Raw genomic sequence first — 57,671 nt, 5'->3', positions numbered from 1 at the left:
ACCGACTACTACTCCGCCTAATTGTTCGACAAGCTTAATCGTCGCTTCGATCGTTCCGCCAGTCGCAAGCAAATCATCAGTAATCAATACTTTTTGTCCTGGTTTAATAGCGTCTTTATGCATCGTCAGAACATCTTTACCATACTCAAGACCGTAATCTACTTTAATCACTTCACGCGGAAGCTTGCCTTCTTTTCTGACAGGAACAAACCCTAGTCCGAGTGTATAAGCGACTGGGCAACCAACAATAAAGCCTCGCGCCTCAGGTCCTACAATTACATCCACATTCTTATCCTTTGCATACTCTGCAATATCATCCATGGCTTTTTTGTAGACAGCCCCATCTGACATGAGAGATGTAATATCCTTAAAACGAATACCTTCAATCGGAAAATCATTAACTACTGAAATATACGGCTTATAATCCATGAATCTTTGCCTCCTGAAAATTACAAACTAGCTTTTGGCCGTGTTTGCTCTGTAAACCAACTTTTTAAAGCATGATAAGAAGAATATACAAGCTGATTTTCGATATCAGCCTGCTCAAACTTTCGTTTGTACGTTTGTGAGCTGTCTAATTCTTTTTTGCCTGGCTCATTATTCACTGTAATCACACCATCGTTTATTGTAACAAAATCCAGCTCAAAAAACACCTGTGACATGAAATCTATTGTTTCTTTAGACCAGCCCTTCCATTTTGCCAGTTCTGTACCATCTTTCTGAACATCAAATGTTTTTCGCTTTGCTAAGAATCCGTAATACCATTTAAAATGATTCCTTGTGGGCAAAGTAGTGAAAAAATGATCAGTATTCTGATGGAAAACGGCATAAATTCTAGCAGGTTCACCTTTTGTCTCCAGCCACTCAGTGAACGTTGTGAGAGAAGGAGGAACATCTAAAAAGACGATATATTTATTGTGGAACATCTGATCAGGAAGGTTATAAAGACCATCTCCCTTTAATGTTTGCTCCGACAATGACTCTAATCCTAATTCTGATAGTGTGTGTTCATTAAATGTTACATAAAACGTTTTTATTTTCGGAAGGTCTGAAAGTCTCCTCCCTGCATCTTTAAGACCACGAAAATCAAATAGCTGGAAATGTGAAACAGCAAGATCCTCGAGCAGAAGCTGGGGCTTTCTATAGCCGTTCCACTCATTTAACTGTAATTGTCCAACTACCGATAACAGGGAATAAGGTGTCATCTCATCAAGTAAGCTGCCTTTTTGAAATCCGATACAATCCAGAACTGAAAGCTCACCATTCCCTACTTGCAGCTTCAGGTGGTTGGATTGACTGCCTATCTTTTTCATCTCTCGAATCGGTACTTGTTCAATGAGTACTCGAGGCGATGGATTGCCAATGCCAAAAGGCGCCAACGTACTGAGTACTTCCACAGTGTCTAACGAGATGTCCTCTAAAGAAGCGGTAAGATCTACCATTGTAACAGGAAGAAAATCTTCTGGTTTTAGTATGTTTTTTGCTTGCTTAATCAACCGATTGCGTAATTCATCCACATTATGAAGAGATAAAGTCATTCCCGCTGCCATTGGATGACCGCCGAAGTGAGGAAGAATGTCACGTGACTCTGAAAGGTTTTCAAACATATCAAATCCTTGTATACTTCGTGCTGATCCTTTTGCTGTTTCCTGTTCAGGATCTAAGCACAATACAATAGTCGGTCGATAAAACTTTTCCACGATCCGTGAGGCAACAATTCCAATAACTCCAGGATTCCAACCTTCTTTAGCAAGAACGAGTACTTCATTCTCTTCGGGTGGAAACGATTCTTCAACCATAGCGATTGCTTCTTTTGTTATTTCATTTACAACTGCCTGACGTTCTTTGTTCACAGAATCAATTTCTTCTGCTAACATCTCGGATTGTTCTCGATCTGTAGAGGTGAATAGTTTAACAACTGGCATTGCCGAACCTAATCTTCCAGCTGCATTTACACGAGGTCCGATAGCAAATCCAACATCTTCTGAAGAAAGTTCTTTTTCGTAAAGTCCCGCTACTTTTAGTAGTTCCTGCAATCCGATTTTATCTGTTTTTGATAAAGATTCAATCCCCATCTTAGCTATGATTCTATTTTCATCCACTAATGGGACAAGATCTGCAATCGTCCCGATACAAGCAAAATCGAGGAGATGTAATGGCGGCTCTCCAAGAATTGCATGAGCGACTTTAAATGCTACACCAACACCAGCAAGACCTTTAAATGGGTATGGACAATGAGGTTTTTTGGGATTAATAATGCTAAATGCGTCCGGTAATACTGGAGGTGCCTCATGGTGATCAGTAATGATAAAGTCTAGTCCGACTTCTTTTGCAACTTCTGCCTCATGAACTGCAGATATTCCTGTATCTACTGTTACAACAAGTGTATATCCATCTTCTTTCGCTTTTCTTAAAACAGGTTCATTTGGTCCGTAACCTTCCGTAAAGCGATTCGGTATATAATAATCAAATTGAGCTCCTAATTCTTTTAAAGCAAAATACATAACTGTCGTACTGCTCACACCGTCAGCATCATAATCTCCGAAAATAAGAATCTTTTCGTTCGATTCTACCGCTTTATGTATCCGATCCACAGTCTCTTTCATGCCATCCAATAAAAAAGGATCATGAAATTCATTCGTGTCTATCTTTAGAAATTTCTTAGCTTTTTCTATTGAATCTATCCCTCTTTGAAGGAGAAGATTGGCAATTAAAAGAGGAAGATCAAGCTCTTCTGCTAACCATTTTGCCTTTTCCTCAGAAGATTCTTGAACCTTCCATCTTGTTCTAGGCTCCAACATAAAAATCACCTCTTAACCTATTCATTATACAAAACAGGATAAGAGGTGACAATTTAAGAATGGATATTTACTTTAAATTTCTGGTTCAGCTTCGACTGGACGTGCTTTTTTGTTTTTTAATTGACGTGCTTTAAACACATACCAAGCTTGTGCTGCGATAAAAATAGATGAGTATGCGCCAAATGCAAGACCTATTAAAAGAGCGATAGAGAAGTTTCGTATTGAATCTGCTCCAAAGATTAATAACGCTAAAGCAGCAAAGACAACGGTAAGTACCGTATTGATGGATCGGCCTAATGTTTCACGAATACTTCTATTCACAATTTCCGCAAGCTTATCTTTATTGTTAACCTTTTCGAGTTTCATGTTCTCTCGGATTCGGTCAAACGTAACGATCGTGTCGTTGATCGAATAACCGACAATAGTTAATACCGCAGCGATAAACGGCAAGTCAACCTCAATACGAAGAATGCTGAAAATGGCGATGATCATAAAAGCGTCATGGAACAACGCGATGATTGCTGCAACAGCCATGGACCATTCGAATCGAAACGCTACATAGATGATGATTCCGATGGAAGCGATCAAAACAGCTAAAAGTGCATTTTGTGCCAATTCGATCCCAACTGTTGGCGTAACAGTACTCACACTAGGCGTTTCCCCATATTTATCTTGGAAATGAGTGTTCAGTTTTGCAATTTCTTCTTTTGACAAAACACCTTTAAACGATACATTTGCTTGGTCGTTATTCCCTGCCAACACAACTGTCGCATCTTCAAATCCTAAAGACTCAAATTCAGCCTGAACTTTTTCGTTCGTCAATGTTTCATTGGCTTGGATGTTTACACGTGATCCAGCTTCAAAATCGATACCTAATTTCAATCCGATCGTTAATAAAAAGACAAGACCAACGACCGTTAGGAGAGCTGAAATGATAAAGTAAAGGTTTCTGTTTTTTACAAAGTTGTAATTAAAGCTCACGAATGTCACTCTCCTTTACACCAAACAATCCTGGTTTCTTATCCATTAAACGGGACTGCACCCATAAACCAAGGAATAGCCTAGTACCAAAAACTGCAGTGATAAAACTCGCGAGCACTGAAATGATCAGTACTAACGCAAATCCTTTAACCGAACTTGTCCCATATGCAAACAGAACTGCGGCTGCAAGGATCGTTGTAATATTCGCATCAAAAATGGTTGTAAATGATCGGCGATTTCCGGCTTTAAAGGCACTTAAAACAGATTTACCGCTTCTTAATTCTTCTTTAATCCGTTCGTACGTGATGATGTTAGCATCAACTGCCATACCTACACCAAGTATGAGTGCAGCGATCCCTGGCAGAGTTAATACACCATTCATCAGATAGAAAATAGCGATGATCAAATATATGTAGATCGATAACGTTATCACCGCAATGATCCCAGGTACGCGGTAGAAAAACAGCATAAATAAGAAGATAGCAGCGATCCCGATAAAGCCTGCGAAAATTGTCTCATCAAGCGCTCTTTCCCCAAATTTCGCCCCAACCGATGTAGAATATATCTCATTGAGCTTAACAGGAAGTGCACCGGCATTTAGGATTTTCGCAAGACTTTGTGCCTCTTCAACAGTAAAGTTTCCAGATATCATAACGTCTTTTTGAGTAAGAACCTCATTGACAGAAGGAGCAGATATATATTTAGGTTCTTTTCCTGTTAATTCCTTTTTTTGTTCTTCTTTAAATGAATCGCCTTTTTCATAATCAAGCCAGATGACTAAAAGGTTTTCTCCTTGTGGAGCACGGTCTAGAACTTCTTTTGTAACTTTTGCAAACTTATCCGCATCTTTTAATGTCAAAGAAACGATCGGTTTATTTGATTGAGACTCAAAGCTTTGTTTTGCTCCATTACCTTTTAAATCAGAGCCATCAAGCAACACTTTGTCATCTACATCACGAAACGTTAATTCCGCTTGAGTAGACAATAGTTCCCTTGCTTTGTTTTGATCAGAAACACCAGCTAGTTGAACACGGATACGGTCATTGCCTTCAATCTGAATATCGGGTTCAGAAACACCGAGCACATTAATACGGCTGTTTAACGCTTCAACCGTACTCTTGAGTGTATCTTCTGTAACTTTTTGACCTTTTTGCACAGGTTCTACTTCATATAGCACTTCAAATCCGCCTTGGAGGTCAAGTCCAAGCTTTGTTTCTTTTACAATCTTTTCTGTTGTAAGCCCGATTAACGCGGCAAACATAAGAAGCACCACAAAAAAGATAACGATCTTACTTCTTTTTACCACTTTTTAGAAACCTCCTTCATGCTGCATCCAAAAAAACAACATAACTTATGTATAGCTATTAACACTAATCCTTCCCATTATAGCGACTGTTGTTTTTTTCTGTCAATTTGTCCTGAAAATATTCATAAATAAAATAAATAAAATCAAAGTCAAACGTTTTTTTGTCGACTTTAAAGAATGATCCTGTCTACTAGCTTATTTTGTCGCAAAATAGAAAAGAGACATCAAAAAGTATAACACTTTTTGATGTCTCCCCTTATTTTATTTCACATCTTCTTTATAAGCATTAATGGTCAGCCACGTCATAAAGTCGTTCAATGATAAGGATAAAATATAATCCACTAAAGTATGTAAACGCGGGTCCTCTTTCTTTTTCTTTAGTTTCGTCATTACGCATTTCCATATTTCCTCATCTGTTACACTCTCATACCCCATGTAATGAAACTCTTCTTTCTTACTCTTTATGGCTGGGTGGACTTTGTCTTTCCATTCGGTGAAATGTATGTTCTCCATAGTAACCTTCCTTTCAATTATGAAACAAGCTGTCATGACTGTTCACTTATCGTGCATATAGTATTTATAAGATTGTCCCAGAAAGGACAGGTAAAAACATGACAAAACAAACACTTGTACAAGGTACTTTACTGCTTATACTAGCAGGACTTATAACCCGTATTCTCGGTTTCGTAAATCGGATTGTAATGGCAAGGGTAATGGGACATGAAGGTGTAGGACTATACATGATGGCTGTACCAACATTCTTACTTGCTGTTACTTTAACACGGCTTGGTCTTCCCATTGCGATATCTAAGCTTGTAGCCGAAGCTGATGCTTCTGGAGATCGTTCCAAAGTAAGGAAGATCTTAATCGTTTCATTAGCAATTACAGGCCTCTTAAGCTTAATCATAACCATTGCCCTATTCATAGCAGCTCCGTTGTTAGCCAATCATTTTTTTACGGATAAAAGAACTTTTTGGCCACTAATTGCTATCGCTCCTGTCGTACCGGTTGTGGCCGTTTCTTCCGTTCTACGCGGATATTTTCAAGGTCTTCAAAATATGAGACCTTCTGCTTACTCCCAAGTAATCGAGCAAGTAGTTAGAATAGCACTTGTCGCCTTATTAACGGGATTATTCTTGCCATATGGCGTGGAATATGCCGCTGCTGGCGCTATGATCTCCGTTATTATTGGTGAACTGGCTTCTCTTCTATATATGTTTTCGATGTTTAAAGTTAAGAAACAAATTCGAATTAGAAAAGGGTTCTTCAAACAATTAAAACAAGGTCATGAGACACTTAAGGGTTTAATGAATATCGCACTTCCAACAACAGGAAGTCAACTTATCGGCTCTGTTTCTTACTTCTTTGAACCAATTGTAGTTGCTAATAGCCTGGCAATTGCAGGAGTAACTACAGCATTAGCTACTTCTCAATATGGAGAGCTTGCGGGATATGTCATCCCATTGCTGTTTTTACCCACATTTATTACGTATTCGCTTTCTGTTTCTTTAGTCCCTGCAATCAGTGAAGCAAATGCCCAAAAAAAATACCATCTCATTGAACATCGCTTGAATCAGGCACTGAAGCTATCCATGTTATCTGGAGGAATTGCTGCTGTCATCACGTATGTATATGCCGTTCCAATTATGGATCTCATGTACAATTCTCCTGCAAGTGCATCATACGTAAAAATTATGACACCTTTTTTCTTTTTCCTTTATTTCCAAGGACCCCTGCAAGCCGTTCTTCAGGCTCTCAACTTGGCTCGTTCAGCCATGATCAACAGCTTGATCGGAGCAATCGTAAAACTCGCTGCCATATTTGCTCTAGCTACAAGGCCAGAATTCGGGATAATGGGTGCAGCCCTCGCCATTGTTATTGGTATCGTCGTCGTAACACTGCTTCATTTTGCTACAGTAATTAAAGCAATAAGCTACACGATTGTAGTAAAAGATTTTGTTCGTTGTTTGCTGTCCATTTTGTTTACGGGAGCGGGCGCAATGTATCTGTTTAAGTACATGATGCCCCAATTCCCTCCCATACAGGGACTCTTGATCTGTGTGACAGCCACTTGTGCTTTGTATTTGTTTACGCTGATCTTCTTTAAGTTATTAGGAAAAGAAGATCTCAAGCATATTCCGCTAATTAAGCGATGGGCATAAGAAAACAGCCCTATTATTGGCTGTTTTTTTATTTTTTATTTTTTTCATCGACATACAAGGAACCGTCTTCATTTAAAGAGCAGAACGATATGGATTTTATATCTTTAAACCCTGCTCTCTTTAGTTCTTGCCTTAACCAAAATGGTGTTTTATTTACTTTTTCTACATTGTCTTCTAAAACTTTTCCGTCCAAAATGAGCGGAAGAATCATCTGCAGAGGGCTTCTTTCTGTATGTTCATTTTTTTTGATTACTGATAATTTCCCTGTCGTTTCCAATATTCCGAACTCTACTTCATTTAAGCTTCTTATATTATTTTCACGTAATTGAGTCAGCAAATCATCAAAGTTATATCTTTGTTTTTTCATCTCTTCTTCATCGACTTTTCCTTCATTAATAATCACAGAAGGTTTTCCATCTACCAGCTCTCTCATCTTTCTGCTTTTTAGGGAGACAATCGCCAAAAGAAGTTGAATTCCGAGCAACACGATAATAGAAATGATGGAATTTAACATCGGAATTTTTGGATCCTCGATTGAGATTACAGCGAGTTCTGCAATCATTATGGAGACTACAAAATCAATTACTGATAATTTACCGATTTCACGTTTACCCATCATGCGAAATACGATAACAATCAAAAAATAAATAAATAACGTTCTAAATATAATTGTATATATCTCCATAATGTCCTCCTTCCATATCTTTTCATTGTTAGTGTGGCACAGATATGAAAAAACATGATACGAAGGTTTTGCCAGTAAGGATTTGTATGGAAACTATAGGGAAAATCCATTGCTTGTACTTCTAATTTTATATAGGCATGAATACAGTATATAGAAAGCTTGTAGGGATAAGGAGGATCAAGATGGGGATAAAACATATGGCTCATTCGATGGGACGGGGTTTGATAGCAATTCTTCTTATGATTATGGTATGTAGTCTAGTGTTATCACTCTTATTGCGTTTTACTGGTTTAACGGAGGCTTCTCTAAAATGGGTTACGGTCGGCTTATCGTTTTTATCATTATTCATCGGAGGATTTATTTCTGGTAAAAAAGGACAAAGTAAAGGTTGGATGCTTGGAGGAGGAACAAGTCTTTTGTTTTCATTTCTTGTGTTTCTTATCCAGTACTTAGGGTATCAGAGTACATTCAATTCATCACAATATCTTTATCATGCTTTGTTCCTTGTCTTATCCATGATTGGCGGAATAATGGGAGTAAACTTAAGCAGTCATAAACAGACCTATAAATAAGACCCGTCACATTGACGGGTCTTTACTTTCTTATAGAGCTGCTTCATCTCTTACTTCACGAATTGCGTTGCGGTCAAATGTCAGTTTTGCACCGTCATTTGATCGAATAACAGCGATTGTGTCATCGATGCTGTCCAACGTTCCGTGTAAACCGCCAATTGTGACTACTCTATCGCCTTTTTTCAAATTTGACTGCATATCACGGACAGCTTTTTGTCTTTTTTGCTGTGGACGGATTAGCACAAAATAAAAAATTGCAAACATGAGGATAATTGGTAATAAACTTTTAATGGCATCCATTTTTCTTCACCCCTTTCAAAAAAGTTAGAAATTTCGAGCGTTTGGTTTATTGAATCCATACATCTCAAAAAATTCGTTTCTAAAGTCAAGAAGCCTGTCATCCATAATAGCTTGTCTAACTTGCTTCATTAAGTTTACCAAAAAATAAAGATTATGGTAACTTGTTAATCTAAAACCAAACGTTTCATTCGCTTTAACAAGATGACGAATGTATGCTCTTGAATAGGTACGGCAGACGTGACAATCACACTTCTCGTCAATTGGGCGGAAATCACGCGCGTATTTAGCATTACGGACAACGAGTCTTCCTTCGCTTGTCATACATGTTCCATTTCTGGCAATACGAGTAGGCAGCACACAATCAAACATATCAATTCCTCGGATAGCACCGTCGATTAGTGAATCGGGGGAACCAACACCCATTAAGTAACGGGGCTTGTTTTCAGGGAGATGTGGCGTTGTGAAATCTAACACACGATTCATCACATCTTTCGGCTCACCGACTGACAATCCTCCAACTGCATAACCAGGAAAATCGAGTGAAACAAGGTCACGTGCACTTTGTTTTCTCAGCTCCTCATATTCTCCGCCTTGAACAATTCCAAACAAAGCTTGATCTTGAGGACGAGCATGTCCTTTCAAACAGCGTTCTGCCCATCGGCTTGTACGTTCCACGGATGCTTTCATATACTCATATTCTGCAGGATATGGTGGGCACTCGTCAAAAGCCATCATAATATCAGACCCTAGTGCATTTTGTATGTCCATTGCTCCTTCAGGACTTAAGAAAAGCTTTTCACCACTTAAATGATTTCTAAAATGAACGCCTTCTTCTTTTATTTCTCTTAAATCACTTAAAGAAAAGACTTGGAAGCCGCCAGAATCAGTGAGGATTGGACGATCCCAATTCATAAATTTATGGAGCCCGCCTGCTTCCTTTACGATATCATGACCCGGTCTTAACCATAGGTGATAAGTATTACTTAAAATAATTTGCGCTCCAAGTTCTTTTAACTCTTCAGGGCTCATTGTTTTAACCGTTGCTAATGTACCGACTGGCATAAAGATTGGTGTTTCAAAAGAACCGTGCGGTGTATGAACTTTTCCAAGCCTAGCACCTGACTGTTTACATGTTTTTATTAATTCATAGGTTACTGCTGGCTTCATCTTTTAAAAATCCCCCTTAAAGTATAAGCATCGCATCACCGAAACTGAAAAAACGATACTTTTCTTCAACGGCTTCATTGTATGCTTCCAACACAAATTCTCTGCTTGCCAAAGCACTGACGAGCATAATCAATGTAGATTTTGGCAAATGGAAATTTGTAATTAATCCATCTATTGCTTGAAATTCATAACCCGGATAGATAAAGATACTGGTCCATCCTGAATCTTCCTGAAACTTTCCTTCGAACTTATTGGCTACCGTTTCAAGAGTTCGCGTACTCGTCGTACCGACCGTAATAATTCTTCCGCCTGATTCCTTTACTTTATTTAAAAGTTCTGACGTTCCTTTGGTGATCTGATAGAACTCAGCATGCATGTCGTGCTCAAGAACATTTTCAACACTTACAGGACGAAAGGTACCGAGACCAACATGCAATGTGATAAAAGTAACATGAACTCCTATTGCTTTGATCTCTTCAATCATGTCTGTCGTAAAATGCAGTCCTGCAGTAGGTGCAGCAGCCGAGCCTTGATGTACCGCATAAACCGTCTGATAACGGTCTTTTTCCTCTAATTGCTCTTTAATATAGGGAGGCAAAGGCATTTGTCCAAGTTCATCTAACAATTCATAAAAAATACCGGAATATAAAAATTTTAATGACCTTCCACCATGATCACTCTCACCCGTACATACAGCCTTTAGCCTGCCATCTCCAAAAGTGATTTCTGTCCCTAGCTTTATTCGTTTAGCGGGTTTTACTAGGGTTTCCCATGTATCTTGTCCTTCTTCCTTCAAAAGTAAGATTTCTACTTTTCCTCCAGTATCGCTTTTTTGTCCAAAAAGTCTGGCAGGAAGAACACGCGTGTCATTTAAAACAAGGCAATCGCCCTTTTTTAAGTAGCTTTTCAAATCATAAAAATGCTTATGAGATATTTTTTTATTTGTTTTATCCAATACCATAAGCCTAGATGATGCTCTGTTCTCAAGAGGGGTCTGAGCTATTAATTCTTCAGGTAAATGGAAGTCAAAATCATTTACGTTCATTCAATCAATTCCTGCTTTCTATTTAAATCGTCCGATAATCATAAAAATTAGGGATAACACAACACTTACAATAATCGAGGTCATTATGGGAAAGTAGATGGTTGTATTCCCTTTCTTCCATACCATATCACCGGGGAGCTTCCCGATGAACGTACCTACTAATCCTATAATAATTAGTACGATTCCTGCAATAATAAAAAGCCGATACATTATGGAGATGCCTCCAGTCCAAAATAATGATAGGCCTGATCAGTAACCATCCGTCCTCTAGGGGTACGCTGCAAAAAACCAATCTGCAAAAGATAGGGTTCATACACATCCTCAATTGTCATGGATTCCTCACCGATCGTAGCCGAAATGGTCTCAAGACCAACAGGACCACCTTTATAGGTATGAATGATCCCTAATAATAATTTATGGTCAATATGATCCAAACCTAAACGGTCTACTTGAAGAAGCTCTAATGCTTTTTGGCAACTCGGCAAGGAGATTCCATCTTTTCCTTCCACTTGAACAAAATCACGCACTCTTCTTAATAACCGGTTTGCAATTCTTGGCGTTCCTCTGGATCTTCTTGCTATCTCTTCAGCTGAGAGATCATCAACCTTGACACCAAACACGTCACCAGTTCTTCTTACGATTTCTGAGAGCTCGTCTGGCTTATAATATTCCAGCCTTGCCAATACGCCAAAGCGGTCTCTTAAAGGCGCTGATAATGAACCTGCCCTCGTTGTTGCGCCGATCAAGGTAAATGGTGGCAAATCCAGACGAACAGATCTTGCTACTTCTCCTTTACCAATTACAATGTCTAAACAGAAGTCTTCCATCGCAGAATACAAGATTTCTTCAATCGCACGTGAGAGTCTGTGCACTTCATCGATAAAAAGTACATCTCCTGGTTCTAACGAGGTAAGGATGGCAGCAAGATCTCCTGGACGTTCAATAGCTGGTCCGCTTGTTGTTCGCAAGTTTACTTCCATCTCGTTTGCAATGATAGAAGCCAAGGTTGTTTTCCCAAGACCTGGGGGACCGTAAAGCAACACATGATCTAATGGTTCGCTGCGCATTCTAGCAGCTTTTATAAACACGCGCAAATTCTCTTTAACTGAGGATTGGCCAATATACTCATCCAATGCTTCTGGCCTCAGACTTAACTCCATGTTTGCTTCATCTTGACGTTCTTCTGAAGAAACAATTCTTTCTTCCATGTATCCTCACGTCCTTACGAATTCATTAACTTTTTTAATGCCGTTTTTACATAGTCATTTGCGGTCATCTTTTCTTTCTTTAGCTCTGGTAAAACTTTTTGGATTTCTTTTCGGCCATATCCTAAAACAGCAAGTGCTTCGAGTGCCTCATCAAGCTCATCCCCAATTGCTTCAGTTTCAGCGAATAGTCCTTCAGTTATCTCCACGTCAGCAAAAATGGACAGCTTTCCTTTTAAGTCCAGAATCATTTGACGTGCTGTTTTCTTTCCTACACCTGGAAACTTTGTTAAAAACTTTTCATCTTCTTGCTCTATGGCATTAACGACCTGCTCTGGCTGACCAAAAGCAACAATTGCGAGAGCACCTTTAGGACCAATTCCCGAAACGTTCAATAATTTTAAGAATAAATCGCGTTCTTTTCGATTTCCAAAACCGTACAGGGCAAGAATGTCTTCACGGACATATTGATACGTATAAACTATTTTTTGTTCATTGACCTTATAAATAAAAGGATTTGGACATATCACTTTATAACCAATTCCATTATTGTTGATGACAACATATTCCGCTGTTATGTAATCCACATTTCCTAAAATATTTTCTATCAACGAGTTCTCTCCTTAACGCTTAAACCGAGCGTATGTTTCTATTAGTTATTGTACCATAGGCATTCGGTTAAATCCTTATAAAAAAGAGAATTTCAAGACTCAGTGTATGACAGAATTACACTTCTTCTTCTTAAACTAAAAAACAAAAAGAAACATATTCGGCAAATAAAAAAAGAGAACAGCGAACTGTTCTCTAGCGGTTATTTTCGAAAGGACGTTTTATCGCATTTCCAAGATCGCTGCCGGCATCAACTATGTCATTCATGATTCCACGCACATCAGTCTCTACTTCCGTGTAAGCACGGCCGTCACGCAAATCATTATCAACATTTTGAATTCGGTCAACCATTCTTTGATCTGAAACAACTTTTACTTCACGATCTGGTACCATCTTTGCTGTCGTTTCCCTGATTTTGTCCGTCAGTTCTTCTTTTTTCTTACCATCCGTATCGATTCCTACAATGACGTTGTTATCCTCAAGAATAACGTGAGCATCGTCTACTCCACGGATGTTGTTCACTTTTTCAGCTATTCGTTCAGCAAGTGCACCATCATAATCTTCGTGATAAGTGGAAGTGTGATCCTTTGTATCTCGATCAGCCATATCCGAAATAAAACCGATTCCCCTGTCAAGATCACCACGATTATCTTCCTCATTTGAATAATATCCAATCGGGCGAGTGTCGTTGTCATACTTGTCTTGAGATTCGTTTACTCCATTACAGCCAGCAAGACCTCCAGCGAGGATTACAAAGGAAAGGGACTTAACAATTGTTTTCAACGGAAAAACCTCCTTTCACCTATAGGTTGGCAAGAGGAGGCTTGAAATAATCTGTTAAATGTAGGATAAGCTTATTCGATATTTTTAATAATCCGATCTATAAATTTTTTCCGGTGTGAAAAATCACGCAGCGTGAATTTTGTAACTTCATCGATCATTTCCTGATCTCCAAGTTTTAAGGCACGATTCCACTCTCGATATAAATCTGTTGGAAACACTAAACAAATGACAAACCACTTTTTACTGAACCATTTAATAAAATCTTTATTACCCATTTCTTCCATTTTGGTATATGACCAAAACCAAAACGGTAAAATACGGTTAGCGTATTGAAGCCAATCATAAGCTTGAGGAACGGCGGCAAATAAATCAAAATCAATCAGATAAGCTTCCTTTGATTTGTCTTTATTTATTACAAAATTATGAGGAGCAACATCACCATGAGTGATTTCTCTCCTTTTATAAGCTTTCCGTTCTAAGGATTCAATTGCTTTATGATCAAAATGCGTAAGCGTCCACTTTCCCCACATGAGTATATCGGAGACTAATGGCTTCATCTGAGCACTCCATTTAGCCGATTTTGCATGATGTTTAAATGTTTCGTAACGGTCGCTCCATTTTTTATACAGGGAATAGGATGAAAGATCATGATAAATATCTGTTGGAATGTTTTTGGAAAATGAATGAAACCGGCTAATCGCATCCATTCCCGCAGATACATCCCTAGGATTACCAAAATGCAAGCCATCTCCTTTATAAAATGGCATGATTGCCCAATGAAATTTTCCAAACTGGACGAGACGTTTATTATTTGGAAATGCAGTATACGTTCCCATAATTCTAGGCTTTTGACTCTTATATAGTTTGGAGAGATTTAATTGTTTATGGCATGTTTCTTGCCGTCGAAACCCTTTTAACACGTACTTTCCCTGATGGGTTTTAATCCAAATAACATTTTCCCGAAAGAATCCAAAATCCACTACATTCAGGCCAACATCTTCCATCTTTTTTAAAAAAAGACGATCTCCTTGGAAACCGTCTCTATTATTCTTATTCATTTTCTTCCGTTTCCTCCGCACTTTCTTGCTCGCTTTCACGGGCCTGCGCTTGAGAATATGGATTCGGCATTCCTTGACCTTGTGGCATCATCCCCATCTGCTGAGGCATCCCTCCGCTTTGTGGCATACCCATCTGGCCCATCTGTGGCATCCCTCCACCTTGTGGCATCATACCCATCTGACCCATCTGTGGCATTCCTCCGCCTTGTGGCATCATACCCATCTGACCCATCTGTGGCATTCCTCCGCCTTGTGGCATCATACCCATCTGACCCATCTGGGGCATTCCTCCGCCTTGTGGCATCATACCCATTTGACCCATCTGTGGCATTCCACCTTGTGGCATCATACCCATCTGACCCATCTGTGGCATTCCACCTTGTGGCATCATACCCATCTGACCCATCTGGGGCATTCCTCCACCTTGTGGCATCATACCCATCTGACCCATCTGTGGCATTCCACCTTGTGGCATCATACCCATCTGACCCATCTGTGGCATTCCACCTTGTGGCATCATACCCATCTGACCCATCTGTGGCATTCCACCTGTTTGTGGCATACCCATCTGACCCATCTGTTGCATTCCACCAGTTTGAGGCATGCCCATCTGAGACATACTTTGATCATACTGTTGTCCTCCAGGAGTATATTCTCCTGCAGGCATCAAATCCATTGCAGAGTCAGGATATTCACCAAAAGGCATTCCACCTTGCTGTGCTCCTGCAACACCTTGTTGCACAGCTTGCGGGTATCCTCCACCATATAATTGTGGCATTCCACTAAAGCCTTGCGGCGGCATCATACCGTATCCTTGAGGCATTTGTGAGTATGTCTGCGGCTTTGGAAACATAGGTGGCATAGAACCGTACATATTTTGCATCATTCCTGATGACTCTTCTTGCAAAAATGGATGTTTGTTTGCCGGATACCCATCTTTACCCATCGGATATAGACCATGCTTTCCTGCCGCGTTCGGCTCATTTGCCATATTTGGCTGGTTGGCCATATTTGGCTGGTTGGCCATATTTGGCTGGTTGGCTATATTCGGCATGTTTGCCATATTTGGCATGTTGGGCTGATGAGTTTGGTTCGGATACCCCATTGGAATGTGTCCAAGATTTGAGGATTCCATCATTCCAGCAAAATCTTTATCATGAATAGGTGCCATAGGCTCTTTCATTGGGGCTTTCATTGGAGCCTGATACGTATCTTTCTTCATTGGAACATCTTTCTTATCCATTTTTGGTGGTGATGGTTTCATCGGTGCTGGTTTCATTGGTGCTGGTTTCATCGGCGCGGGCTTCATCGGTGCCTGCTTTTTTGGAGCAGGTTTCATCGGTGCAGGCTTCATTGGTGCCGGCTTTACTGGCGCTGGTTTTGGCGCAGGTTTGGGTGCTGGTTTTGGTATTTCCTGCACAGGCGCAACCGGCTTCGGCTGCTCCTTCTTAATAGGTGCTTCTTTTTTTATACCAGGCATCTTAATCGGAATTTTTATTTTTTCCCCCCGCTCAATTACATCGGTTCTTGAAAAATCAGGATTTGCTTTTCTCAACTCGGATACAGGCACGTCATATTTTTCAGCTATTTTGTCAAGTGTGTCCCCTTTTTGCACAATGTGAATTCTCACGCTGCAAAACTCCCTCCTGCCAAATTTCCTTACAGTATATGAACATTTGGGCATATTGCTACATCTTATCGAAGTGTCATTATTCCTTTATCAATTTATGCCTTCATAAAGAGGGATATGACAGGGGGCAAGAATATCCTACATCATGCGATTTAAAGCTAGGATCGCGTAATTTTTCGTTTCTTCATCAACTTTTATGATGTTTTGAGGCTTATTTTCGACGATTTTCTCAAGTGACCACAACAAATGTGGAAGGTCAATACGATTCATCGTTAAACATGGGCAAAGATTTGGATTAAGTGAGACAATCTCCTTATCAGGAAACATGTTCGATAATCGATTTACAAGGTTCATTTCTGTACCTACCGCCCACTTTGATCCAGATTTAGCTTTTTTTATCGTTTCAATAATAAAATGAGTTGATCCATTTACATCACTTGCTTGCACCACCTCGAGCGTACATTCTGGATGAACGATGATATTATACTCCGGTTGATTTTTTCTGAAGTCGTTTATTTGTTCTACCGTAAATTTTTCGTGAACAGAACAATGCCCTTTCCACAAAATCACTTTTAGTTGTTCCATATCTGAGCTGTCATACATTAATTTATTTTGAATCGGATCCCATACTGCCATTTTATCGAGTTGGATTCCTAAGTCATAGGCTGTGTTTCTTCCTAGATGCTGGTCTGGCAAGAATAGCAGTCTCTTCTTTTGTTGAAGAGCCCACTTTACCATATCCTTTGCGTTTGAAGATGTTACCGTTGCACCACCATGTTTTCCGCAAAAAGCTTTTATTCCAGCCGTAGAATTTACATATGTTATAGGAATTATCGTATCTCCGAAAACTTGTGTTAGTTCGTTCCACGCTCTTTCAGTTTGATGGATATCCGCCATATCCGCCATTGAGCACCCTGCTCTTAAGTCAGGAAGAATAACCTTTTGATGAGCTTTGCTCAACATATCAGCAGTTTCTGCCATAAAGTGAACGCCACAAAATACAATATAATCTGCTTGTTTATTTTCTGCAGAGATTTTGGCTAACTGAAGAGAATCGCCAGTTACATCAGCAAATTGCACCACTTCATCTTTTTGATAATGATGGGCAGGTAAAAATAGTTTGTCTTTTAATTGATGTTTAATCTCCCAAATTCTCTCTTCCATTTCTTTGGCAGTCATAAAAGAATAGTTATCAGGAACGGATGTATTTTTAATAAAGGTTTCTAGAATGGTCATGCTTTATCGCTCCTTCCATATTAAGACTAATATCAACCGCATTATAGGAGTGTGTTAAAAATCCTAATGATAAGTATTGAACTCCTGTTCGGCTGTACTCATCAATCGATTCCAAAGTGATTCCACCGGACGCTTCAGTTATGATTGCTGGAGGTACGTGTTTCAAACGCTGCTGAATTTCAAATGGTGTGCAATTATCAAACATGATAATGTCTGCTCCTGCATCAACAGCTTGAAGCACTTGTTTTTCTGTTTCAGTTTCTACTTCTACTTTTACGGTATGACCAAATTTTTCTCTGACTGTTTGAACGGCTTCTATTATCGAAGGAAACCCTGCAAGGTGATTTTCTTTTAACATTACGGTGTCATATAGGCCGAATCGGTGGTTAAACCCGCCGCCGCACCGTACCGCATATTTTTCTAACATTCTTAGCCCCGGAGTCGTTTTTCTTGTATCACAGATCCGTGCCCGGTTAGAAGCCAGTGAAACTGCGTGTGCCGTAATGGTAGCTATTCCAGACAGTCGCTGTATCATATTTAACAACACTCGTTCTCCAGAGAGAATTCCTGAGGGCTTTCCTTTAATTTCAGCCAAAATCGTCCCTTGTTCGATATGACTCCCATCTTTAACAAGTACTTTTGTTTCAATCGTTGGATCAATCAGCTCGTAAATCATCGGAAGTACTTGTTGGCCTGCAAAAACACCTTTTTCTTTTGCAGAAATAATGGCAGAAGTTATAGCATCATCGTCAAAAAGAGACGCAGATAAGTCACCTGTACCGATATCTTCAATTAAAAATTCCTGCAGCTGCTTTTTTAGCAATAATGGATTTATCATTTCGTATGCTCCTTACTATCTTTTTTTGTTGCCAGCTTGGATGTGACGATGGAAAATCTGTCCGATAGTGACTTCCCCTGCTCTCTTCACGCTTTAGACAACTCGTAACAGTTAACCATCCCATCGTCTGCATATTTAAGCGTTTAATAAGATCCAACGGCCATGTCAACAAGTACGGCCTAAAGTCATCCATTTGCAGAAGATTTTTTGCTTTGATTAAAGGTTCTCGATGCCTGCAAATTCCTGCACATTCATCCATAAGAGATTGAATGACTTTCTCGGCGAGTACTTCTTGTTCTGCCTTATTTGAACTTAAGAAGCTATCCATTTTAAACGTTGGTGAGGTTTGAAGGTGATTCCGCTCACTTTGAATGATATGAGATGCAGCTTGCTTTGCAAACACAACCCCTTCAAGCAATGAATTGCTCGCGAGCCTATTAGCACCGTGTACTCCTGTATTCGCACATTCACCAATCGCGTACAAACCTTTCATCGATGTTCTTCCATCAAGATCAGTCTTTATACCTCCCATCGTAAAATGTGCGCCAGGTGCAACAGGAATTAACCCATTCTCTAAAGACACTCCTGCACTTTCACATAGTAAAGTTACACCTGGAAATTTTCTTGAAAATTGTAGAATCGTCCGAATATCTAAATAAACGTTTTCTCTGTGGCTATGTATCTCTTCAAATAAACGTCTAGAAACAATATCTCTCGGTGCCAAATCTTTTTGCGGATGAACGCCATCCATGATTGGAATTCCTTTTGAATTTACAAGGATTCCTCCTTGTCCTCTTATTGCTTCTGTAATTAATCCGTTTCCATAATCATTTTTAAGCAAGGTCGGATGAAACTGCACGAACTCCAGATCAGCAAGCTCTACCCCTGCTCTATAGGCCATACTTATTGAACTTCCGTCAGAACCATAACAGTTTGATGATACCGAGTAGATCCCCGCATATCCTCCCCCAGCTAATATTGTATGAAAGGCTTTATACATAGTAAGGTTTCCGTTGTTATCTTTACAAAAAGCACCAAAACACGTGTTTTGATCAACTATTAAGTCTATGGCATATTCGCCCGAAACGATATTTGCTTTATCTTTAATGCGATTGGATAAGACTTTCATGATCGTTTTTCCAGTCTGATCTCCGCCAGCATGAACGATTCTATTCTTGTTGTGGCCGCCCTCTTTCCCAAGCTGGAAAGTGTTTCTTTCATTCTTATCTAATGGAACTCCCCATGCAGAAAGGATATTAATAACGTTTTGTCCCTCTTTTACAAGAAGTTCGGTCATTTGATAATCGTTATGAAAGTGCCCAGCATTCAGAGTATCGAAAAAGTGGTCTTGCCAAGAATCCTCTTTATCAATGGCAGCGGAGACTCCACCTTGAGCCAAATAAGAGTTCGAATGCTCTAAATCCGACTTTGTGATAACAATCACATTCTTATCCAAACTTAAGTAATCCGCAGCTGTTAGACCTGCTATGCCTCCGCCAATGATTAAAACATCTGTTTCAACAATTTCCATAAAATAAAACACCTCTATTTTACATGTGTCTTGACACCTATATTTACATAGATTTAAACTGGTTACAAGAATTTTATTAAAAAAGAGGCGGATACCTTGATATATCTGGATTATGCAGCAACAACACCTATGTCCGAAAAAGCTGCGGAAGCTTTTTTACATACTTCCAAGGTTTATTTTCATAATACGGAGAGTTTGCATGATGACGGACAACGTGCAAAAGAACTACTAGAACATGCTAGAACATCATTTGCAAATAGATTAAAAAAGGATGCAGGCGGGATTTATTTTACTGGAGGAGGGTCTGATGGGAATTTTTTAGCTATTACTTCCCTCGCTTTTGGTTCGATGCATAAAGGAAAACATATCATTACTTCCAATGTTGAGCATCCATCCGTTGATCAAACATTACATTTTCTAGAAAAAAATGGATACACAGTCACGAGGATTCCAATAGATCAAGACTCGGGTAAAATCACGTTAGAAGAAGTTAAAAAGCATATTCAAAGCGACACGATTCTTGCTACGATTCAGCATATAAACAGTGAGACGGGTATTGTGCAGGATATTGGTAAACTCGGCAGCTTCTTTTCTGAAAAACAAATATTATTTCATAGCGATTGTGTTCAGTCATTTACAAAATTCGATTTAAACATATTTAATTCGTTCCCATTGGATGCTTTCACAGTCTCAGCTCACAAGATTTATGGACCAAAGGGAACAGGTGCCGTATACATATCGCCTAAGGTCCCCATTTCGCCATTACTCTCTCATGTCACTCATGAACGTGGGTTTAAGCCTGGAACCATCGATCTGCCTTCCATCATTGCGTTTGTAACCGCATGTGATGAAGCTTTGAATGATCAGTCATCACATTACAATCACGTGGTTGAAATGCGAAAACTATTCATTTCGCTTATACTAAACAAGAAAGACATTATTTTTGAAAACATCCCTAATGGATCACCTTATATCCTTCCGATTAGATTGAAGGGATTAGAAGGCCAGTTTGTTATGCAGGAGCTAAACCGCAGACAACTAGCTGTTTCCACTGGATCGGCTTGTAAGATCGGTCAGCAATCTCCTTCAAAAACCTTGCTAGCTTTAGGAAAAACAGAAAGTGAGGCATATGGCTTAGTTCGTATCTCACTGAGCCATCTAACAAAATTAGAAGAAATACACATGTTAGGTGAGGCATTAGAAAGCATTTCGAACAAATTTTTATCAGTCAGAGAGGAATCATTAAAATGAGCAATGGAGATAAATTAAAAGGTGATGATAGAAGATCACAGCTGATACACTGGTTAAAAGAGGCCTCAGAGCCGCTTAGCGGTTCATTGCTTGCTATGAAAACGAATGTCAGCAGACAGGTTATCGTACAAGATATGTCACTCTTAAAAGCAAGCGGAGAGCCGATTATGGCAACCGCTCAAGGATATATATATATGAAACCGGAAAAAAGCCACTCTTTTTCTTGTGTAATAGCATCTAATCATTCACCTGAAGCGACCATCGAAGAATTAAACACGATCGTAGATCATGGGGTAACCGTAGAAGATGTAACTGTTGAACATCCGGTTTATGGAGACATAACCGCATCCCTTAAGCTATCTAACCGTAAAGATGTAGAAGAGTTTATGAATCGATTAAGAGATACAAACGCCAGTCTGTTAAGCGAGCTTACAGAGGGTGTCCACATGCATACTTTATCTGCAGATTCAAAAGAAAAAATGGATAATGCTTGTCTTGCATTGAGAGAAAAAGGGTTATTATTATAACTAAAAACCAGCAAAATTTCGTTGCTGGTTTTTCCTTTTTATGCGCCTGTTCCTACTACTTCAACTCTTTCAACGGTTTCCATTCTATTCAGAGTGGCTAACAGCTCTTTTACATCTCCCTGAAGCATGTTGGTTTCAATCGTAAGCGTAATATGTGCACGTCCTTGAAGAGGAATCGTTTGATTAATGGTCAGAACATTACATCCTTGAGAAGCGACAACGGTTAAAAGACTTGAAAGAGCACCAGATCTGTCTTCAAGATGAATGGACAACGTGATAATTTTTTCTTTAACCATTGTATGAAAAGGAAAGATGCCGTCACGGTATTTATAAAAAGCACTTCGACTTAACCCTACTTTTTCAGCTGCCTCTGCTACTGTTTTTACTTTTCCGCGATCTAATAATGATTTTGCTTCCAAAGCTTTTTGCATAGACTCAGATAAAACATCTTCTCTTACCATGTAATATTGTTTATCATTTTTCATTTCCATTTCCTCCGAGTAAATTCTACACTCATTATAATAAAGGCTGATGAAAATGTCTATTCCACATGGACATCTGCATAAAAAAGACAGCCTTTAACAGGCTGTCCATTTAATCAATAAATTCAAATTCATATTTTAATATCCTTACAATGTCTCCGTGCTCTGCACCGCGTTCTCGTAACGCTTCATCCACACCGAGTGAACGCATTTGTCTTGCAAAGCGTTTAATGGCTTCGTCTCTTGAGAAATCTGTCATTTTAAACATCTTCTCAATTTTCGGACCGTTAATAACAAATGTTCCAGAAGAGTCACGAGTAATATAAAAGCCAGCTTCTTCTTTTTCATGTTTGTAAAGAACTCTCTGCTGCTCTACTCCATCGTCATGAATAAGCGGGAATTCTGGAGTAACTTCAAGGATATCAGCTGTAGTAAACAATACTTCACGAATCCCTTGACGCGTTATAGCAGAGACCGGATATACTTGAACTTCTTCTCCGACCTTCTCCTTAAACATTTCAAGATTTTCTTGTGCACCTGGAATGTCCATCTTATTTGCGATGACAATTTGAGGACGTTCCATTAATCGCATATTGTATTGATTCAGCTCATCGTTGATTTTAACAAAATCATCATACGGGTCACGGCCTTCCATACCGGACATATCGATAACATGGAGAATAACTCGTGTTCTTTCAATATGTCTTAAGAATTGATGACCGAGTCCGACGCCTTCATGCGCACCCTCAATTAATCCTGGTAAGTCAGCCATTACAAAACTTCTGCCATCTTCTACAGCTACAACCCCTAAGTTAGGTGTGATCGTTGTAAAATGATATGCGGCAATTTTAGGCTTAGCTGCCGATACGATCGATAAGAAAGTGGATTTTCCAACGCTCGGAAATCCGACTAACCCCACGTCGGCTAAAACTTTTAATTCCAATGTTACTTCTCGTTCTTCACCAGGTTCCCCGTTTTCTGCAATTTCAGGAGCAGGATTTGATGGCGTCGCAAAACGAGTGTTACCACGTCCGCCACGGCCTCCCTTTGCAATAACCGCTTGCTGTTCGTGATGAACAAGATCAGCAATGGTTTCTCCTGTATTAGCATCTGTAATCACGGTACCTGGAGGAACTTTTACAATCATGTCATTGGCTTTTTTTCCATGCATGCCTTTTGACATACCATGTTCGCCTCTTTGTGCTTTAAAGTGACGATTGAAACGAAAATCCATAAGCGTACGAAGCCCTTCTTCTACTTCAAAGATAATATTCGCACCTTTTCCTCCATCACCGCCAGCAGGTCCACCATCTGGGACATATTTCTCTCGGCGAAAGGCTACCATTCCATTTCCGCCGTCCCCAGCTTTTACATAAATTTTGACTTGATCGACAAACATTTATTCTCCTCCTTTCCTTAGGAAGTTAACTGAATTTCAAAATAACACTTATTGTCCTGAATATAGCTTTCGATGAGTATCATGCTTTTATGTGTTGAAATCATTTTCTTTACATTTTCTAGTGTCTGCTCTTGATTCGAAAGAACTCCTACAAATGTAAAGCTAACATGAAGGTCTTCAGGTTTAAAAGTAACAGTAAGTGAGCTTTCTTCATATCCGGAAATCGAATTGTTGAACACATCGCATAACTCATCAATTGTATGTAACAATTCTTCTTCATATAAACTAAAATCTCCACTCTCGCCCTTTACTTTCGCAAACAATTTGACCGGGTGCTTCAACCAATTATAAGTTAGTAAGTACTCTGATAAATTCGGGGTTTTTAGGTTAGAGATCCTCGATTCTTCCCGGGATAATTCAATTACTTCGTTCATTATCTCTTTTGCCCGCTCCGTGCGGTCAAGTGAGAGGTTTGCTTTAATAAGCTGAAGCTGGTTTAGCCAGTCATGCCTGGCATGGCGTAAAAGATCGACAGTTGTCCATTTTTTTGACATCATCGCACTCCCAGCCTTTCCTTTTAATATGGCTACACCTTACACCAACAAATTTAGCGCAGTACTCAAACTCATTAACTGCAGTACAAAGAAAAAACCCTAACCAATCTGGTTAGAGTTTTTATCTCCCTCTTACGCTTCTTGCGCGATTGGGTAAACACTTACCTTTTTGCGGTCACGGCCATAACGCTCGAAACGAACGATTCCGTCTACCTTAGCAAATAGTGTGTCATCTCCGCCTTTACCAACGTTCGTACCAGGGTAAATCTTAGTACCACGCTGACGGTAAAGAATTGAACCACCAGAAACAAATTGTCCGTCTGCACGCTTTGCGCCAAGACGCTTAGACTGTGAGTCACGACCATTCTTTGTGCTACCTACACCTTTTTTAGAGGCAAAGTATTGAAGGTTTAATTTAAGCATTCGTTGCACCTCCTTCATGTTCAGTCAATTTTATATACTCGCTGTATCCTTCTTCAATCGAAGCAAGGGATACAATCATGCCTTCCAAAAGCCATTGCGTTTTTTGATAGGTAGAATCATCAAGATTATTCGGTACTTTGCACACTAGAAAACCGCCATCTTCATGAGTGGTCACTTCCGGCTCATAGCCGCAAAGCTTTTCAATAGCATTGATCGTACCGAACGACACAGCTGTTGCTGCTGCACAAACCAAATCTTGGCCATGTGGAGCAAAATCAGCATGTCCTTCCATCGTAAACGAAAGTATGTTTTGATCACTGTTTCTGAAAATAGAAACTGAAATCATGAGAATTACCCGTTAATCTTGTCAATCACAACTTTTGTGTATGGTTGACGGTGTCCTTGCTTACGACGATAGTTCTTCTTCGCCTTAAACTTATAAACAACCACTTTTTCGCCACGGCCGTGTTTTTCAACTTTTGCCGTAACTGTAGCGCCTTCAACTAAAGGAGCTCCTACTTTCAAGCTGTCTCCACCGACCATCAAAACATCTTCAAATGTTACTGTTTCACCAGCTTCGATATCTAGTTTCTCAACATAGATTACTTGTCCTTCTTCAACTCGAACTTGTTTACCACCAGTTTGAATAATTGCGTACATCAACGTGCACCTCCTCTTATACTCAGACTCGCCATCCTAGGTGTATTGTAAAATACTTAAAAACCTAGTCTGTGCGGTTGGAGCGGGTGCTCCAAACACTAACGAAAAAAGGATACCATGTTTTGGACCCCTGTGTCAATCTGATTCTTTTAACATTCGCTCTGTTATTTTTGTTTTTGTACCTGTCTGACGTACGATGATATTGCGATTTATCGAACCAGCAGTGACAAATAAGGTGATACCATATTGATTTTCAATAGAAGAATGCTGTTGTGGATTTTTTTGAAGCCAGTCCACAAAATAATCAGGTCCTTCTATCCATAGCGCCTCATCATCATGAAATGAATATTCATGGGCGATCCGTTCAAGCTCATAAAAATAAGATTCTGAGCGTAATATATGCCCATCCATTATCTCTGCTCTAGGTTTAACGGCAAGAGTCTCTAAAAGGGAAGGTCGGTCTTTTTTTCGTGTCATCTCGAATAATCCCATTTTTGTAAATCCATGCAATATCATTGTGGAGGAGTCTTTTTTGATTTCCTCCTGCATGGCTAACGTTATTTTTTGTTTGTCTTCTTTCGATTCCATAGTAATAAAGTCAATGACAATCATACCTGCCAAATTGCGCAGCCTGAGCTGTCTCATGATCTCTTTAGCGGCGAGCAAATTCGTCTCAACAACAGTTTTTGCACGATCTTTTTTTCCTGTGAACTTACCTGTGTTCACATCAACAACCGTTAACGCTTCTGTTGCATTCCAATATAGAGAAGAACCATTTTTCAACCAGACATGCGGGGATAATGATTTTTGAATTTCTACATCTATTCCATACTTTTTGAAAATAGGTTCTTTCTCATGATATAGCTTTACTTTGTATGCTTTGCGATAAGTAGAGATATAATCTTTAATTTGAAGATACGTTTCGTGATCGTCCACTATGACGTCTTCCACGTTTTGATTTAGCCATCTTTCTAAGTAAGTTTGGTAAAAAGGAGGCCTTATGATTAAAGCAGGAGCTTTTTTAGCCACATCATGTCTCTTCACTTCTGAGTACTGCTGTTTTAAACGCATTAATTCATGATTCATTTCTTTTTCAGGAAACTCTTCACAGCCTGTTCGAATAATCAACCCTTCTTGAGGCTCCAGTCGTTCAGAACCCCATCGTAATAAAGTCTCTCGATTCGATTCTTGAATTTTTTTTGATACCCCAATATGAGAGGTGAACGGAAAGTATACAAGAAGGTGGCCCGTAAATGACAAGAGCGCTGTTAATTTAGCCCCCTTATCACCACTTTCTTCTTTAGCGATCTGCACAAGAACAGATTCACCTTCCTTAATAAGGCTTGAAATCGTGGTCTTTTTCTTCTCTTCATCTGTCAGCACTTGAAAAGCAGGAAGATCATCTTTGTGCAAAAAACCGTTCTTATCTGTTCCAATATCTACGAATACTGCCTGCATACCTGGAAGGACCTTTTGCACTCTTCCTTTATATATACTGCCTGTTGAAGGCTTTTCGGTTGGTCGTTGGTAAGCACATTCCACTAGCTTACCATTATGAAGGAGCGCTGTCCGTTTTTCCATTCCTGCTGCATTAATAACCACTTGTTGCATTTTTGTCTTCACATCTCCCTGTTCATACATTGTTTCTTTATTTTACCGAAAAACCTTTCCAATTGCACATTCAGGGGAATGAAGATGAAAGTAGGCTTCTAAAAACTGTTTTTCTTGAATGGTGACAGGTACCTTGTCTTTTACTATGATGACGTGTGAAAGGTCTTTGATAAAACGGTGAGTAACCTTTGATAATGGCATGGATGGAGAAACGACTATCGTGCGAGTACGAGGTAAGACTGTAACCTGTTTTCTGCTTAATAAGAAGCGCATAAATACATAATGCCTTCTTTTCCACTCTAAAAAATGGGATACGAATAAAAAGATGACAATAACCCAAAGGTTCAGGTGGTTTGGCTGTAGATAGAGCTGCCAGCTTGCAAGTGAAAATAAAAAGGCGGCGGACCATAATAAAAATTGCTGCTGAGCCATTTTAAAAGGCATCCATCTTGTGAATAATGCGAAAACTAATTTACCCCCATCCAACGGCCATATTGGTAATAAGTTAAATAAAAATAATGTAAGGTTTAAAATGAAAAACCAATAAAAATCCTGTTGGGATACGACATTCACTTCTCTTAAAAAAAAGGCAGCTCCAGTCAGCCACACATGTTGAAGCGGTCCAAGAACAGCCACCCACACTTCCTCATGAAAAGGTCTTGTTCCATGTTCATCAACTACTGCTGCCCCACCAAAAGGAAGCAGGTCGATTCGAGAAATTCTCCATTTAAAAAGATGGGCCCCGGCAAAATGACCCATCTCATGTATAAGAACGACGAAAAACCAAATGATAATCTCCCTAAAATGTCCAGTGAAAACAGCTCCAAAGATAACGACCCAGAAGGCAGGATTAATTTTCATTTTTCGGATAAATTGAAGGACAAGATTAATCAATATCAATCACCTTACTCGGATCTATAAAGCTTTTGTCTTTTTTGATAGCAAAATAAAATTTTCCGGTTTTTCCGCCGTCATTTTCTGATACCTTTCCAAGACGTGTGCCACTGTCTACATAATTATAAAGTTTAATGGATTTATCGATTTCCTTCAGGTCACCATACCAGGATTCTTGTTCATCGGAATGCTGAATGATTACGGTAAATCCTAAATCCTCTTTTTTTCCGGCAAAAACAATATACCCTTCTTTTGCCGTCTCAACCGATTCATTCTTGCCTGTTTCGATGATGATTCCTTTTCCGTTCGTAGTGAACGTCTCGTAAACTTTGCCATCCGCTGGAACTGCATACACCTCACTTACTTTCTCTGAATTTGGAGAGTTTTGTAATTTATCTTTAGGCAATAGAGCCAGTGGCTTTCCAAATTGATTCTCGTACCAATCCTTCGCAGCTGCAAAATGAAACTCTTCTTCATAGATGTGTTTTATGAAATTTTGTGCTTTAGCTGTTTGTTCACCATGATTCTTAAAGATAATTCCAACGATTAAAAATAAAATGATTGAAAACATGATCTGCATTAAAAGCGCATGGCGGTTAAATAGAGGATGATTTTTTTCATTTTCATCTCGAACTATTAGCGGACCTTTTTCATTTACGCTTCCTTTTTTAGATAAATCTCCGTATTTCTTTCGGATTTCATCAGCTCTATTTTTCATAACCGTTCCTCCATTTTTTTCATATATGTACATCGTATGACTTGTCCGCTGCAGATATGTGTAAAATGAAGAGCTAGTAGGAAGGTGGTTAACAAAAAAAACATCGGCCTAGGGCCAATGCTTTTATTTCATACCTAAAAGTGTTTTTATTTTGCCGAAGAATCCTTTTTCTTCTTCTAAAGAAAGAAGAGGAACTGATTCTCCCAATATTCTTCTTGCAATATTCCGATACGCGATGGATGCTTTAGAGTCAGGCTGCATCACTACGGGTTCTCCTTTATTCGCTGCTTTAATCACGTTTTCGTCATCAATGACTACTCCCAGCAGCTCGATAGAGAGTACAGACACGATTTCGTCAACATCGAGCATATCACCACTTTTTGCTAAGTGATTTCGAAGTCTGTTAACGATTAATTTTGGTGCTTCAACTTCTTCTTGTTCAAGCAATCCGATTATACGGTCAGCGTCACGAACAGAAGAAATTTCAGGGTTCGTTACAACGATTGACTTATCTGCCCCAGCTACAGCGTTTTTAAAGCCTTGTTCAATTCCAGCAGGACAATCAATAATGACATAATCATAATCTTGCTTTAATTCTTGAACAATTTTCTTCACTTGCTCAGGCTGAATAGATGATTTATCTTTTGTTTGTGCTGCAGGAAGAAGGTACAAACATTCAAAGCGCTTGTCTTTGATTAAAGCTTGATTCAGTTTACAGCGTTCTTCAGCGACATCTACCAGGTCATAGATGATCCTGTTTTCAAGCCCCATTAATACGTCCAAGTTACGCAACCCGATATCTGTATCAACGAGGACTACTTTTTTACCAGAAAGAGCTAGAGCAGTCCCTAAATTGGCAGAAGTAGTCGTTTTACCGACTCCACCTTTCCCAGACGTTATGACAATCGCTTCCCCCATGCTTCATTCCCCTTTCTATACCAAACTGTTCAACATCGGTCTAAGTCGGTGAACAGCACTGATCCGATCTATACGAATCTGTTGTTCTTCTTTGGATATGTAAGCAAACTCCATCTCATTTCCCAAATCCGGATAAGTGTCAGGTGACCTATTAATATGGTGTGCAATTCTTAGCTGAGAAGGTTTCATCACTGATGCAGCAATTATCGCCTCTTCGTTGCCCTTGCTCCCACAGTGGGCGATCCCTTTTAAGGCACCTAAAATGTAAATGTTTCCGGTAGCCATAACAGTTCCTCCAGGATTCACATCTCCAATCAAGAGAAGATCGCCTTGTATCTCAAGAACTTGACCAGACCTTACGATTTTTGAGACGGTTATCACCTGTGCATCTTTTCTTAATTCTTCAGCTTCTGTCTTGGTAATCACATCTGATTCTATTTTTTCCAAGATCAGATTCTCTTTTTCTTTTAGAACTTCCCGTAATTTTTCTTCTTGTTCAGCAGTTACATATCGATTTCCTGCTTTCACTTTTACAGAAATAACAGGGCCGTTCAGCATTTGTCCGCTGTCGGCAGTTAATTTATCATAGAGCTCCTCTATTAGCTGTTCAAAGGAACATTTATCATCCAACAATAAGATGAGGCCGTCTTTTGTACCTTTTATTGTTACGTTGTGCTGCAGTTTCTGTACCATTGCCATAGTTCACCTCAACGTACTAACATTCGACAGCTAGGACTAAATTCCTTTTTACTGATGTTAGTTTTCTTTTAGAGTATCCTTTAATTGGTTCAGTTGCTTTACAAATGGATAATAAATGAGTATCGCAAACAAACCATTTATGATGAGGGTAGGCACCAATCTTTTATATAGAAACAAATCAATCATCTGATTGCTGATCCCTATTAGGCTGTTTAGCCCGTAAACAAAGAATTCCAAAATTGTAACTCCGACAATGGAAAGAAGAAGTGTAACAATCAGATTACCAAATAGATATCTCGAAAATATAGAAGTGACATAGGCAGTCGCAGCCATTGAAAACAAGTACACACCAATGATATCTGTGTAAAGCAAATCGGTAAGAAGACCAAAACCTAAACCATAGATAAGACCATATGTAGTATTAAGATACATCGCTACAAATAAAATCATGACCATGGAAAAATGAGGAATGATTTGCCATTCCATACTGTTTTGATGGGGCAGAAAAGCTTGAACGAGAGAACTTTCACTAATAAAACCTAGATAGATAAGAAAAGGAAGAAGGATTTTTTTCATCATTCTTCCTCCTTTTCTTTTAGACTTTCATTTACTGCCGGCATCTCTCTTTCTAACACCATCACATGATTTAAATCATATAGATTTGCAGATGGTTTTAAGTAAGCCGTCTGTGTAAGACCTACTTCATCAGGTTCGATTTCAATCACTTCACCGATTAACAAGTTGGGAGGAAACACATCCCCTAGACCAGAAGTAATGACTTTTTGTCCCTTTTTAATTTTCGCATCAACTTCAATCTTCTTAAACAATAAAGCTTGACGTTTCGGATCGTATCCTTCTATCGTTCCAAAAATGTTCTTTTCGCCTTGAACGATTGCAGAAAAACGATTTGCCCGATCATTGTCACTAATCAGCTGAACCGTTGATTGAAACAAGGATACATTCGTTACTTTTCCAATAAATCCTTGAGGTGAAATGACGGCCATCTTAGGCTTGATTCCATCTTTTTCCCCTTTATTGATGTAAATAAATTGATTCCATTGATCAGGTGACCGGCCGATAACGGTCGCTTCCCGTACCTTAAAATCAGTCAGATCCTCTTTCTTGTCCAACTGTGCTTTTAACGTTTCATTCGTTTTCTTAACTTCCTCGAACTGTACATATAATTTTGCGTACTCATCTAACCTTGCTTTTAACATCTGATTCTCTTTATAAAGCTGCTTCATCTCAGCTAAATTCTCAAAGAAACCCGCTATAGTATTAGCGGGTTTATAGAAAATCGTTTGTGTTAGTCCTGCAGAATCTTTTAAGAACTGCTCAGGTAAGGTTAGGCTTTCTCTTTTTTTCATCGAAAAACCAATCAGAGCTACTAGAATAATAATACTTACTAGCAGGATGATAAGCCGTTTATTCGAAAAAAAATGTGGCATGAAAATACACCTACTTACTTGGATTTAGATCTAGAAGTAATACCAGCTTTGGATCTGAAAAGGTGCAGATTCTCAAGCGCTCGACCAGTTCCTACTGCTACACAATCCAATGCGTTTTCAGCCACGATAACAGGCATTTTTGTCTCATCACTAATGACTTTATCCAAGTTTCTTAATAAAGCTCCTCCACCAGTAAGGACGATACCACGGTCCATAATGTCAGCTGCAAGTTCTGGCGGGGTTTTTTCAAGAGTCACTTTGACAGCATCCATAATGCTATTCACTGTATCACGCAATGCACTGGAAACTTCTTCCGCCGTAATCGTAATCGTTTTTGGCAGACCTGTCAATAAATCTCGGCCGCGAATATCCATATCTTCGATGCCATCCGGAGTACCTGCAGAACCTATTTCAAGCTTAAGCGTTTCTGCGGTACGCTCACCGATCATTAAGTTGTATGTCTTTTTAATGTACGCAATAATCGCATCATCCATCTCATCTCCCGCGATACGGATGGATTGGCTAGTTACAATTCCACCTAGTGAGATGATAGCAACCTCGGTAGTACCTCCACCAATATCTACAACCATACTTCCAGTTGGTTCCCAAACCGGCAGATCAGCACCAATCGCCGCTGCAAATGGCTCTTCAATCGTATATGCTTCACGAGCACCAGCTTGTTTCGTTGCGTCTTCAACCGCACGTTTTTCAACAGCTGTAATACCTGATGGCACGCAAACCATTACATAAGGTTTACGAGCAAACACAGAACGGTTCTTTTGAGCTTGTTGAATAAAATATTTCATCATCGTTGCAGTTGTTTCAAAGTCTGCAATGACGCCATCTTTCATAGGTCTTACTGCAACGATATTCCCTGGAGTACGACCGATCATATTTTTAGCAGCATTACCTACTGCTTCAATTGAACCTGTGTCAGTACGTAAAGCAACAACGGAAGGTTCACGCACAACAACACCCTTGCCCTTCACGTAAACAAGTGTGTTTGCAGTTCCTAAATCAATTCCTAAATCTCTTGAAAATCCACCAAACATGTATGTAAACTCCTTTCATCAAGCAAAACTCATACGATTGATTATACGCTATAAAAGAATTAAAAGACAATGTTAAACATATCCTTTTTCTTTTAAACTTACGTATTTTTGATCACCTATAATAATATGATCTAACACTTCGATACCAAGCATTTTCCCGCATTCTACTAATCGTTTCGTAACCTCAATATCTTCCCTGCTCGGAGCAGGATCTCCGCTCGGATGATTATGAAAACAAATGATTGATGCACTAGATCGTTTCAGCCCTTCTTTGAATACTTCACGTGGATGAACAATGGACGTATTCAGGCTTCCGATAAAAACCGTTTTTTTATGCAACACTTGATTCTTTGTGTTCAAATACAAACACACAAAATGTTCCTGGTGTAAAAAACGAAGTTCATCCATCAAATATCTTGCACCATCCTCTGGTGAGCGTATCGTGTATCTTTCTTCAAATTGGAGCCGGCTGATTCGTTTCCCGATTTCAATGGCTGCAAGCAGTTCGACTGCTTTAGCAGGACCGATTCCATTGATTTCTTTAAGCTCACCTATCGTAGCATCTTTAAATTGTCGCAGGCCTTCAAAATGCTGAATAATATGATGGGACAATTGAATGGCAGACATCTGCTTTGTGCCTGTTCTTAAAAGAATGGCAAGCAGTTCATAGTTCGAGAGGGATTCTGGCCCATCTTGTAAAAGTCTTTCCCTTGGTCTTTCCTGTAATGGATAATCTTTGATCATAAGCGGCTTTGTTACCACTTACGTTCCTCCCTCGTTTTTTCAGTCTACTTGACTGACCCGGTGAAAGAATATCCGAAATCACTAAGTGTTCTTACAACTTTGGATATCGGTAACCCTACAACATTAAAGTAATCACCATGAATTTTTTCAACCAGCAATGATCCTGAACCTTGAATTCCATAGCTGCCTGCCTTGTCAAAAGGCTCTTCTGTGCTGATATACCAGTCAATGATTTCCTCATCAAGAGTATAAAAGGTTACACTCGTTTTAACCGAAAAGACCCGTTTTTTTTCTTGGTCCATAATGCAAACACCCGTGTATACATCATGCGTCTGTCCGGATAACATCTTTAGCATATCAGCTGCTTCTCGCTTACTTTTCGGTTTACCAAGACGCTTGTTTTGAAAGGAGACAATAGTATCTGCACCCAAAATAACGTCATTTGGCTTTGATTGAAGAACATCAGACGCTTTTTGTTCAGCAAGTGATTCTACCAATTCACTTGGAGTAAGATTCATATCCATTTTTTCTTCAAGCAAACTAGGATAAGTTTCAAAAGGAAGAAGCGTTAATGACAGAAGTTCATATCTTCGAGGTGAAGAAGAGGCTAATATGAGGTGTTTCATGTAATCACCTTTCATCTCATTCATAGTTGTTGATACCATTTACAATAACAAACTTGTTAAAAATAGACAAACAACGCCAAAAACTTACTTCTTTTAGTTTTTCGGTCATTTTGCGTTTTTTATGTGGGCAAATGGAAAGATTTACAGACGATATTTGACAAAGTTCTCGAAACATACAAAAAAGGTGCTTTGGGCACCTTTTTTTAAAAATCAAGTCTATCGTAATGTTTGAAGCAATTGGTTATAGGATTTAAAACTATCCATCGCCTTTTGTTGAAACGCCCAGTTCATTTTCCCTTTTTTCGTGTCTTTTAATGCAAGAAAAGCGCCTTCTAACTGTTTTTCAAAGTCTTTTGCAGCTTTCGCCGTTTCTTTCTTCCAATTTCCTTGTTGTTTCTTTCCATATTCTTTCCACTTGTTAAAATCACTTAAGGTTTGATCGAGCCCTGTTTCACTCGTTGCTGGAAGCTGGGAGAGAGTCAGTACATTTTGAAGAAGTATTTTCCCATTACTAAAATAGGTCTCATCAAGGTTATTTGGTGTTGTTAGATCTTCAAAGGAGTATGTCAGCATTTTTGCATGTGGCTTTTCCATCTCTTTTTGATAGTTGTTACTGTATCGCTCTAGCTGGTGCGGTTCGTTAGCTATTCCAACAATAACAGAAAACTTCTCCTCAGAAGGAAGAATAATGGCAGAAAAGCCCTTACTTTCAATTGATGTTGCTACATCTTTGGCTCTTTCTTCGGAAGAAAATACCCCTGCTTGTAATGCTGAAAACTCAAGCTTAATCGGGGGCAACTTTACAAGTTTACTTGCGGGTTCAGACTTCTTCTTTTGGACAGCAGCATTTTCTGGCTGCGTATTACCCGCTTCTGTAATATCTGATGAAAAAACCATCAATACAAGTAGGCCAAAAACCGTTCCAGTAGCTACTGCAGCCATAATCGCCGCAAGAATTTGCTTTGAAAGAGGTTTTCCTTTTCCTTTTTGGTGAAAAGTAAAGCCTGTCCTATTGTTTGGCAATAGGGTCATTTTCTTTCTCTTAATTGATAGCTCGTTTTTCTTTAAAGGTACAGAAAGCAGCGTATAACCTTCTTGCCTAACTTCTTCAATCGTTGCTGCAATTTCAGTAGAGGGCAGAGGGGCCTCTTTATTTTCTTTACAATCACTATATCGCCTTTCTTTACCATTTATGAGAATAGAAATTTCCGGTTTCATCTGTTATCCGCTCCTCTCTAGTATCTACTAAATCATATGCAACTTCATTTTTTAGTAGAACTTAAAAAGAAGACAAACCCATGTAAACAGAAGGGGAATTCAAAAGAAAAAGACTCCGTAAGTTTTACGAAGTCCCTTTACCATTTATCCAATGTAAGCCGCTACTTTATTTCTCCCTTGTTGCTTGGCACCGGTATACATGGCTCGATCGGCATTCCTAACTAACGTTAATGGATCTTCTCCCTGATGGGGTGCAGTCGCAATGCCAATACTTGCGGTTATGTATATTAACTTTTTTTGCTGGTCTGTTAAATCATTTTGAATTTCGAACCCTTTGTTAGAGATAACAGAACGAAGCTGTTCAGCTATTTCTAAACATTCTTGCTCACCCGATTCTGGCAACAGAATAATAAATTCTTCACCGCCATATCGGGCAACGGTTCCACGGTCATGAACAAATTCCTCGAGTCGGCGAGCAAGGAGAATAAGTACATCGTTTCCGCTTTGATGGCCATAGGTATCGTTAACGGCCTTAAAGTGATCGATATCGAGCAAAATAACTGAGAATTTTTTTCTGAAATATTCGTAATTGTTATACATATTCGTAAGCAAATCTTCAAAATAACGATAATTATACAACCCTGTTAAAGGGCATTGCTCACTCTTCAGCTTTGTGGATTCATAGTTTCTAGCATTATCAATGGCTACTGCCAAATAGTTTGCGAGAATCTCCAAAATAATTAAATGGTGCTTTTGATAGGCATATTCTTCTTTAGAAGCGAACGTTATGATGCCTACGATTTTTTGGTTTCTTATCATAGGCACAGAAAGAACAGATTCTGCTTTCCCTTGAAAAAACGTCTCTGATATCCCATGCCAATGTTTTGATTTTGAATATCTGATACTTTTACCCGTAGACCATACTCTGCCGCTTATTGCTTCTTGTTTCTTAATCGGTACAGCTGCCAATATCCCTTCTTCACTCTCATACTTTCGTATAATTTTCAAATGTTCGCCTGCATCAGCATCATATATGAAAGCAAAATCAACCTTCATAAAAGCAATAAGTTTCTCAATGAATATATCGATTATAGGATTTACTTTTAGGTGCTCAGAAAGCTGCTGCCCTATTTCACTTGCTTTCTGCAAAGAATCATTAATCTGTTTGCTCGAATGATAGAGATTAATAATAATAGAGAGCGATAAGAATGGAACGCCCACATAAAAGATCGCTGGTCGACCCATCTGTGAATAAAGCATGTAAAGCATAAGTCCCACTGGTATAACAAGAAGCTCTGATACGACGTCCCAGAAAGCATCACGGTCAATAAACGGAACATCTTCTTCATAAAGAACGGTAACAATGAAATAAAGCCCAACGTGGTTTAAGACCAGTCCTGTAATAAAATAACCGATAATGGGTATTAAATTTATGGACTCATTTAGGTCAAAAGCACCTGTTTCGCCACCAAGAAGTTTAAAAACTGCTCCTTCAATGATGATAATCCAGGAAAACATAAGAATATTAGCCATATATCTGTAATATTCCTTAAAGATGTTAATCCTCAATGAAATAAACATGGCGATTAAAGATAAAACGGTCATGTACAATGCGGCAGTCAGTCCAAAATATAAGAAAACCGCTAAATTTATTCCCGACATAAAGGATATGTTTGTATCAAGTACTTTTATAGGGAAAAAGGAAACAATAATGGCTAAAAGAGATATGATTCCTAAGTCAATAAAATTGATATCAGGCTGGTTACTAGTCAATCGAACAGCAGTCCAAACGGCAAGAGGGAAAAATAGTACCCACGCAATCACAACATACATACGTTTATTTCTGTTCCTCATGAGCTCCATTAGCTTTCTCCTTCCCTATAACGTAAAGTACACGATAAAACACATCTATTTTACTAGTACAATTCTATTATCTTTTTATTTTATCAAAAGTTCAAAAAATTACAATAAATGTTATTCCGATTTTATAAATGTTTTTCTAATTTCTGAAATAAAGTAGAGAGATCCTGTAATAATTAAGATATCTTCCTTATGCAATTTTTCTCTGACTGCTTGAAGTGCACTTTCCCATGATGTAAATGACTGTGATTTTAAGAACGGGCTTTCTGCTAGTAATTGATCTGCTGATGCTGCTCTAGGAAAATCAAACGTCGTAAAATAGACTTCATAAACAATTTCCTTTAATTCATCCATCATGTTTCCATATGCTTTGTCATGCAACGCGGCAAATAACAGGTAGATTCTCCTGCCTTTATAATGCTTGATCAAAGTTTCCTTTAAAGCTTGTATTCCCTGAAGATTGTGCGCGCCATCTATAATAATATCGGGTGAAGAAGAGACTTTTTCAAATCTGCCTGCCCAGTTTGCTTGAACTAACCCCCTCTTTATTTCTGTAGGTGTTATAACATAATCGCCTGATTCTATTAAGTACTCAATCGCAGCGAGTGCAAGTCCAGCATTTTTCACTTGATGAACACCTTTCATGGAGATTTGAACTTCTATCTCTACTCCATTCAGACCTGTATAAGTGAATAATTCGCCCTTATCTGAACTGGTTTTATGCTGAACCGAAAAGTGAGCATTGAGAAGATAAGCTGTTGAATTCATGTCTTTCGCTTTTTTTGTTATAACATCTACTGCTTCTTTTTGTTCTGCAGTGGAAATGACAGGAATTGTGTTTTTAATTATTCCCGCTTTTTGGAAGGAGATCGCTTCTATCGATTCGCCTAGTATAGCCATATGATCGAATCCAACGTTCGTGATCAGACTTAAAATAGGTGTAATAACATTAGTAGAATCATATAAACCCCCTAGTCCCGCTTCATATAAAACAACATCTGGCTTTTGATCTGCAAAATAAAGCAACGATATAACCGTGATCACTTCAAATTCTGTCGGACTTCCTAACGATGTTTTAGACAGCTCCTCTACAAGTGGTCTTAATAATCTTGCATATTGGAGAAATTCAATATTTTCTATCGGCTTACCATTTATAGAAATTCTTTCATTGAATGAAATTAAGTAAGGGGATGTAAAGGTTCCTACCTGATAATCTGCTTCAAGAAAGACGCTCCGCAAATACTCTACTGTGGACCCTTTGCCATTTGTTCCTGCAATGTGAATACACTTTACTTTTTTTTCTGGATGTCCTGTCCGTTGTAATAGCCATTCCACTCTTTTTAATCCTGGCTTAATTCCGAACTTCAATAATCCATGTATCCATGATAATGCTTCGTCGTACGATTTCAAATCTCTCCCGCCTTTCATAACGTAAAAAGAAGACGAACCCTGCTTAAAAAGGATTCGCCCTCGTACTCTTAAAGAATGGTGTTAGCTTTGAAGCTCTTTAATGCGAGCCTGAACGTTATCAAATTTCTCTTGATAATCGCTTTCTTTTGCTCGTTCTTCAGCAATCACTTTTTCTGGTGCTTTTTTCATGAAACCTTCGTTACTTAACTTTTTCTGAACGCGTTCTACTTCTTTGGCAAATTTTTCTGCTTCTTTTTCTAGTCGCTTAATTTCTTCATCAATGTTAAGCAGCCCTTCAAGTGGAAGGTACATTTCTAAACCAGTTAAAACCGTACTCATGCTTTTTTCTGGTGCAGAGATCTCATCAGAAATTAAAAGTTCGCTTGGATTACAGAAACGAGTTAAATATGATCGGTTTGCTTCCAATGCATGTAAGATCTCTTTCGTTTTTGGTTTGATCTGCAGCTCGATCGGTTTGCTTGGCGCAACATTCATTTCAGATCGAATATTTCGAACAGATCGAATCACTTCGGTAACGAGTGCAAACTCTTTTGCTGCTTCAGGGAAATGGTAATCTTCTCGTTTCACAGGCCAAGCTGCGACAGTGATCGACTCACCTTCATGAGGCAGATGCTGCCAAATTTCTTCTGTAATAAACGGCATAAACGGATGAAGCAATCTTAGTGTATGATCTAACACGTAAGCAAGCACTGAGCGCGTTGTTTTCTTTGCTTCTTCATCCTCGCCATACAATGGAAGCTTCGCCATCTCAATGTACCAATCACAAAGATCATCCCAAATAAAGTTATACAGAATGCGTCCTACTTCGCCAAACTCATAGGCATCAATCAAACGAGTAACGTTTTCAGATGTTTCATTTAATCGTGTTAGGATCCATTGATCAGCAAGAGACTTCTTACCAGAAAGATCGATTTCATCATATTTTATCCCCTCCATGTTCATGAGGGCAAAACGTGAAGCATTCCAGATCTTATTAGCAAAGTTCCAAGTAGACTCTACTTTTTCCCAATAAAAACGCAAATCGTTCCCTGGTGAACTTCCTGTTGATAAGAAGAATCGTAGCGCATCTGCACCATACTTTTCAATGACATCCATTGGATCTACACCATTGCCAAGTGATTTGCTCATCTTACGGCCTTCTGAATCCCGAACAAGACCATGGATTAACACATCATTAAACGGCTTTTGATCAGTAAATTCCAGCGACTGGAAAATCATTCTTGAAACCCAGAACGTAATAATGTCATATCCGGTTACGAGAACATTTCCAGGGAAGTAACGCTTTAAATCTTCTGATCCATTATCGGGCCAGCCCATTGTCGAAAATGGCCATAGTGCGGATGAGAACCATGTATCAAGTACATCCGTATCCTGCTCCCAATTTTCGGGATCTTTTGGTTCTGTTTTTCCTACGTAGATTTCCCCTGTTTCTTTATGGAACCAAGCAGGAATTCTGTGACCCCACCATAGCTGACGAGAAATACACCAATCACGAATATTTTCAATCCAGCGCATATACGTATTCTCAAAACGATCCGGAACAAAGTTCACTTTGTTTTCACCGTTCTGCAGCTTTATCGCTTCTTCAGCTAGTGGCTTCATTTTAATAAACCACTGTGTTGATAAGTACGGTTCTACTACTGCTCCACTTCTTTCAGAATGTCCAACAGAATGCACATGTTCTTCAATCTTAAAGAGTACCCCTTGTTCCTGCAGGTCTTTTACGATTTCTTTTCGACATTCAAAACGGTCCATCCCTTGATATTTTCCGGCGTTATCGTTCATCTTTCCGCCTTCATCCATAACGAGTATGCGCTCCAGGTTGTGACGGTTTCCGATCTCAAAATCGTTTGGATCATGAGCAGGGGTAATTTTAACCGCACCTGAACCGAATTCCATATCTACATAATCATCGCCAACGATTTCGATCTCACGGCCAACGATTGGTAGAATGGCTTTCTTTCCTATTAGGTGTTGATACCTTTCATCTTTCGGATGAACCGCTATTGCTGTATCACCAAGCATCGTTTCAGGACGAGTTGTAGCCACCTCGATAGAACCAGTACCATCTGCAAGTGGGTATTTCATGTGATAGAAAGCACCTTGAACGTCTTGATGAATCACTTCAATGTCCGAAAGAGCTGTTTTTGTATTAGGATCCCAGTTGATGATATACTCACCGCGATAAATAAGGCCTTTTTCATACAGCTTAACAAATACCTCTTTTACAGCATCTGAAAGCCCTTCATCTAATGTGAATCGTTCTCGAGAATAATCTAGTCCTAAGCCGAGCTTTGCCCATTGCTGACGAATAAACTGAGCATACTCATCCTTCCATTCCCATGACTTTTCTAAGAACTTCTCACGGCCAAGATCATAACGTGAGATGCCTTCTTCCCGCAGCTTCCCTTCAACTTTTGCTTGTGTTGCTATTCCAGCATGGTCCATACCAGGAAGCCATAAAACATCGAAGCCTTGCATACGTTTTGTTCGCGTTAAAATATCCTGAAGTGTCGTATCCCAAGCATGACCAAGATGAAGTTTCCCCGTTACGTTTGGAGGGGGAATCACAATGGTGTAGGGCTGTTTTTCTTTCTCGCTTTTTGCTTCAAAAAACTTTCCCTTTAGCCAAAATTCATATCGATTTTCTTCTGTAGCTTTTGAATCATATTTAGTAGGCATTGTTAGTTCTTTCTGTTCGTTCGTCATAGTACATCCTCCTTTATGTTCTTAAAAAACAAAAAAGCCCCATCGTCAAAAAGGACGAAAGGACTGCTCCGCGGTACCACCTTAATTTACAACAAGCACAAATAGACTTGCTGTACACTTCATCGATAACGGATGGACCGTCTTCTTCTACTTCATATTTCAAAGAAAATGCTCAAGGGCGACTTCCAACCAACTCTCCTTAAGGAATCTTTCAGCTTATGATTCCTCTCTCTAAAAGGCGCTGCATTTGTACTATTCCCTGTCTACGCAACAATATAGATTCTGATTATATTTTATACAAGTAGTGTAATTGTCGTCAATAGGATAACCGAAACTTGTAAAAGTTATTCTATGCACGTACATCAAAATCGGTGATGCCCGTCTTTCACAGGCTTATTGTGAGCTGCATAGTGTATAAAAAATAAGCAAATGGGGGGGCTTCTTCTTGGCTCGCAAATATTTTAGGAAAGCCCGCTTTCCAGGCTGGTTAATTACGGTGAAAAATGCAATTGGTCAACTGACGGTACCACTTATTATCTTTCAGTTTATCCGTACGCTGTTATTTCCTTCAGCAGTTGATTTTTTTATTATCCTGATCTTGCTAACATTGCATTTTTGTTTTGCCTACGAGATTTTATAAAAAAAAGCAGCTTTCGAAATAAACGATTTAATAAACAACAATCTCTAAAACATCCAAACAAAAGATCACATATATGAGCTATATGTGATCTTCTTCATCATTTATGTGAATTTTTTTCGGCTCATTTTCCATTGAAGCAGGTGGTGGAGCTATCATAATCGCATCACAAAAATCTCTTATTTTCTTCATGCCCCGTATCCTGCTTTCCAGCCTGTGCACCATTTCAATTTGAGAGAATTGATTCCGTTTGTTGCAGTATAAATCGACTGCATTGAATACGGGTTCTGGATAAGATAAATAACTAATGAATAATCCACGTTCTTCATTTAACAAAGGTACATGTTTTTCGTATAAATCCAATAATAACTTTCCTTCTTCAATCGACCACTCTCTCTGATGAGCTGCTCTTCGAAAATAAACAGCTAAGTCTCTTATCGGTGTATCCAGAACAGCTTTTTCAAAATTAAGCAAATGTCCCTCACCAGTTGGGTTGAAAATGAGATGGTTGCGCGAAACTTTTCCATGACATAGGACACTGCGATAGCGTTTTTCCCGCTGACACGTTTCATACCATTCTTTTAACCTTCTTTTTGCTTCTTCCGTCATCCTCATTATTTGGTGGAAGTGACTTAAATAAGTTAATTCAAAAGGCGACATATACGCTTTTTGTTCTGCTTCCTCCGTAAAACGTTCCATTTCATACTGCCTATTTTCCCATCTGTTCATCAAATACTGATATGAATGTTCCACGACTTCATTAGAAAAATCCTGTTCTTTAATGGTTAAAGCATGTATTTTGCCAAGATGATCAAGTAAAACCTCATCTTTGCTTTTTTCATTTCGGTCATCGGATGCAAACCAAGGCATTAAATAATAGGTTTTTGAACCAATCTGGACAGTATAATCTCCAAATTTAGTAGGATACAGTGGTACGACCTGATGAAAACCAATCTCAGAAAGCCTTTGGATTACATGGGTAAACCAGTTTCGTTCTTCCTCGTTCATTTCTGCTTCTTTTAGTGCAAATGTACCTCTTTTCGTTATGACCTTTTGTACTTTTCCATGTCGTTCCAGCTTTTCAGGAAAAAGATCATAATGAAAAAGGACGGGCCCGTAATTTAATGTTTCTTTTTCCGTTGTCATAGGGCCACCTTCCTTCTGTTTTCATCAAACCATTGGGTTACGGTTTTAAGAAAAATTCGGTGCTCTTCCCAAGTGGCTTCATACTTTTGCATTCCTTCAATCATTTTCTCTAAGTTCTCGTTATCCAGTAGGATTAAACAGTCTCTCAGTTCCCAAGGTACAGTGATCTCGGCTAACAACAACAATCCATGTTCTCCATTTAACGGGAAAACCTTATTCACTTCGGTTAAAAGCATTCGTAAAGATAAAGGTGAAGTATGGCTCAGCCATTCGAATAAAAATTTACGGATGGGAAGATAGCCTTTCTCTGGCCAAGAATCACCACCTTGATAAAATAAAAAATGGAAAATTCTTTTTCCGTTAGAGATACTAATATCTTTTTCTAAGATCGGCAATACAGGTTTCCTTACTTTTCTCTTTAAAGCTTCAGCAAATTTCAGACGCTGACGCGCCTCATATATGCTCGTATTTATACATTTAAAATTACCTTCCATGTATTTCTCAGATTGTGCTAAACAGCTATCGAAATCAAAAACGGACTCCGTGACTTTGCACTCATGATTTTCATGAGACGCCTTTATGGACGCCAAGAGTAAATGACCAATAAACTGTCCCCACCGCTCTACTTCTTCACAACCAAACGGGGTGTCGGCAGAATCATGAAGTGATATCCAATGCTTACCATCAAAAACTGCAATTTCCCCGTCTCTGGTTCGAATCATACGGTCTGGCACGGCGCCCGAGCCTTTAGCAGACTCGTCGCGCCATTTCATATGCCATTTTAACCGTTCTTCATCAGTCCAATAACGTAAACGCTTTTCTCCAAAATCCGTCATAATCAGGTGAGGTTCTTGTTTCCACTCCACTCCATATAGATCATATTCATTTTCTAAGAGGTTAATGAGCCCCATAACAGCACCTCATCTTAACGGGAACTTACAGGAATATAGATAATTTGCCCCTCAGATACATCTTCTTTTTGTATTTGGTTCATTCGCATCAGCGTATTTAATGAGACGTCATATCGCTCACAAATATGTTCTAGAGAATCTCCTCGTTGAAGGATATACATTCTCATTTTCGAAAAGCCATCTTCTTTTCCAGATAGCATCTTCGTTAGATACAAGGCATTTTCATCTTTTGGTTCATCATCATCACGTTCTTCCTGATGTTCTTCTGCTTCTTCATAATGCTGACTTTCTGGATTGTACCCATAATGCTGAGAATCATCTTCTGTCTGATGATCACTCTGAGCTTCATATGAAGGATCATCATTATAATTTTGATCTTCGTGCTGCTCTTCGTTAAAGGGGCGTTGAGCATAATTCTGAGGATGATAGCCTGCGTAATGATTTTCTTGCTGTTGATATGGATTATTGTATTCGTATGGTCTATTAGGCTGTTGATAGGGATGGTGATTTTGAAACCCTGGCGATTGATAGTTATACCCATTTTGCCCATCATAATTTTGAACAGATTGAGGCTCTTCATGCTCATAATCTTGAACAGTTTGAACATGCTCCTGATTTGAATACGATTCGTTTGGATGTTCAACATTTTCATCGGATTGTTCCTCGACAGGTTCATCAGCTGAGTAATCGTCTTCTTCTGTTTCGAGTTCACTTTCATTTCTAGTATCATCGTTTGAGAACGCCATGGATTTTAATGAATCAAACGTAGCTTCCATCGTATGATCATCCAACGCTTCATGATGTGCTTTAAACTCATAGGCTGTTTTCTTTTCAGAACGAACCTCTGCTGCCTCTTCATTAAAATTCGCATTCCAATCGTTCTGTTGTGGCTGAGCGGGTACTCCTCCGCTTTGACGCGCTTCAAACTGAAACGGTGTGAAAATTTCAGACTTTTCTTCTGTTTCTGCTGACCGATGTTCAGCAGCCAAAGTGTTCTCCGCTTCTTTTGGCATTTCAAAGGAGTGACTTTCCTGGCGTTGCTTCTCATCTTTTATTCCGTAGATACAGATAGATGCCGAAAGCTCAAAACAAGTGGAATTTGGAAGCTCGTATTCAAATGATTCTACTTCGACCTTTACTTGATTAGCGTCTTCTACCCTATAGGAGGGAATGGTAATGTCGACAGGGAATCGATGCACGAGTTCTGTTACTCCATCCTCAGTAACGTTCAACTGAGTAAGAGAGCGATAGGAACTTCCTTCAGATAAAGGATTTCCATCTACACTGTCGTTTCCGTCTTGGTTCTCTGTACAATATTTTCCTCTTAAAATAAGAGCTCCCTTGATATAAACCTGTCCGGCTACCTCATTGATGCTAATTTCAGGATCAAGTGACATCGACAAAACTTCAGCTACTTCCTGTCCTTTCTTAAGCCAAACAGACTCCTCAATGGAGAAACGCAGCTTTGATTGACTCATGCCCTTCTCCTCCTTTCAATTGCATATAGTTATACAATATAGGTGTATGAGAGAACAGGACGAAATATGATTCAGACTTACAATTCAACAAAATAAAAAGCATCCGCTATCAAGAGCGAATGCTTTAAAGGTATTTATTTTAATTGGGAAAATGCTTTTTTAAACGCATCTATTGTTTTATGAATATCATCTTCTGTATGAGCTGTCGATAAGAACAATCCTTCAAATTGAGATGGAGGCAGAGATATCCCTTCTTGAAGCATCGTTCGGAAACAAGAGCTAAAATGATCCAAGTTTGATAATTTTGCAGTTTCATAATTCTTGACATCCTCATTTGTAAAGAAGAAGCCAATCATACTTCCTGCACGATTAATCGTATGCTCAATTCCATAATGTTCGGCTGCCTCTGAAATTCCTGATGCTAATAGATCACCTAGCTTTTGAAAACCAGTATAGCTTTCCTTTGTTAACTGAGAAAGCGTAGCATAACCAGCTGCCATCGCTAATGGATTTCCAGATAATGTTCCTGCTTGATAAATCGGACCGCTTGGTGCGATCTGTTCCATGATTTCCCGTTTGCCTCCGTACGCTCCAACAGGGAGTCCACCGCCGATAACTTTTCCTAAACACGTCAAATCAGGTGTTACTCCAAAATATCCTTGTGCACAGTCGTAATCTACACGAAATCCTGTCATGACTTCATCAAATACTAATAACGATCCGTGCTGTTGTGTGATTTTGCGTAATCCTTCAAGAAATCCTTTTTGAGGGGGAACGACACCCATGTTCCCTGCTACAGGTTCAACAATAACACACGCGATATCTTCACCGAATTGATTGAATGCCACTTGCAGACTTTCAAGATCATTGTACGGAACAGTAATCGTATTTTGAGCAATACCTTCAGGGACACCTGGGGAATCAGGAAGTCCAAGTGTTGCAACACCAGATCCTGCTTTAATCAGCAAAGAATCTCCGTGTCCATGATAACAGCCTTCAAATTTTACAATCTTGCTTCTTCCTGTGTATCCTCTTGCTAACCGTAATGCACTCATCGTAGCTTCTGTTCCAGAGTTAACCATACGAACAACTTCGATTGATGGAACACGATCAATCACTAACTTTGCAAGCTTCGTCTCCATTTCATTAGGAGCACCGAAACTCGTCCCTCGCTCAGCCGTCTCTTTTAGTACTCTTACAACTTCATCATCAGCATGTCCTAGAATAAGAGGGCCCCATGAAAGCACGTAATCAATATATTCGTTGCCATCGATATCGTAAATCTTAGAACCTTTTCCACGCTCCATAAAAACGGGATCCATATTAACAGATTTAAACGCCCTTACTGGACTATTGACCCCGCCTGGCATGACTCTCTTTGCTTCATTAAATGCTTCAACGGACTTATCAAAGCTTCTCATACCAACACCCTTTCTTTTTTTATTTGTTAAGTTTAAGCCATCTTGCTGCATCTTTTGCAAAATAAGTAATAATTAAATCCGCGCCTGCTCGTTTCATCGAGATCAACTTTTCAAGTACGATACTTTTTTCATCGACCCAGCCATTAAGAGCTGCAGCCTTTATCATGGAATATTCCCCACTCACGTTATAAGCAACTAGTGGCAGCGGATATCGGTCTTTTAACTCTCGTATAATATCAAGATAGGAAAGTGCCGGTTTTACCATTAGGAAGTCTGCACCTTCTGCAATGTCCGATTCTGCCTCCCGAATAGCTTCGAGACGGTTTGCAGGGTCCATCTGATACGTTTTTCTATCACCAAACTGCGGTGTACTATGCGCTGCATCACGGAATGGTCCGTAAAAGGATGAGGCGTATTTAACAGCATAAGACATAATCGGAACGTCATAATAGCCTGCTTCGTCTAACCCATGTCTAATCGCTGCAACGAAACCATCCATCATGTTTGATGGTGCAATGATGTCAGCTCCAGCTTCTGCTTGAGAAACAGCTGTTCTTGCCAATAAAGAAAGTGTTTCATCGTTAAGAACTTCACCATTCTCAATAATTCCACAATGTCCGTGATCCGTAAACTGACAAAGACACGTATCTGCGATCACAGTTAAGTCAGGAGCGATATCTTTAATTTTCCGAATGGCTTCTTGTACAATTCCGTTATGATCGTAGGCAGAGCTTCCGCAGTCGTCTTTTTCATTCGGAACGCCAAACACGATAAGAGACTCTATTCCTAAACCTTCTATTTCTTTCACTTCTTCCTCTAATAAATCTAATGAGAGGTGATAAACACCGGGCATAGAAGGCACTTCTTTTTTTATATTTTCCCCTTCTACGAAAAATAAAGGATATATAAAATCTGAAACATGAAGATGTGTTTCACGAACAAGAGAACGCAAAGATGCAGTTTTTCTTAAACGACGATGACGCTGAAAATTCATATTAGCTTCCTCCTTGATGATAATAAGATCTAGCCATTTTAACCATAGCTTCAGCTGTATAGCACTCCGGCATGAGTACATGTCGGAATCCGGCGTCTAAAGCAGCTTTTTTCGTTGAAGGTCCGATACAAAATGCAGGAACCTCTAAGATGCTGCTTTTCATTTCATGTACATAGCCCTGCATCATAAATGATACCGCTGATGGACTTAAGAAAAAGTAACCGTCTGCTTTCTTCATTAAATTCCAATCCAAGTTTTCAGTTGGTCTCGTTTCATAGACAATTCGTTCTTCTACTTCAGCATAGCCCTCTAATTCCCTTTTAATAAAAGAGGGAGCAAGATTACCTTTTGGAAACAGCAATTTTTCTCCGGTTCTAACGTTTTGCTTTAACAACGCAACCAGTGCAGGAGCATCGTACCGTTCAGGAAACTGAATAGAGGAGATTCCCCATTCTTGAAGGGCATGTGCCGTTTTTTCCCCAACTGCAGCAAATTTATGATTCTTTAAAGACTTATTGCCATCCTTAAGCATCTTAAAAAAATAGTCAACACCATTTTTACTTGTAAAAATGATCCACGAAAAGCGTGATAGATCATTCATATAATAAGAAGATGCTGTCTCTGTAATCGTAACTACTGGAAAAGGAAGCGGATTTCCCCCTTCCTTTTTGATAAGGGTGAGGAGAGGTTCAGCCTGTTCAATAGGCCTTGTAACAAGTATCGTTTTACCTGTCAGGGGACCTTCTGCGGTATTCATTACAGATCAAGATCCTTTTTTACATCATCAAGAATATTTTTGGCCCCAAGCTGTTTTAATTCTTCAGCAAGTTCTACACCAACAGTATGTGGGTGATGCCCTGTTTTACTTTGCTTTAGTACCTTTTTTCCAGAAGGATCTGCTACTAGACCCGTCAAAGTTACCATGTCTTCGTTCAAAGTGGCATATGCTGCAATCGGAACTTGACAGCCTCCTTCAAGAGAATGTAAGAAAGCTCGTTCAGCTTTTACAGTTTGAAACGTATATTCATCATTTAAGGTTGCCAGAAGTTCTTTAACTTCCTCATCTTCGCTGCGGCATTCTATGGCAAGTGACCCTTGACCAACTGCAGGTAGACAGAGATCTATGTTTAAATACTCTGTAACTACATCCTTAGACCAACCCATTCGTTCTAAGCCTGCGGCTGCTAAGATGATAGCATCAAATTCCCCTGACTTGAGTTTCTCTAAACGGGTATCAATATTTCCTCGGATTGATTTTATAGATAAATCAGGACGGTTATTTAGAAGCTGTGCTGCTCTTCTTAAGGAACTTGTTCCCACAACAGCACCCTCAGGCAATTGTTCTAATGAATCATACTTTTCCGATATTAAAACGTCCCTCGGGTCTACTCTTTTTGGTGTACAAGCGATCTGAAGCCCATCAGGCAGAGACGAAGGCATATCCTTCATACTATGAACTGCTATATCAATCTCTTTATCTAACATCGCCTGTTCAATTTCTTTAACAAAAAGTCCTTTTCCACCAACTTTTGATAAAGTAACATCTAAAATCACATCGCCTTTTGTTACGATTTCTTTTACTTCAAAATCAAAAGGCAGTTTTGATTTTCTCAATTGGTCGATAACCCAGTTCGTTTGAGTTAGAGCCAGTTTACTTCTTCTAGAGCCTACTATTATTTTTCTCATTTATTAATCTCCTATCCTTTTACTACTTGTACCAAAGGTGAAATTCAGTAAATGTTGATGCCAAAAAGTAGTTAATGAGGACAACAAGGAATGCTGCCACATTCCATAAAGCAAGTGTCTTTCCTTGAACACCTCTAGCCACTTTTTGATATAGATACGTGCTGTATACAAGAAGCACGATAAACGATGAGATTACTTTAACATCCATTAGTGTAAAGTCATTTATTTTCCAGAATGCCCATATGACTCCTAAGATTAAACTAAGCAGCAGCAAAGGAACACCTATCGTGTTTAATCTGAATGATAATTTTTCCAAATGTGAAAGGCTTCCGAATCGCTGTAGGCGTTTGCTCCACTTTTTCTTTTTCAGCATGCTGTGTTGAAGCAAATACATGAACGAAAATATAAAAGACAGCGAAAACGCACCGTAAGAAATAAATGCCATCGTAATATGAATAATCAATAATTCAGAAATCAACTGCGTTTCAATAACAGCACTCGCTTGTCCTGTCGGTGCGAATAAATGAATCGAAACAAGCAGAAAACCGAGTACGTTCGTGAAAAAAACTAAAAAGTCCACTCGAAAAAAACGGCTCATTACGACGGAGAAGGTAACGAGTATCCATGCATAAAAAAACAAGCCTTCCGTCGGTGTTAGAATAGGGAACCGCTGATCTTTCAGCATCCGTAACACAAAAAAGACCGTTTGTAAGATCCAGACAATAGAAAGCAACCAGAAAGCAAATCGATTCGCTTTCCGGTTGTTTTGTAGAAAATCTATAAAATAGCCTGTGATGCTTAAGGCATATAAGACAATTGTGAGATCGTATATCCAATTCATTTTGCTCACACTCCATGAGCTCGAGGGAAACGAGAAATTTACGTTCTTGCGGTATACGGATTGACAGATTCTTCCGATAATGAAGGCGATCTATCTTCTCTGTATCCAGCAAGATCTGTTTCCAACTGCTTTTGTTTATCTATGAATTCATCTAAAGCAAAAATTTCTGTGAATAACTGTAACTGCTCGTCAGCACCAGGCTGTCCGGCCATTTCTTTCGCTCTTGTTACAGGATCGCGAAGGAGCTGGTTAACAATACTTTTTGTATGTTTGCTTAATATCTTTCTTTCGCGGTCTGTCAAATCTGGCAGCTTCCGTTCAATGCTTTGCATCGTCTCAGCTTGGATCGTTAAAGCCTTTTCACGCAGAGCAGAAATAAGAGGGACAACACCCAGCATTGAGATCCAAGACTGGAAAGAAACAATCTCTGCTTCAATCATGATTTCAATCTTTTCCGCTTCTTTTTTCCGTTCTGCTAAATTTGATTCAACAATTCCCTCTAAATCATCAATGTCATATAGAAAAACACTGTCAAGATCATGTAAAGAGGGATCTAAGTCTCTCGGGACTGCGATGTCGACCATAAACAACGGAAGCCCTTTTCTTTTCTTAATGGCGGGTGCAGCCATTTCTTTTGTAATGACAAAGTCAGTTGCTCCTGTTGATGAGATGACAATATCCGCTTTCACAAGTAGTCGCTCCAGCTGTTCAAAAGGGTAAGCGATTCCATGGAATTTTTCCGCGACTTCTTTTGCTTTCTCAAAAGTACGGTTGATTACTAGAACCTCATTCCCTCCACTGGCATGAAGATGTTTAGCAGTCAATTCTCCCATTTTTCCTGCTCCAACAATCAAGATCGTCTTGTTTTGAAGCCCGCCAAATATTTTTTTTGCAAGTTCAACAGCAGCATAGCTGACGGAAACTGCATTTTCGCCAATATCTGTTTCGGAATGGCATTTTTTCGCAAATGTAATGGCTTGTTTCATTAACTTATTAAAAATGGTACCTGTAGCCGAAAGTTTCTGTGACTCAAGAAAGCTGTCTTTCACTTGACCAAGTATTTGAGTCTCACCAATAACCATAGAATCTAATCCAGCTGTAACACGGAACAGATGCTCAACAGCGCTTTCTCCGTCTCTAAGACTTAAAAAAGGAGAAAGTTCTTCCTTTTCTATGTTAAACCAATCCGCTAAAAATGATTTAATATAGTATCTCCCTGTATGAAGCTGATCTGCCACTGCATAGATTTCTGTACGGTTACATGTTGAAACAATTACACATTCTAGAATACTTTTTTGCTTTCGGAGAGTTGAGATCGCATCAGACATCTCAGCAGGCTGAAACGAAACTTTTTCCCGGATTTCTACAGGAGCCGTTTTGTAATTAAGACCTACCACTAATATATGCATGCGATCACCTCCTTCTAATTATGTATGATTCTAAGTTCATTATAACATGGACAAAAACACGAATTGTCCGCATATTGTGAACAGAATTTAAACGTTTATGCTATGATAAGAGTAATACATATTTAACATATAGCAGTTTTAGGATTTCCTAAATGTTATAACTTTAGCACCATTATTTAAAATAACAAATTTCGACCGATTTAGCAAAGGTTCTACTTAATAATGGAGGAATTATGAAACAACAGAACAAATTTAGCGGTATTATCTTACTTGGTTTTGGTTTGTTTTTCTTCGCTATGAGGATGGACATCGCCCTGATGCAGCCTTATTTAACTTGGCCTACATTGGTAATCGTCATCGGTATCGCGCTTCTTATGCAAGCGGGTTCCGGAAAGGATCTCGTTAGTTTATTTTCGGGTGTGTTCCTCGTGGGTCTTGGCATACACTTCCATGCAATATCAAAAATTGCTTCATGGCCGAATCCACTGCAAATGATTACCCTACTAACCGGAATTGCCTTTTTGGTTCAATATAAAAAAGCGAAAGATGGACTCATTCCAGGTCTTCTTTTAACTTTATTATCACTGTGGTTTATCTTTTTTAACAGCAATACTCCTTCTATGCAAAATATCTTTGCTAAAGTTGAAGATTTTTGGCCAATTATACTCATGGTTTTAGGTGCATATCTTATATTCTTTCGAAAAAAATAAAAAAACAGCGTTCAATAATATGAACGCTGTTTTTTATTTGGCTATTTTCGCAAACTCTTGAAAGTTGTTGATCTCCGATGCTCGCTTTCACTTGCACTCCAATCAAATGACCAGAAGAGAATGAACAAAATGAGCCGAAAGCAACAATCCTTTTAGCAAAAAAACCTTTATTTAGATAGATATGAGTTTAAAACTCCCCATGCTTCATCTTTCCCGTGCCCTGTTTCAGATGAAAACAAGACAATCCTATCGTTCGGATCCATATTAAGCGTTTCTTTCACGATTTTTTTATGTTTGTCCCATTTTCCTTTTGGGATTTTATCACTTTTTGTAGCGACGATAATAACAGAAAGATTGTGATATTTAAGCCAGTCGTACATTAAACAATCTTCTTTTGAAGGCGGATGTCTGAGATCGACGAGTTGAACGACTGCTTTAAGCTGCTCACGTTCTACAAGATATTCTTCAATCATCTTACCCCAAGCTTCTCTTTCTGTTTTAGACACTTTTGCAAACCCATAGCCAGGGACATCCACAAAATAAAAACTTTCATTTAAAATATAAAAATTCAGTGTTTGCGTTTTTCCAGGTTTGGATGATGTGCGCGCTAAATTTTTACGATGAATCATTTTATTAATAAATGACGATTTTCCTACATTCGACCTTCCAGCCAGTGCAATTTCCGGAAGATTACCTTCCGGATACTGCTTTGGACCAACGGCCGATATAACGATTTCTGCTGTGTTTACCTTCACTTTTCATCACCTGCTAATGCTACTTTTAATACTTCATCAAGATGGGATACAAGGATAAAAGAAAGTCCTTCTTTTACGGTCTCAGGAATTTCTTCTATATCCTTTTCGTTTTCTTTTGGAAGTATGATTGTTTTAATACCCGCTCGATGAGCGCTTAATGATTTTTCTTTCAGACCGCCTATTGGCAATACACGGCCTCTTAATGTTATTTCTCCTGTCATTCCCACATCTCTTCTAACAGGACGCTTCGTTAAAGCCGATACAAGAGCTGTTGCAATCGTAATTCCAGCAGATGGCCCATCTTTTGGAGTCGCTCCTTCAGGGACGTGGATATGGATATCCGTCTTCTCGTAAAAGTCAGGAGCGATGCCTAGATCTTCTACTTTCGTACGTACATAGCTTAACGCTGCTTGTGCAGACTCTTTCATCACATCACCAAGTTTACCTGTTAAGATCAATTTCCCTTTTCCAGGTGAAAGAGCTACTTCAATAGAAAGCGTGTCACCGCCTGCTGTCGTATACGCAAGACCTGTAGCGGCACCAATCTGGTCTTCGAGTTCTGCTTGACCGTATCGGAAACGTGGTTTACCTAGAAACTCTTCAAGATTTTTTGCTGTAATAACCACTTTTTTCTTTTCAGTAGAAACGATTTGTTTAGCTGCTTTTCGGCAAAGTCCTGCAATTTGGCGTTCAAGGTTACGCACACCTGCTTCACGCGTATAATTGCGAACGAGCTTCAAGATACAATCGTCCTTAAACTGAATTTGACTTTTCTTAAGGCCATGCTCTTTTAATTGCTTCGGAATAAGATGATTGCGGGAAATGTGCAGTTTCTCCACTTCTGTATAACCTGCGATCGATATCACTTCCATTCGGTCTAAAAGTGGCCCAGGAATCGTTGAAAGTGAGTTTGCAGTCGTAACAAACATTACCTTTGACAAGTTGTATGCTTCTTCAATGTAATGATCACTAAATGTACTGTTCTGCTCAGGATCTAACACTTCAAGCATCGCAGATGATGGGTCTCCTCTAAAATCACTCGACATCTTATCAATCTCATCGAGTAAAAATACAGGATTTATCGTACCCGCTTTTTTCATCCCCTGAATTAATCGCCCTGGCATAGCTCCTACATATGTCCTTCTATGGCCTCTAATTTCCGCTTCATCTCTTACTCCACCTAGAGAAATTCTGACGAAGTTTCTTCCGATCGCCCTAGCAATAGAACGAGCTAGCGAAGTTTTACCAACACCTGGAGGCCCTACTAAACAAAGAATAGGTCCTTTTAAGGAATTCGTTAACTTTTGAACAGCCAAATATTCCAACACTCTGTCTTTTACTTTTTCAAGCCCATAATGATCTTCGTTTAAAACGGTCTCCGCGTGAGGAATATCCAAGTTATCTACCGTCTCTTGTTTCCAAGGTAGATTAACGAGCCATTCAATATACGTTCGAATCACTGAGCTTTCTGCAGAAGAATTAGGCATTTTTTCATAACGATCTAACTCTTTTTGAGCTAGTTCCAAGATGTGATCCGGCATATCAGAAGCTTCGATCCGCTCTTTAAGAGAGGTTACTTCGCCCATCTTGCCTTCTTTATCTCCCAGTTCCTTCTGTATGGCTTTCATCTGTTCACGCAAGTAATACTCTTTTTGCGTTTTTTCCATCGCCTTTTTAACACGCTGACCGATTTTCTTTTCTAACCCGAGTACTTCTTTTTCGTTGTTTAAAAGGGCTAGTAAATGTTCGAGTCTTTCTTTAATATCAAAAATTTCTAGAATTTTTTGTTTTTCTTTAATCTTAAGAGAAAGATGCGATGAAATGACATCAGCTAATCTTCCAGGCTCAGATATATCCTGTACAGACGCCAGCGTTTCAGGCGTAACTTTTTTAGACAGATTTATGTATTGTTCGAACTGCGCAAGCACTGCTCTCATTAGTGCTTCTGTTTCTGCTTTTTTCTCTTCCACATCTTCTGTAAGTTCTATTTCCACTTCAACATGTGTCTTTTCATCTTTAAAGGATGTAATTTTCCCACGTTGAATTCCTTCTACTAATACGCGTATCGTACCATTAGGCAACTTGAGCATTTGGTTGACTTTCGATAATGTCCCTACATCGTAAATTTCCTCTATTGCTGGGTCTTCAATCGAAACTTCTTTTTGGGTAGATAGAAAAATCATTTGGTCATCAAGCATTACTTTTTCTAGGGCTTGAATAGATTTCTCTCTTCCAACATCCAAATGAAGAACCATTGTTGGATAAACCAACAATCCGCGTAGAGGGAGGAGCGGAAGAACTCGTTTTTCCCCCATTAAAAACACCTCCGAAAACTGCTGTGTAATCATAATGTATATGCATAGTCTTTGTACAATTCTACCGATAATGCTTAACTTTGTCTAATGTAAGCTATTTGGCAAACTTTAATTAAATAAAAAAGAAACCCCTGCTTCTCCTTAAACTGAAGAAGGAGGGGAATTAAGGGCGGCAGATGCAGGTATTGATGCTTCTTCGCTCTCTTCTAAGAATACGTATTGAAACACTTCGGATAGTTTTTTCACCGGGATGATCTCGACATCTTCAATACTTTCAAATATCTTTTGGTTGTTCTCAAAAGGAATGAGTACCCGTTTTGCACCAGCGTCTTTTGCAGCCAATATTTTAGCCATTACGCCGCCTACTGGTTTAACTTTACCATGAATACTGATTTCTCCCGTCATCGCTACTTCGTGATCAACACGTATTTTATGGATGGCAGAATAGATGGAAGATGCGATAGCAATTCCAGCAGAAGGTCCATCCACTGGCCCTCCGCCAGGGAAGTTCACATGGATATCATACATGGATGCATCAACCCCCATGAAGCGAAGAACCGTAATTACGTTTTCAACCGATCCTTTTGCCATACTTTTTCTTCGGATGGATTTTGACTGATTTCCGATACTCTCTTCTTCAGCAATACCTGTAATGGTAATTGATCCTTGTTTTTTCGCTGGCAGTACCGTCGTCTCGATCTCAAGCAACGCACCGCTCGTTGGTCCGTAGACAGCTAATCCGTTCACGAGTCCGATCTTCGGTTTGTTTCCGATTTTTCGTTCTGGTCGAGGCGCCATGCGACTTGAATGGGTCACCCACTCTACGTCGCCTTTTGTAATCGTGCTTCGTTGTTCGGTAATCGCTAATCCAGCCGCAATCTGAACCATATTCACAGCTTCACGGCCATTTTTTGCGTATTGTGCCATATATTTTAAAGACTCATCATCAATTCCCAGCTGTATCTTATCCGCAGCCCGTTTAGCGATCAGCTCAATTTCAGCAGGCTGTAACTCTCTGAAGAAGACTTCAAGACACCTTGAACGAATCGCTGGCGGAATCTCATCGGGCATACGAGTAGTCGCTCCGATCATACGAAAGTCTGCCGGAAGTCCATTTTGGAATATATCATGGATATGATGTGGAATATTTGCATTTTCCTCAGAATAATAAGCACTTTCGAGAAATACTTTCCGATCTTCCAACACTTTTAAGAGTTTATTCATTTGTATAGGGTGAAGCTCACCAATCTCATCAATAAATAAAACTCCACCATGCGCATTCGTCACCGCACCCTGCTTAGGCTGCGGAATCCCTGCCTGACCCATCGCACCAGCTCCTTGGTAGATAGGATCATGAACAGAACCTATTAACGGATCCGCGATTCCCCGTTCATCAAAACGAGCAGTTGTTGCATCCAACTCAACGAATATGGCAGTTGATCGAAATGGAGATGTTTTATTTCTTTTTGCTTCTTCCAATACTAAGCGAGCTGCCGCTGTCTTACCGACCCCTGGAGGACCATACACAATAACATGCTGCGGGTTTGGACCACATAATGCTGCTTTCAATGCTTTTATACCGTCTTCTTGACCGATAATATCTTCAAATTTACCAGGCCGTACCCGTTCAGACAAAGGCTCTGATAACGAAATCGATCGAAGTTTCCTTAAATGCTCCATCTCTTTTCTTGACTCTTTATCCACACTTACTTTTTGTGAACGTTGGTTCTTTAGTAAGTTCCAAAAATATAATCCGATTACAATCCCAAAAAACAATTGAATGATTAACGCTATCCCTGTCCAGTTCATGGTTTTCCTCCCGATACTTATGTAGTGATACCCATAGTATCTCCCTGGAGGTGATGACCTAAACGAAATAAATGTCAAAAAGAATTTTGGTAATTCGGAAGTAAGAAGAACATAAAGATACCGAAACTAAAGATAGAGTTCTTCGTTATCAATCAAAAAAAAACCAGCATATGCTGGTTTTTTAAGCACTCTCTTTAGGTGTTTCTTTTGATTGCTCAATAACTGTACCATCTTCAAGCTCTAAAGTTGGAGGTACTTTATCAGAAATCGTTTCTTTAGTAACCACACATTTTGCAACATCTTCACGAGAAGGAAGCTCGAACATCACATCAAGCATTACACCTTCAATGATAGAACGAAGACCACGTGCACCCGTTTTACGTTCGATCGCTTGTGCAGAAATTTCACGAAGTGCTTCATCTGTAA

General features: G+C 39.3%; 55 protein-coding genes, 1 pseudogene and 2 other annotated features (2 of these 58 cut by a window edge). Of the genes and pseudogenes, 6 read left to right on the top strand and 50 right to left on the bottom strand.

Annotated elements, in window-relative coordinates; translation table 11 throughout:
- The 4 genes and pseudogenes from KUV80_RS01705 to KUV80_RS01685 all read right to left on the bottom strand — a co-directional run.
- Positions 1–429, bottom strand: the 5' portion of a protein-coding gene (locus KUV80_RS01705; protein WP_222460960.1) for an adenine phosphoribosyltransferase. Its footprint begins 84 nt before the window's first position; only the first 429 of its 513 coding nucleotides appear in the window; it begins with the start codon at positions 427–429; its stop codon lies beyond the left edge, outside the window.
- A 20-nt stretch (positions 430–449) separates the two neighbouring features.
- Complete coding sequence (gene recJ, locus KUV80_RS01700; protein WP_222460959.1) at positions 450–2,801, bottom strand: single-stranded-DNA-specific exonuclease RecJ; 2,352 nt, start codon at positions 2,799–2,801, stop codon at positions 450–452.
- 72 nt (positions 2,802–2,873) lie between these two features.
- Positions 2,874–5,088, bottom strand: a pseudogene (gene secDF, locus KUV80_RS18565) (protein translocase subunit SecDF).
- A 261-nt stretch (positions 5,089–5,349) separates the two neighbouring features.
- On the bottom strand, positions 5,350–5,601 hold the full coding sequence (locus tag KUV80_RS01685) for a post-transcriptional regulator (protein WP_222460956.1): 252 nt from the start codon (positions 5,599–5,601) through the stop codon (positions 5,350–5,352).
- Positions 5,602–5,699: 98 nt separating this feature from the next.
- Here KUV80_RS01685 and spoVB point away from each other — a divergent pair, with 98 nt between their 5' ends.
- The gene (gene spoVB, locus KUV80_RS01680) at positions 5,700–7,250 is read left to right on the top strand and encodes a stage V sporulation protein B (protein ID WP_222460955.1); all 1,551 of its coding nucleotides are present in this window, start codon (positions 5,700–5,702) and stop codon (positions 7,248–7,250) included.
- Between the two features lie 28 nt (positions 7,251–7,278).
- Here the strand turns inward: spoVB and KUV80_RS01675 are convergent, their stop codons facing one another.
- The gene (locus KUV80_RS01675; protein ID WP_222460954.1) at positions 7,279–7,935 is read right to left on the bottom strand and encodes a DUF421 domain-containing protein; all 657 of its coding nucleotides are present in this window, start codon (positions 7,933–7,935) and stop codon (positions 7,279–7,281) included.
- A gap of 182 nt (positions 7,936–8,117) precedes the next feature.
- On the opposite strand from KUV80_RS01675, the gene KUV80_RS01670 reads away from it, so the two are divergent.
- Positions 8,118–8,507, top strand: a complete 390-nt coding sequence (locus KUV80_RS01670) for a TIGR04086 family membrane protein (RefSeq protein ID WP_222460953.1) — start codon at positions 8,118–8,120, stop codon at positions 8,505–8,507.
- Between the two features lie 30 nt (positions 8,508–8,537).
- Here KUV80_RS01670 and yajC read toward each other — a convergent pair whose 3' ends face one another.
- The 12 genes from yajC to nadB all read right to left on the bottom strand — a co-directional run bounded on the left by yajC (position 8,538) and on the right by nadB (position 19,909).
- The gene (gene yajC, locus KUV80_RS01665; RefSeq protein WP_222460952.1) at positions 8,538–8,807 is read right to left on the bottom strand and encodes a preprotein translocase subunit YajC; all 270 of its coding nucleotides are present in this window, start codon (positions 8,805–8,807) and stop codon (positions 8,538–8,540) included.
- 24 nt (positions 8,808–8,831) lie between these two features.
- Complete coding sequence (tgt, locus tag KUV80_RS01660) at positions 8,832–9,974, bottom strand: tRNA guanosine(34) transglycosylase Tgt (RefSeq protein WP_222460951.1); 1,143 nt, start codon at positions 9,972–9,974, stop codon at positions 8,832–8,834.
- 16 nt (positions 9,975–9,990) lie between these two features.
- Positions 9,991–11,019 carry a tRNA preQ1(34) S-adenosylmethionine ribosyltransferase-isomerase QueA gene (queA, locus tag KUV80_RS01655; RefSeq protein WP_222460950.1) on the bottom strand — a complete coding sequence of 343 codons (1,029 nt, stop codon included), beginning with the start codon at positions 11,017–11,019 and terminating at the stop codon, positions 9,991–9,993.
- A gap of 18 nt (positions 11,020–11,037) precedes the next feature.
- Positions 11,038–11,229 (bottom strand): DUF2905 domain-containing protein, encoded by a 192-nt coding sequence (locus tag KUV80_RS01650; RefSeq protein WP_222460949.1) that lies wholly within the window; start codon positions 11,227–11,229, stop codon positions 11,038–11,040.
- Positions 11,229–12,227 (bottom strand): Holliday junction branch migration DNA helicase RuvB, encoded by a 999-nt coding sequence (gene ruvB, locus KUV80_RS01645; RefSeq protein WP_222460948.1) that lies wholly within the window; start codon positions 12,225–12,227, stop codon positions 11,229–11,231. Before ruvB ends, KUV80_RS01650 begins: the two co-directional genes overlap by 1 nt.
- A 14-nt stretch (positions 12,228–12,241) precedes the next feature.
- Positions 12,242–12,835, bottom strand: coding sequence for a Holliday junction branch migration protein RuvA (gene ruvA / locus KUV80_RS01640; protein ID WP_222460947.1), 594 nt, complete (start codon positions 12,833–12,835; stop codon positions 12,242–12,244).
- Positions 12,836–13,028: 193 nt separating this feature from the next.
- Positions 13,029–13,616: a YhcN/YlaJ family sporulation lipoprotein gene (locus KUV80_RS01635; protein WP_222460946.1), complete on the bottom strand. Its 588-nt coding sequence runs from the start codon at positions 13,614–13,616 to the stop codon at positions 13,029–13,031.
- Positions 13,617–13,687: 71 nt separating this feature from the next.
- Positions 13,688–14,674, bottom strand: a complete 987-nt coding sequence (locus KUV80_RS01630; RefSeq protein ID WP_222460945.1) for a phosphotransferase — start codon at positions 14,672–14,674, stop codon at positions 13,688–13,690.
- Positions 14,667–16,304 carry a LysM peptidoglycan-binding domain-containing protein gene (locus KUV80_RS01625; protein WP_222460944.1) on the bottom strand — a complete coding sequence of 546 codons (1,638 nt, stop codon included), beginning with the start codon at positions 16,302–16,304 and terminating at the stop codon, positions 14,667–14,669. The genes KUV80_RS01630 and KUV80_RS01625 overlap by 8 nt, the downstream gene beginning before the upstream one ends.
- Positions 16,305–16,442: 138 nt before the next feature.
- Positions 16,443–17,540 (bottom strand): quinolinate synthase NadA, encoded by a 1,098-nt coding sequence (gene nadA, locus KUV80_RS01620; protein ID WP_222460943.1) that lies wholly within the window; start codon positions 17,538–17,540, stop codon positions 16,443–16,445.
- Positions 17,515–18,375 (bottom strand): carboxylating nicotinate-nucleotide diphosphorylase, encoded by an 861-nt coding sequence (gene nadC, locus KUV80_RS01615; protein WP_222462225.1) that lies wholly within the window; start codon positions 18,373–18,375, stop codon positions 17,515–17,517. Before nadC ends, nadA begins: the two co-directional genes overlap by 26 nt.
- Positions 18,329–19,909: an L-aspartate oxidase gene (gene nadB, locus KUV80_RS01610; protein ID WP_222460942.1), complete on the bottom strand. Its 1,581-nt coding sequence runs from the start codon at positions 19,907–19,909 to the stop codon at positions 18,329–18,331. Before nadB ends, nadC begins: the two co-directional genes overlap by 47 nt.
- Positions 19,910–20,005: 96 nt before the next feature.
- Between nadB and KUV80_RS01605 the strand changes: the two genes are divergently transcribed.
- Both KUV80_RS01605 and KUV80_RS01600 read left to right on the top strand, forming a co-directional pair.
- Positions 20,006–21,160: an IscS subfamily cysteine desulfurase gene (locus tag KUV80_RS01605; RefSeq protein ID WP_222460941.1), complete on the top strand. Its 1,155-nt coding sequence runs from the start codon at positions 20,006–20,008 to the stop codon at positions 21,158–21,160.
- Entirely contained in the window at positions 21,151–21,687 is a 537-nt protein-coding gene (locus KUV80_RS01600; protein ID WP_222462224.1) for a transcription repressor NadR, read from the top strand. The genes KUV80_RS01605 and KUV80_RS01600 overlap by 10 nt, the downstream gene beginning before the upstream one ends.
- 38 nt (positions 21,688–21,725) lie before the next feature.
- On the opposite strand, the gene KUV80_RS01595 is transcribed toward KUV80_RS01600, so the two are convergent.
- From KUV80_RS01595 to KUV80_RS01500, 20 genes are all read right to left on the bottom strand, one after another.
- The gene (locus tag KUV80_RS01595; protein WP_222460940.1) at positions 21,726–22,172 is read right to left on the bottom strand and encodes an ACT domain-containing protein; all 447 of its coding nucleotides are present in this window, start codon (positions 22,170–22,172) and stop codon (positions 21,726–21,728) included.
- Positions 22,173–22,281: 109 nt separating this feature from the next.
- Positions 22,282–23,568 carry a GTPase ObgE gene (obgE, locus tag KUV80_RS01590; RefSeq protein ID WP_222460939.1) on the bottom strand — a complete coding sequence of 429 codons (1,287 nt, stop codon included), beginning with the start codon at positions 23,566–23,568 and terminating at the stop codon, positions 22,282–22,284.
- 17 nt (positions 23,569–23,585) lie between these two features.
- The gene (locus tag KUV80_RS01585; RefSeq protein WP_222460938.1) at positions 23,586–24,122 is read right to left on the bottom strand and encodes a Spo0B domain-containing protein; all 537 of its coding nucleotides are present in this window, start codon (positions 24,120–24,122) and stop codon (positions 23,586–23,588) included.
- Between the two features lie 132 nt (positions 24,123–24,254).
- The gene (gene rpmA / locus KUV80_RS01580; RefSeq protein WP_066291343.1) at positions 24,255–24,545 is read right to left on the bottom strand and encodes a 50S ribosomal protein L27; all 291 of its coding nucleotides are present in this window, start codon (positions 24,543–24,545) and stop codon (positions 24,255–24,257) included.
- Positions 24,538–24,891, bottom strand: coding sequence for a ribosomal-processing cysteine protease Prp (locus KUV80_RS01575; protein WP_222460937.1), 354 nt, complete (start codon positions 24,889–24,891; stop codon positions 24,538–24,540). The genes rpmA and KUV80_RS01575 overlap by 8 nt, the downstream gene beginning before the upstream one ends.
- A 5-nt stretch (positions 24,892–24,896) precedes the next feature.
- Entirely contained in the window at positions 24,897–25,205 is a 309-nt protein-coding gene (rplU, locus tag KUV80_RS01570; protein WP_222460936.1) for a 50S ribosomal protein L21, read from the bottom strand.
- A 14-nt stretch (positions 25,206–25,219) separates the two neighbouring features.
- Positions 25,220–25,294: a sequence feature (ribosomal protein L21 leader region), on the bottom strand.
- 46 nt (positions 25,295–25,340) lie between these two features.
- Positions 25,341–26,816 (bottom strand): Rne/Rng family ribonuclease, encoded by a 1,476-nt coding sequence (locus KUV80_RS01565; RefSeq protein WP_222460935.1) that lies wholly within the window; start codon positions 26,814–26,816, stop codon positions 25,341–25,343.
- A gap of 42 nt (positions 26,817–26,858) precedes the next feature.
- Positions 26,859–27,710, bottom strand: coding sequence for a site-2 protease family protein (locus KUV80_RS01560; RefSeq protein WP_222460934.1), 852 nt, complete (start codon positions 27,708–27,710; stop codon positions 26,859–26,861).
- Positions 27,703–28,428 (bottom strand): M23 family metallopeptidase, encoded by a 726-nt coding sequence (locus KUV80_RS01555; RefSeq protein WP_222460933.1) that lies wholly within the window; start codon positions 28,426–28,428, stop codon positions 27,703–27,705. Before KUV80_RS01555 ends, KUV80_RS01560 begins: the two co-directional genes overlap by 8 nt.
- 123 nt (positions 28,429–28,551) lie before the next feature.
- Positions 28,552–29,346, bottom strand: coding sequence for a septum site-determining protein MinD (gene minD / locus KUV80_RS01550; RefSeq protein WP_222460932.1), 795 nt, complete (start codon positions 29,344–29,346; stop codon positions 28,552–28,554).
- 15 nt (positions 29,347–29,361) lie between these two features.
- A complete protein-coding gene (gene minC / locus KUV80_RS01545) occupies positions 29,362–30,039 on the bottom strand; it encodes a septum site-determining protein MinC (protein ID WP_222462223.1) in 678 nt (225 codons plus the stop codon).
- Between the two features lie 63 nt (positions 30,040–30,102).
- Positions 30,103–30,621 (bottom strand): rod shape-determining protein MreD, encoded by a 519-nt coding sequence (gene mreD / locus KUV80_RS01540; protein ID WP_222460931.1) that lies wholly within the window; start codon positions 30,619–30,621, stop codon positions 30,103–30,105.
- Positions 30,621–31,493 carry a rod shape-determining protein MreC gene (gene mreC, locus KUV80_RS01535; RefSeq protein ID WP_222460930.1) on the bottom strand — a complete coding sequence of 291 codons (873 nt, stop codon included), beginning with the start codon at positions 31,491–31,493 and terminating at the stop codon, positions 30,621–30,623. The genes mreD and mreC overlap by 1 nt, the downstream gene beginning before the upstream one ends.
- A gap of 14 nt (positions 31,494–31,507) precedes the next feature.
- The gene (locus tag KUV80_RS01530; RefSeq protein WP_222460929.1) at positions 31,508–32,545 is read right to left on the bottom strand and encodes a rod shape-determining protein; all 1,038 of its coding nucleotides are present in this window, start codon (positions 32,543–32,545) and stop codon (positions 31,508–31,510) included.
- A 72-nt stretch (positions 32,546–32,617) separates the two neighbouring features.
- Positions 32,618–33,307 carry a RadC family protein gene (gene radC / locus KUV80_RS01525; RefSeq protein ID WP_338083457.1) on the bottom strand — a complete coding sequence of 230 codons (690 nt, stop codon included), beginning with the start codon at positions 33,305–33,307 and terminating at the stop codon, positions 32,618–32,620.
- Between the two features lie 26 nt (positions 33,308–33,333).
- A complete protein-coding gene (locus KUV80_RS01520; protein ID WP_222460928.1) occupies positions 33,334–33,915 on the bottom strand; it encodes a Maf family protein in 582 nt (193 codons plus the stop codon).
- Between the two features lie 216 nt (positions 33,916–34,131).
- Positions 34,132–35,133, bottom strand: a complete 1,002-nt coding sequence (locus tag KUV80_RS01515) for a hypothetical protein (RefSeq protein ID WP_222460927.1) — start codon at positions 35,131–35,133, stop codon at positions 34,132–34,134.
- A gap of 144 nt (positions 35,134–35,277) precedes the next feature.
- Positions 35,278–36,996 carry a sensor domain-containing diguanylate cyclase gene (locus KUV80_RS01510; protein ID WP_222460926.1) on the bottom strand — a complete coding sequence of 573 codons (1,719 nt, stop codon included), beginning with the start codon at positions 36,994–36,996 and terminating at the stop codon, positions 35,278–35,280.
- A gap of 111 nt (positions 36,997–37,107) precedes the next feature.
- Complete coding sequence (locus tag KUV80_RS01505; RefSeq protein ID WP_246625000.1) at positions 37,108–38,403, bottom strand: bifunctional folylpolyglutamate synthase/dihydrofolate synthase; 1,296 nt, start codon at positions 38,401–38,403, stop codon at positions 37,108–37,110.
- An 81-nt stretch (positions 38,404–38,484) separates the two neighbouring features.
- A complete protein-coding gene (locus tag KUV80_RS01500; RefSeq protein ID WP_222460924.1) occupies positions 38,485–41,133 on the bottom strand; it encodes a valine--tRNA ligase in 2,649 nt (882 codons plus the stop codon).
- 47 nt (positions 41,134–41,180) lie between these two features.
- Positions 41,181–41,408: a binding site (T-box leader), on the bottom strand.
- Between the two features lie 170 nt (positions 41,409–41,578).
- On the opposite strand from KUV80_RS01500, the gene KUV80_RS01495 reads away from it, so the two are divergent.
- Positions 41,579–41,773, top strand: coding sequence for a hypothetical protein (locus KUV80_RS01495; protein ID WP_222460923.1), 195 nt, complete (start codon positions 41,579–41,581; stop codon positions 41,771–41,773).
- A 78-nt stretch (positions 41,774–41,851) separates the two neighbouring features.
- Here the strand turns inward: KUV80_RS01495 and ysxE are convergent, their stop codons facing one another.
- The 9 genes from ysxE to hemA all read right to left on the bottom strand — a co-directional run bounded on the left by ysxE (position 41,852) and on the right by hemA (position 51,656).
- Positions 41,852–42,916 (bottom strand): spore coat protein YsxE, encoded by a 1,065-nt coding sequence (gene ysxE / locus KUV80_RS01490; RefSeq protein WP_222460922.1) that lies wholly within the window; start codon positions 42,914–42,916, stop codon positions 41,852–41,854.
- A complete protein-coding gene (locus KUV80_RS01485) occupies positions 42,913–43,827 on the bottom strand; it encodes a hypothetical protein (protein WP_222460921.1) in 915 nt (304 codons plus the stop codon). The genes ysxE and KUV80_RS01485 overlap by 4 nt, the downstream gene beginning before the upstream one ends.
- Positions 43,828–43,841: 14 nt before the next feature.
- Positions 43,842–45,305, bottom strand: coding sequence for a LysM peptidoglycan-binding domain-containing protein (locus KUV80_RS01480; RefSeq protein ID WP_222460920.1), 1,464 nt, complete (start codon positions 45,303–45,305; stop codon positions 43,842–43,844).
- A 134-nt stretch (positions 45,306–45,439) separates the two neighbouring features.
- Positions 45,440–46,726, bottom strand: a complete 1,287-nt coding sequence (gene hemL / locus KUV80_RS01475; RefSeq protein ID WP_222460919.1) for a glutamate-1-semialdehyde 2,1-aminomutase — start codon at positions 46,724–46,726, stop codon at positions 45,440–45,442.
- A gap of 19 nt (positions 46,727–46,745) precedes the next feature.
- Positions 46,746–47,720 (bottom strand): porphobilinogen synthase, encoded by a 975-nt coding sequence (hemB, locus tag KUV80_RS01470; RefSeq protein ID WP_222460918.1) that lies wholly within the window; start codon positions 47,718–47,720, stop codon positions 46,746–46,748.
- Position 47,721: 1 nt separating this feature from the next.
- The gene (locus KUV80_RS01465) at positions 47,722–48,477 is read right to left on the bottom strand and encodes a uroporphyrinogen-III synthase (RefSeq protein ID WP_222460917.1); all 756 of its coding nucleotides are present in this window, start codon (positions 48,475–48,477) and stop codon (positions 47,722–47,724) included.
- Positions 48,477–49,406 carry a hydroxymethylbilane synthase gene (gene hemC, locus KUV80_RS01460; protein WP_222460916.1) on the bottom strand — a complete coding sequence of 310 codons (930 nt, stop codon included), beginning with the start codon at positions 49,404–49,406 and terminating at the stop codon, positions 48,477–48,479. The genes KUV80_RS01465 and hemC overlap by 1 nt, the downstream gene beginning before the upstream one ends.
- A gap of 22 nt (positions 49,407–49,428) precedes the next feature.
- Positions 49,429–50,247, bottom strand: a complete 819-nt coding sequence (locus KUV80_RS01455) for a cytochrome C assembly family protein (RefSeq protein ID WP_222460915.1) — start codon at positions 50,245–50,247, stop codon at positions 49,429–49,431.
- 38 nt (positions 50,248–50,285) lie between these two features.
- A complete protein-coding gene (gene hemA, locus KUV80_RS01450; RefSeq protein WP_222460914.1) occupies positions 50,286–51,656 on the bottom strand; it encodes a glutamyl-tRNA reductase in 1,371 nt (456 codons plus the stop codon).
- A 233-nt stretch (positions 51,657–51,889) separates the two neighbouring features.
- Between hemA and KUV80_RS01445 the strand changes: the two genes are divergently transcribed.
- Positions 51,890–52,366 (top strand): LiaI-LiaF-like domain-containing protein, encoded by a 477-nt coding sequence (locus KUV80_RS01445; protein WP_222460913.1) that lies wholly within the window; start codon positions 51,890–51,892, stop codon positions 52,364–52,366.
- A 167-nt stretch (positions 52,367–52,533) separates the two neighbouring features.
- On the opposite strand, the gene yihA is transcribed toward KUV80_RS01445, so the two are convergent.
- The 4 genes from yihA to clpX all read right to left on the bottom strand — a co-directional run.
- Positions 52,534–53,121 (bottom strand): ribosome biogenesis GTP-binding protein YihA/YsxC, encoded by a 588-nt coding sequence (yihA, locus tag KUV80_RS01440; protein WP_222460912.1) that lies wholly within the window; start codon positions 53,119–53,121, stop codon positions 52,534–52,536.
- Positions 53,118–55,436 carry an endopeptidase La gene (lon, locus tag KUV80_RS01435; RefSeq protein WP_222460911.1) on the bottom strand — a complete coding sequence of 773 codons (2,319 nt, stop codon included), beginning with the start codon at positions 55,434–55,436 and terminating at the stop codon, positions 53,118–53,120. Before lon ends, yihA begins: the two co-directional genes overlap by 4 nt.
- A gap of 141 nt (positions 55,437–55,577) precedes the next feature.
- Entirely contained in the window at positions 55,578–57,245 is a 1,668-nt protein-coding gene (gene lonB, locus KUV80_RS01430; RefSeq protein ID WP_222460910.1) for an ATP-dependent protease LonB, read from the bottom strand.
- Positions 57,246–57,426: 181 nt separating this feature from the next.
- Positions 57,427–57,671, bottom strand: partial view of an ATP-dependent protease ATP-binding subunit ClpX gene (gene clpX / locus KUV80_RS01425; RefSeq protein WP_222460909.1) — the 3' end only. 1,030 nt of this gene lie beyond the right edge of the window; only the last 245 of its 1,275 coding nucleotides appear in the window; its start codon lies beyond the right edge, outside the window; the stop codon is at positions 57,427–57,429.

The organism is Fictibacillus nanhaiensis, assembly GCF_019801215.1.
GTDB lineage: Bacteria > Bacillota > Bacilli > Bacillales > Fictibacillaceae > Fictibacillus > Fictibacillus nanhaiensis_C.
Note: the sequence above shows the minus strand (reverse complement) of the source record. Positions and strands in the feature narration are given on the sequence as shown.

Coding starts and splice junctions, on each gene's coding strand:
- recJ (WP_222460959.1), bottom strand. CDS start 2,801: ATGTTGGAGCCTAGAACAAGATGGAAGGTTCAAGAATCTTCTGAGGAA.
- KUV80_RS01685 (WP_222460956.1), bottom strand. CDS start 5,601: ATGGAGAACATACATTTCACCGAATGGAAAGACAAAGTCCACCCAGCC.
- spoVB (WP_222460955.1), top strand. CDS start 5,700: ATGACAAAACAAACACTTGTACAAGGTACTTTACTGCTTATACTAGCA.
- KUV80_RS01675 (WP_222460954.1), bottom strand. CDS start 7,935: ATGGAGATATATACAATTATATTTAGAACGTTATTTATTTATTTTTTG.
- KUV80_RS01670 (WP_222460953.1), top strand. CDS start 8,118: ATGGGGATAAAACATATGGCTCATTCGATGGGACGGGGTTTGATAGCA.
- yajC (WP_222460952.1), bottom strand. CDS start 8,807: ATGGATGCCATTAAAAGTTTATTACCAATTATCCTCATGTTTGCAATT.
- tgt (WP_222460951.1), bottom strand. CDS start 9,974: ATGAAGCCAGCAGTAACCTATGAATTAATAAAAACATGTAAACAGTCA.
- queA (WP_222460950.1), bottom strand. CDS start 11,019: ATGAACGTAAATGATTTTGACTTCCATTTACCTGAAGAATTAATAGCT.
- KUV80_RS01650 (WP_222460949.1), bottom strand. CDS start 11,229: ATGTATCGGCTTTTTATTATTGCAGGAATCGTACTAATTATTATAGGA.
- ruvB (WP_222460948.1), bottom strand. CDS start 12,227: ATGGAAGAAAGAATTGTTTCTTCAGAAGAACGTCAAGATGAAGCAAAC.
- KUV80_RS01630 (WP_222460945.1), bottom strand. CDS start 14,674: ATGAATAAGAATAATAGAGACGGTTTCCAAGGAGATCGTCTTTTTTTA.
- nadA (WP_222460943.1), bottom strand. CDS start 17,540: ATGACCATTCTAGAAACCTTTATTAAAAATACATCCGTTCCTGATAAC.
- nadB (WP_222460942.1), bottom strand. CDS start 19,909: ATGGAAATTGTTGAAACAGATGTTTTAATCATTGGCGGAGGCATAGCA.
- KUV80_RS01595 (WP_222460940.1), bottom strand. CDS start 22,172: ATGAAAAATGATAAACAATATTACATGGTAAGAGAAGATGTTTTATCT.
- obgE (WP_222460939.1), bottom strand. CDS start 23,568: ATGTTTGTCGATCAAGTCAAAATTTATGTAAAAGCTGGGGACGGCGGA.
- KUV80_RS01585 (WP_222460938.1), bottom strand. CDS start 24,122: ATGTCAAAAAAATGGACAACTGTCGATCTTTTACGCCATGCCAGGCAT.
- rpmA (WP_066291343.1), bottom strand. CDS start 24,545: ATGCTTAAATTAAACCTTCAATACTTTGCCTCTAAAAAAGGTGTAGGT.
- KUV80_RS01575 (WP_222460937.1), bottom strand. CDS start 24,891: ATGATTTCAGTTTCTATTTTCAGAAACAGTGATCAAAACATACTTTCG.
- rplU (WP_222460936.1), bottom strand. CDS start 25,205: ATGTACGCAATTATTCAAACTGGTGGTAAACAAGTTCGAGTTGAAGAA.
- KUV80_RS01565 (WP_222460935.1), bottom strand. CDS start 26,816: ATGCAACAAGTGGTTATTAATGCAGCAGGAATGGAAAAACGGACAGCG.
- KUV80_RS01555 (WP_222460933.1), bottom strand. CDS start 28,428: ATGAAAAATAGAGCTGATGAAATCCGAAAGAAATACGGAGATTTATCT.
- minD (WP_222460932.1), bottom strand. CDS start 29,346: ATGGGGGAAGCGATTGTCATAACGTCTGGGAAAGGTGGAGTCGGTAAA.
- minC (WP_222462223.1), bottom strand. CDS start 30,039: ATGGTACAGAAACTGCAGCACAACGTAACAATAAAAGGTACAAAAGAC.
- mreD (WP_222460931.1), bottom strand. CDS start 30,621: ATGAAAAAAATCCTTCTTCCTTTTCTTATCTATCTAGGTTTTATTAGT.
- mreC (WP_222460930.1), bottom strand. CDS start 31,493: ATGCCACATTTTTTTTCGAATAAACGGCTTATCATCCTGCTAGTAAGT.
- KUV80_RS01530 (WP_222460929.1), bottom strand. CDS start 32,545: ATGTTTGGTGGATTTTCAAGAGATTTAGGAATTGATTTAGGAACTGCA.
- KUV80_RS01520 (WP_222460928.1), bottom strand. CDS start 33,915: ATGAAACACCTCATATTAGCCTCTTCTTCACCTCGAAGATATGAACTT.
- KUV80_RS01515 (WP_222460927.1), bottom strand. CDS start 35,133: ATGAAACCGGAAATTTCTATTCTCATAAATGGTAAAGAAAGGCGATAT.
- KUV80_RS01510 (WP_222460926.1), bottom strand. CDS start 36,996: ATGGAGCTCATGAGGAACAGAAATAAACGTATGTATGTTGTGATTGCG.
- KUV80_RS01500 (WP_222460924.1), bottom strand. CDS start 41,133: ATGACGAACGAACAGAAAGAACTAACAATGCCTACTAAATATGATTCA.
- ysxE (WP_222460922.1), bottom strand. CDS start 42,916: ATGACAACGGAAAAAGAAACATTAAATTACGGGCCCGTCCTTTTTCAT.
- KUV80_RS01485 (WP_222460921.1), bottom strand. CDS start 43,827: ATGGGGCTCATTAACCTCTTAGAAAATGAATATGATCTATATGGAGTG.
- KUV80_RS01480 (WP_222460920.1), bottom strand. CDS start 45,305: ATGAGTCAATCAAAGCTGCGTTTCTCCATTGAGGAGTCTGTTTGGCTT.
- hemL (WP_222460919.1), bottom strand. CDS start 46,726: ATGAGAAGCTTTGATAAGTCCGTTGAAGCATTTAATGAAGCAAAGAGA.
- hemB (WP_222460918.1), bottom strand. CDS start 47,720: ATGAATTTTCAGCGTCATCGTCGTTTAAGAAAAACTGCATCTTTGCGT.
- KUV80_RS01465 (WP_222460917.1), bottom strand. CDS start 48,477: ATGAATACCGCAGAAGGTCCCCTGACAGGTAAAACGATACTTGTTACA.
- hemC (WP_222460916.1), bottom strand. CDS start 49,406: ATGAGAAAAATAATAGTAGGCTCTAGAAGAAGTAAACTGGCTCTAACT.
- KUV80_RS01455 (WP_222460915.1), bottom strand. CDS start 50,247: ATGAATTGGATATACGATCTCACAATTGTCTTATATGCCTTAAGCATC.
- hemA (WP_222460914.1), bottom strand. CDS start 51,656: ATGCATATATTAGTGGTAGGTCTTAATTACAAAACGGCTCCTGTAGAA.
- KUV80_RS01445 (WP_222460913.1), top strand. CDS start 51,890: ATGAAACAACAGAACAAATTTAGCGGTATTATCTTACTTGGTTTTGGT.
- lon (WP_222460911.1), bottom strand. CDS start 55,436: ATGGGGGAAAAACGAGTTCTTCCGCTCCTCCCTCTACGCGGATTGTTG.
- lonB (WP_222460910.1), bottom strand. CDS start 57,245: ATGAACTGGACAGGGATAGCGTTAATCATTCAATTGTTTTTTGGGATT.